We start from the raw sequence: 56,266 nt of genomic DNA on the forward strand, positions 1-56,266 counted from the left end.
CTCCTCGGCGCCGAGTTCGCGCAGCGTCAGTCCCAGCGCCTGCGCCGCGCCCGAGGACTTGGCCGCCGCCTTGGCGACCTTCTCCTCCTCGAGCGAGGCCACGGTCAGGCGCAGGTCCTTGTAGGCGCCACGGCGCCAGACCGTCAGGCCGACCTTGGCGCCAGGCTTGGTGTTGCCGACCAGGCGCGGCAGGTCCGCCGACTTCTCGACCGCCTTGCCATCGAAGCGGACGATGATGTCGCCCGCCTCGACACCGGCCTTGGCTGCGGGCGAGCCGTCCTCGACGCCGCGCACCAGCGCGCCCTCGGCCTTCTTCAAGCCCAGCGACTCGGCGATGTCCGGGTCGACGCCGGCGATCGAGACGCCAATGCGCCCGCGCGTGACCTTGCCGCTGGCGCGCAGCTGGTCCGACACGCGCACCGCCTCGTCGATCGGGATCGCGAACGAGATGCCCTGGAAGCCGCCCGAGCGCGAGTAGATCTGGCTGTTGATGCCGACCACCTCGCCGCGCAGGTTGATCAAGGGGCCACCCGAGTTGCCGGGGTTGATCGCGACATCGGTCTGGATGAAGGGCAGGTAGTCGCCGGTCTCGCGCTGCTTGGCGCTGACGATGCCGGCGGTGACCGTGCTCTCCAGGCCGAAGGGCGAGCCGATCGCCATCACCCATTCGCCCACGCGCAGGCGGCCGATGTCGCCGATCCTGACCGGCTGCAGGCCGCTGGCCGCGATCTTGACCACCGCGACGTCGCTGCGCTTGTCGGCACCGATGACCTTGGCCTTGAACTCGCGCTTGTCGGTCAGCGTCACGATGACCTCCTCGGCGCCCTCGACCACATGGGCATTGGTCATGATGGTGCCGTCGGCGCTCAGCACGAAGCCCGAACCGACGCCGCGCGGGCGCTCCTCGGGACCCCGGTTCTGGCGCGGGCCACGCGGGCTGGCGCCCGGCGGCACCGGCAGGCCGAAGCGGCGGAAGAACTCCAGCATCTGCTCCTCCTGGCTGTTGGGCTGGCCCGGGCTGACCTTCTCGGTGGTGCGGATGTTGACGACGGAGGGGCCGACCTGCTCGGCCAAGTCAGCGAAATCGGGCAGGCCGCGCAGCGGCGCCGCACTGGTGGCGGCGGGCGCGGACTGCGCCAGGGCCGGATCGGCCGGCAAGAGGGAGGCCACCGAGGCGATGGCGGCCCCCAGGACCAGGGCTCCGGGTTTCCAGCGCCGGGCTAGCGGTTGACAGATCGGCATGTGCTGCTCTCCAGAAATAAGCTGAATTGGCATCAGATGGGGTCTGCCACCACTCAAATCAAGGCCCGGCCAGCCGCGCCAGCACGACCGCGGCGAAGTCCTCCGAGGGCGGCAACGGGTGGCCATCGAGCCAGCCGCGCAAGGCCGCGCCCACGGCGTGATAGCAGGACCAGGCCTCATCCAGGGCCTGGCGCTGCGGACCGGACTGCAGCAGGACGTCGAGCTCATCGGGGCGGCACTCGCCGTCGACCAGGGCGGAGACCAGTTCGTTCCAGTCGTGAACCGGGGCGAGCGGGGCGGTGTCTTTCAGTGGCGAATTCATGTGTTGCAAAAACTTGTGGCTTGCGGCCTGCCGTCATCACCAGCGCTTGCCGGACTGGCTCTCCAGCATCGGCTTGATGCGAGCCGATATCGCCTCGCGGGCGCGGAAGATCCGCGACCGCACCGTGCCGATCGGGCAAGCCAGCGCCTGCGCGATGGCCTCGTAACTCAAGCCATCGATCTCGCGCAGCGTGATGGCCTGGCGCAGTTCGGCGGGCAGGCCATCCATGGCTTCGTTGACCGCCTGGGCGATTTCCTTGCTCGCGAGCACGGCCTCCGGGGTTTCGGCGTCGACGGCTTGCAGGATTAGGTCGCGTTCAGCGCCAGAAGTTTCATCGTCCTCGCCCGATTCGAGCGCAGTCATGCTGATGACAGGATCGCGCCGGAGGTCGGCGAGCTGCTTCTTGGCGGTATTGACCGCGATCCGGTAGAGCCAGGTGTAGAAGGCCGACTCGCCGCGAAACTGGGCCAGCGCCCGGTAGGCGCGGATGAAGGTCTCCTGCGCGACATCCTCCACCAGACCGGGATCGCGCACCAGGCGGCCGATCAGGCGTTCGACCCGGCGCTGGTACTTGAGCACGAGCAGCTCGAAGGCCCGCATCTCGCCGGCCAGCGTGCGCTGGACCAGCAGCAGGTCGCTGCCTGCGGATGGGGTATTGGACGCATGCCGGCTCATCGGGCTGACTCTAGCGGGCAAACCCGGACGGCGCAAGCCACGGCGGCCGAATCGATCCGGCCAGGGTTCAGCGCGACCGACGGCTGGCGCGACGGCCAGCCTCGCGCCAAGCCACCAGCGCGACGCGCAGCGCGGGCCAGTCGTCCGGTGCGCTGTCACGCGCCAGCCAGACCCACCAGCTCAGGCCAGCGGCATTGCGCAGCTGCAGCAGCACATGGTGCTGCAGGTCGATGGCCCAGTTCAACCCGGCCAGCTCGGTGCCCTGGCGGTAGGCCTCGCTGCACCAGATCCAGCGCCCCGGCAGCGGGTCGGGCAAATTTGGATCGCCCGCCACTCGCGGCGGCGCGGGGTCCCAGCGCAGCCGGCCCTGGAGCGGGCTGCGCGCGCGCCAATGCGTGGCCAGCCCGAGCAGCAAGCCGAGCAGGCCGGAGAACCACCAGGCGCCGGGCAGCGCTGCCCCCTGGAGCGAGAGCCACCAGGCCAGCTGCGTCGCGATCCAGGCCAGCGCCAGCCCCCACTCGAAACGGAGCTGCAAAGCAGAACGCCCCGCCGGGTATTCCACCGAGGGGGCGCTGTGCATGGCTCAGGGCGAAATCAGACGCGCTTGAACACCAGCGAACCGTTGGTGCCGCCGAAGCCGAAGTTGTTCTTCAGCGCATAGTCGATCTTCATCTCGCGCGCCTGGTTGGCGCAGTAATCCAGGTCACACTCGGGGTCCTGGTTGAAGATATTGATCGTCGGCGGGCTGATCTGGTGGTGCAGCGCCAGCACCGTGAAGATGCTTTCGATGCCGCCGGCGCCGCCCAGCAGGTGACCCGTCATCGACTTGGTCGAGTTCACGACGATCTTCCTGGCGTGGTCGCCCAGCGCCGCCTTGATCGCGTTGGTCTCGTTGATGTCGCCCAACGGGGTCGAGGTGCCGTGCGCGTTCAGGTACTGGATCTGCTCGGCATTGACGCCGGCATTGCGCAGCGCGTTGAGCATGGCGCGACGCGGGCCGTCCATGTTCGGCGCCGTCATGTGGCCGGCGTCGGCGCTCATGCCGTAGCCCAGCAGCTCGGCGTAGATCTTGGCGCCGCGCGCCTTGGCGTGCTCGTACTCTTCCAGCACCATCACGCCAGCGCCCTCGCCCAGCACGAAACCGTCGCGGTCCTTGTCCCAGGGACGGGACGCGGTCTTGGGATCGTCGTTGCGGGTCGACAAGGCGCGCATGGCCGCGAAGCCACCCACGCCCAGCGGCGACACCGTGGCTTCGGAGCCGCCGGCGACCACCACGTCGGCGTCGCCGTATTCGATCATGCGACCGGCCTCGCCAATGCAGTGCAGGCCGGTGGTGCAGGCGGTGACCACGGCGAGGTTCGGCCCCTTGAAGCCGAAACGCATGGACACATGGCCCGCGATCATGTTGATGATCGAGGCCGGGACGAAGAAAGGCGAGATGCGGCGCGGGCCGCGGCTCACCAGTTCGTCACGGGTGTTCTCGATCAGGGGCAAGCCGCCGATGCCCGAGCCGATCACGCAACCGATGCGCGTGGCCTCTTCCTCACCCAGCGCGTCGCCCGTGGGCAGACCGGCATCGGCGACGGCCTGAGCGGCCGCGACAATGCCGTAGTGGATGAAGCTGTCCATCGTCCGCGCTTCCTTGGCGCTGATGTAGGACTCCAGGTCAAAGCCCTTGACCTCACCCGCGATCTTGCAGGCAAAGTTGCTGGTATCGAACTTGGTGATCAAATCGATGCCGGACTGACCAGCGAGCAGGTTGGCCCAAGCTGCCTCCACCGTGTTACCCACGGGGGAGAGACAGCCCAGACCGGTCACGACGACACGGCGGCGACTCATGGATACTTACTTCTTGTTGGCGACTGCGTAGTCGATGGCGTTTTGCACCGTGGTGATCTTTTCGGCGTCTTCGTCCGGAATTTCGATACCGAAGGCATCTTCCAGGGCCATCACCAGCTCCACGGTGTCGAGGGAGTCAGCACCCAGATCAGCCACGAAGGACTTCTCGTTGGTCACCTGGGACTCTTCCACGCCGAGTTGTTCGGCAATGATTTTCTTCACGCGTGCTTCGATATCGCTCATATTTCCCTCTGAGGGTGGTTGAAAACTGTGCCGCCATTTTAGCCGGGCCGGCTCCGCCAGTTCTGCAACTGTGTCGCTGACCACGGTCCAGCCCCTGGCGGCTAGCCGGGGGTGATGTTATCCGATTCGGGATCAGGCGCCCGTCAGGCCATGAACATGCCGCCGTTGACATGCAATTCCTGGCCCGTGACATAGCCCGCGCGCGGGCTGGCGAGGAAGGCCACGGCATGCGCGACATCGGCCGGCTTGCCCAGGTGTCCGAGCGGAATCTGGTTGAGCAGCGCCTGCTGCTGCGCCTCGGGCAGCGAGCCGGTCATGTCGGTCTCGATGAAGCCGGGGGCCACGCAGTTGACGGTGATGTTGCGGCTGCCGAGCTCGCGCGCCAGCGCCCGCGTCATGCCGGCGACGCCAGCCTTGGCGGCGGCGTAGTTGGCCTGACCCGCGTTGCCCGAGGCGCCCACCACGCTGGTGATGCTGATGATGCGGCCATAGCGCTGCTTCATCATCGGACGGATCACGGCGCGGCTCATGCGAAAGACGGCCTTGAGGTTGGTGTCGAGCACCGCGTCCCAATCCTCGTCCTTCAGGCGCATGGCCAGGGTGTCGCGCGTGATGCCGGCGTTGTTGACCAGCACCTGCAAGCCGCCCTGCTCCTTGACGATGGCGTCGATCAGTGCCTCGCCAGCGGCGACATCGTTGACGTTGAGGTTGGCGCCACGGCAGCCCGGGAAGGCGGCCAGGGCGGTACCGATCTTGGCCGCGCCCTCGTCCGAGGTGGCGGTGCCGATGACCTGGTAGCCCTGGCGGGCCAGTTCGAGCGCGATCGCCGCGCCGATGCCGCGCGAAGCGCCCGTGACCAGTGCGACCTGGGCCTTGTTTTGGTGTTCAGACATGTTCACTCCTTCAGGCCAGCAGGGCCTTGACTTCGGCCAGCGTGACCGGGTCGTTGATGGCGGCGGCGACCAGTTCGGCGTCGATGCGCTTGACCATGCCGGTCAGCGCCTTGCCGGGACCGCATTCGATGATGTGGCTGATGCCATGGGCTTTCAGCGCGCGCACGGTCTCGACCCAGCGCACCGGGCCGAAGGCCTGGCGGTACAGCGCATCGCGGATGCGCTCGACCTCGGTCTCGACCGCGACGTCGATGTTGTTGAGCACCGGAATCTGCGGCAGCGCAAAGGCCGTCTCGGCCAGCTTCTGCTTCAAGCGCTCGGCTGCCGGCTTCATCAGGCTGGAGTGGAACGGCGCCGAGACCGGCAGCGACAGCGCGCGCTTGGCGCCCTTGGCTTTGAGCACCTCGCAGGCCTTCTCGACCGCGGCCTTGCTGCCGGCGATCACGGTCTGCGCCGCGTCGTTGAAGTTGACGGCCTCGACCACCTCGCCGCTGTCGGCGGTGAACAGGGCCTGCGCCTCGGCGCAACCGAGCTTGACCGCCTCGGGGTCCAGGCCCAGGATGGCCGCCATGGCGCCGGCGCCGACCGGCACCGCGTCCTGCATGGCCTGGGCGCGAAAGCGCACCAGCGGCGCGGCCTGGGCCAGCGTCAGCGAGCCGGCGGCGACCAGCGCCGAATATTCGCCCAGCGAGTGGCCGGCGACCGCGGCCGGCGGCGCGCCGCCCTCGGCCTGCCAGACGCGCCAGGCGGCGACCGCGCCGACCAGCATGACCGGCTGGGTGTTGGTGGTCAGCGCCAGCGCTTCCTTGGGGCCGGCGTGGATCAGCTGGCCGATGTCCTCGCCGAGCGCGTCGGAGGCTTCCTGGAGCGTCTCGCGCACGACGGGGTGATCGCCCCAGGCGTCGAGCATGCCGACCGACTGGGAACCCTGGCCGGGGAAAACGAATGCGAATTGACTCATGTTGGCTTTCTGTACGGTCTTGTCTTTTTTCACAGACGCAGCAGCACCGCACCCCAGGTGAAGCCGCCGCCCACCCCTTCGAGCATGGCGGTCTGGCCGGGCTGGAGGCGACCGCTGCGCACGCCCTCGTCGAGCGCGAGCGGGATCGAGGCGGCCGAGGTGTTGCCATGCTGGTCGACCGTCACGATCACCTTGTCCATCGACAGCTTGAGCTTGCGCGCCGTGCTCTGGATGATGCGCAGGTTGGCCTGGTGCGGCACCAGCCAGTCGACGTCGGCCTCGGTCTGGCCGGCCTTGGCCAGCGCGGCCTTGGCGGCGCTCTCCAGCAGGCCGACCGCGAGCTTGAACACGGCCTGGCCGTCCATCTTGAGCAGCGGGTCGCCCAGCACCTGACCGCCGCTGACGGTGCCCGGCACGCACAGGATGCCGGTGTGGCGGCCATCGGCGTGAATGTCGCTGGCCAGCACGCCCGGGCCGCTGCCGTCATGTTCGGCCACTTCGAGCACCACGGCGCCGGCGCCGTCGCCAAACAGCACGCAGGTGGTGCGGTCGTTGAAGTCCAGGATGCGCGAGAACACCTCGGCGCCCACCACCAGCGCGCGGGTCGCGGCGCCGGTCTGGATCATCGCGTCGGCAATGGTCAGCGCGTAGATGAAGCCGCTGCAGACCGCCTGCACATCGAAGGCGGCGCCGCCGGCCGCGCCAGGCTGGCCCTGCGCCTGCGCTGCCTCGGTCAGCTTGCGCTGCAGGATGGACGCGGTCGAGGGAAAGACCATGTCGGGGGTCGAGGTCGCGACGATGATCAGGTCGATGTCGCTGATCTGGCAGCCAGCGGCCTCGATCGCCTTCAGACTGGCCTGCAAGCCGAGGTCGCTGGCATTGACGCCCTCGTCGGCGTAATGGCGGGCACGGATGCCGGTGCGGGCGACGATCCAGTCGTCGCTGGTCTCGATGCCGCGCTCGGCCAGCAGGCCGACCATGTCGGCGTTCGTCAGTCGGCGCGGCGGCAGGCAGCTGCCGGTACCGGTAATGCGGGAATAGCGTCTCATGTTCGGTCTGGGTTGGTCTGGCCCGGGACGCCAGCAGCGTTTCAGGCTGTGGCGGCCACCATCAGCGGTGCCGCATGGGCGATGCGCGCCTTCACGTTGTCGAGCAACTGATTGTGGGCAGCATCATACGCGCGCGCCAGCGCCTGCTCGAAGGCGAAGGCGTCGGCCGAACCATGGCTCTTGAACACCAGGCCGCGCAGGCCGAGCAGCGCCGCGCCGTTGTAGCGCCGGTGATCCACCCGGCGCTTGAAGGCCGCCAGCACCGGATAGGCCACGATGGCGGCCATCTTCGTCAGGATATTGCGGCCGAACGCCTGCTTGATCAAGGTGCTGACCATGCTGGCCAGACCCTCGCTGCTCTTGAGCGCGACGTTGCCGACGAAGCCGTCGCAGACCACCAGGTCGACCACGCCCTTGAAGATGTCGTTGCCCTCGACGTTGCCCTGGAAGTTGAGGTCGCCATTGGCGGCGGCGGCGCGCAGCAAGGCGCCGGCCCGCTTGATGACCTCGTTACCCTTGATCGCCTCCTCGCCGATGTTGAGCAGGCCGACCGTGGGCGACTCCTTGCCACTGATCGCGACCACCAGGGCCGAACCCATGACGGCGAACTGCAGCAGGTGCTCGGCCGTGCAATCGACGTTGGCGCCGAGGTCGAGCATGGTGGTCGCGCCGCCGGTGACGTTGGGCATCTGGCCCGCGATCGCCGGCCGGTCGATGCCATCGAGCGTCTTGAGCACGAAGCGCGCGATCGCCATCAAGGCCCCCGTGTTGCCGGCCGAGACCGCGGCCTGGGCGGCGCCGTCCTTGACCTGCGTGATGGCGACGCGCATCGACGAATCGCGCTTGCGCCGCAACGCCACCTCCAGCGGGTCGTCCATCGTGACAACCTCGCTGGCGGCGATGACCTGGATGCGGGCCTGGTCCATGGCCGCCGGCAGCTTGGCCAGGGCCTCGGGCAGACCGACCAGCAGCAGACGGGCGTCCGGGTGCGAGGCAAGAAAGGCGGCACAGGCCGGCAAGGTGACTGCGGGGCCGAAGTCTCCGCCCATGCAATCGACCGCGATGGTGATCATTCCAGCGTCCTCAAGGTGGCAGCATCAGGATAAAAAAAGCCCGCAGTGATGCGGGCTTTGCCTCGGACGAACCGTGCGAGGACGATGGCGCGTCAGCGCCGATCAGGCCTCGGACTTGTTCTTCAGGACCTGGCGACCACGGTAGAAGCCGTTCGGGCTGATGTGGTGACGCAGGTGGGTTTCACCGGTGGTGGCTTCCACGGCAATGCCCGGCACGTTCAGGGCATTGTGCGAACGGTGCATACCGCGCTTGGAAGGGGACTTTTTGTTTTGCTGGACGGCCATGATCGGCTCCTATCGAAAATGAGTAGATGGCTGCACCAGCCCCATGAAAACAGTTTTTCAGGCCAGCGCGAAACGTCGAATTATAGCGACTTGTCAGGAAGGGGGTCAATCCTTGCTTGCACGGGCCTTCAACGAGGCCAGCGCGGCGAAGGGATGGGGCTTTTCCTCCTCGACGCTGGCGGGCAGTTCGCCCGCGCTCATGCGCACCGGCTCGGGGCATTGCTCGTGCATCGGCACCAGCGGCAGCTCCATCAGCAGCTCGTCTTCCAGCAGCGCGACCAGGTCCAGCCGCGGCTCGAACACCAGCAGGTCTTCCTCGCACTCGTCGTCCTCGGTCAGCGCGATTTCCTCGCTCGCGACGAAGCGGAACCAGCGGTCGACCTCGACCGGCTGCGCGTAGGGCGACAGGCAGCGCTGGCAGGTCTGCGGCACCTCGGCGCTGGCCTGCAGGTGCAGCCAGAGCTGGGCCTCGGGCACGACGCCGCGGTCGACCTCGGGCGTCAGCTCGCCCAGCGGCTGGCGAAATTCGGCCTGCGCGCTCCAGCGCACCGGCGCCAGCGAGTCCAGCTCGGGCAGGTCCTCGATCAGGCGCGCGAAGGCGGCCAGCGGCGCCTGGCCGGACAGGGTTTCGGCTTTCTGGGCGCAGGCGCGCAGGTCGAGGGCGGTCGGGGGCTTGGCAGCGGTCATGGCGAAATCCGGACTGTGAAGTGGGGGATTTTACGGCCGGCCCTGCCCGGCCTGCCTATACTGGCAGCCATGAAGATCGCCGACCTACGCAAGAGCTACGAGCGCGCCGAGCTCAACGAGCATGCCTCGCACGCCGACCCCATGCAGCAGTTCGACCAGTGGCTGCACGAAGCCATCAAGGGCGAGATCCCCGAGCCCAATGCGATGACGGTCGCCACCGTCGGCGGCGACCTGCGCCCGAGCACGCGCGTGGTGCTGATCAAGGGCTACGACGAGCGCGGCATCGTCTGGTACACCAACTACGACAGCCGCAAGGGCCGCGAGCTCGCCGGCAACCCCTGGGCCGCGCTGCAGTTCCACTGGGTCGAGCTCGAACGGGTGGTGCGCATCGAGGGTCGGGTCGAGCGCGTCAGCGCCGAGGAAAGCGACGAGTATTTCCACAGCCGCCCGCTCGACAGCCGGATCGGCGCCTGGGCCAGCCCGCAAAGCCAGGTGATCCCGAACCGCACCCTGCTGGTGACGAACGCCGCCAAATATGGCGCCCAGTTCCTGCTCAGGCCGCCGCGCCCGCCGCACTGGGGTGGTTTCCGGCTGGTGCCGGACCGCTGGGAATTCTGGCAGGGCCGCAAGAGCCGGCTGCATGACCGGCTGCGCTACACCCAGCAGGCCGACGGCTGGCTGCGCGAACGGCTGGCGCCCTGAGCGGCCGCTGACGGATCAGAGCCGCTCGATGGCCTGGTCGGCGACAGCCTGCAGATCGGCCTGAGTCACGAGTGCGGGCGCGATCTCGGCCAGCGGCACCAGCACGAAGGCACGCTCGCGCAGGCGCGGGTGCGGCACGATCAGCTCGGGCGTATCGATGATGGCATCGCCATGCAGCAGCAGATCGAGATCGAGCGTGCGCGGCGCGTTGCGGTAGGACCGCTCGCGCCCGGCCTGCAGTTCGAGCGCCTGCAGCGCGCGCAGCAGCTCATGCGCGTCGAGCCCGGTCTCGACCACCGCCACGGCGTTGATGAAGTCGGGGCCGCTGGCTTCCCAGGGCGCGGTGCGATAGAGCCCGGACGCCCGCAGCAGGCGGGTCCGCGGCAGGCCGTCGAGCGCCGCAAGGGCAGCGCGCACGGTCGCGCGCGCATCACCCAGGTTGGCGCCCAGCGCGATGTAGGCTGTGACGAGCCTGCTCATGCGTCGGAGCCGGGTTCCTGGCCGCCGGACTCGGCGGCGCCGGATCCGCCGGCGTTGGGCTTGCGGCGACGGCGGCGGCGCTTCTTGGCCGGCGCGCCATCGACGCCCTCGCCCGCTTCGGATTCGAACGGCAGCTCGCTGTCAGCCAGGGCGGATGCGGCTCCGTCGACCGGCGGCAGCTCGTCCTCGGCCTGCTGGCGAAACACGCACCCGCCGCTGCGGCTGGCCTTGGTCTCGCCGACCTTGGCCTCCCCAGCCTTGGCACGCGGCTTGCCCTTGGCGCGTTGCTGCTCCAGCCGGATCTCGTCGATCATGTCGCGCCGCACCGCGTCACTCGCGGTGCTGAAGGTCTCCCACCAGTGCGCGAGTTCCTCGTCGAGCTCGCCGACCTGGGCCCGCAGGCGCAGGAAATCGAAGCCGGCGCGAAAACGCGGCTGCTCGGCCAGCGAGAACGGCGTGACCCCGGTGCGCTTGTCAAAGCGCGGCTGCATGGTCCAGATCTCGCGCATGTCGGCGCCGAGCTTGCCGCGGCCCGAGACATCGCCGATGCGCGACTCGAACACCTCGTCGACCGCCTCCTGCAGCGCCGGGAACGGCGGCAGGCCGGCTTTCTGGCGCCGGGTCCAGCCCTCGCGCACATCGCTCCAGAGCACGCAGGCGAGCAGGAAGCTGGGCGCGACCGGCTTGCCCTCGCCGACGCGGCGGTCGGTATCTTGCAGCGCCGAGCGCACGAAGGGGTCCTCGGCGCGCTCCACCACCAGCTCCAGCAGCGGGTATATGCCCTTGGCCAGGCCGGTGGACTTGAGCTGCTCGACGCTGGCCAGCGCGTGGCCGGTCTGCAGCAGCTTGAGCATCTCGTCGAACAGACGGCTCTGCGGCACATCGGCCAGCAGACTCAGGGACGGCAGGATGGCCGAGCGGGTCTTGGCCTCGAACTGGAAGCCGAGTCCGCTCAATTTCGCGGCGAAGCGCACCGCGCGGATGATGCGGACCGGGTCCTCGCGGTAGCGCGCCGCCGGGTCGCCGATCATGCGCAGCACGCGCTTGTTGGCGTCGCGGATGCCGTGGTGGAAGTCGACCACGGTCTCGGTCTCGGGGTCGTAATACATCGCGTTGATCGTGAAGTCGCGCCGCGCGGCGTCCTGCTCGATCGGGCCCCAGACGTTGTCGCGCAGCACCCGGCCGCTGGCGTCGACCGCGTGCTTCATGCCGGCCAGCGCGGTCTTGCTGCTGCGCTCGTTGCCGCTGACCTGTTCGGCGTCGGCGCTGTCGAGGTGGGCACGCAGGGTCGAGACCTCGATCATCTCGTGCTCGCGGCCGCGACCGTAGATCACATGCACGATGCGAAAGCGCCGCCCGATGATGAAGGCGCGCCGGAACAGGCCCTTGACCTGCTCGGGCGTGGCATTGGTCGCGACGTCGAAGTCCTTGGGCCGCAGGCCCAGCAGCAGGTCGCGCACGGCGCCGCCGACGACATAGGCCTCGAAGCCGGCGCTCTTGAGCGTGTGCACCACGTCGAGCGCGCGACCGTCGACCAGCGAGGGATCGATGCCATGCACCGTCGCCGGCACGTCCTCGCGCTTGCCGAACTGGTGCTTGGCGCCCTTGCCCTGGCCGTTCTTGCCAAGCAGTTTGTCGATGAAGGTCTTGATCATGCGGATTCGGGGAACAGGTCGAGGATGGGCCAGCCGCGCTGTTGCGCGATCGCGCGCAGGGCGGTGCTGGGGTTGGTGGCGACCGGGTGGTGGGCGCGTTCGAGCAGCGGCAGGTCGTTGGTCGAGTCGGAGTAGAAGGTCATGTCGCAGTCGTCCCAGTCCAGGCCGCGCGCGGCCAGCCACTGCCGCAGGCGCGCGACCTTGCCCTCGCGAAACGAGGGCGTGCCGCGGATCTCGCCGCTGTACCAGCCATCCAGGCCGCGTTCGAGCTCGATCGCGATCAGCTCGGTCACGTCGAAGGCCTGCGCGATCGGGCGCGTGACGAACTCGTTGGTCGCGGTGATGATGACGACCTGCTCGCCGGCGTCGCGGTGGCGCCGCACCAGCTCAAGCGCCTGCGGCCGCAGGTTGGGCCGGATCACCTCGGCCATGAAGCGCTCGTGCGCGGCGGCGGCCTCGTCGGGGCGATGGCGGCGCACGGCCTCGGTCGCGAAGCGCACATAGTCGTGCACGTCGAGCGTGCCAGCCTGGTAATGGGCGAAGAACTCGTCGTTGCGGCGGGTGAACTCGACCGGATCGGTCCAGCCGATGCGGGTGGTGAACTGACCCCACGAATAGTCCGAATCTATCGGCAGTAGCGTGTGGTCCAGATCGAAAAGGGCCAGTTTCATGGCGTGCAACTCTTGGTCGGGTGGCCTCACTCGTTTTCGAGCATGGCCTTGATCAGGGGAATGGTGATGGCGCGCTGGGTGCGCAGGGCATAGTCGTCCAGCGTCTCGAGCAGCAGCATCAGGCTGCTGAGGTCGCGCGAGAAACGGTTGAGCATGAAATCCATCACCTCGTCGCTCAGGAACATGCCGCGCAGGTCGGCGGCGCGGCGCAGGACGGCGCGGCGCTCGACATCGTCCAGGGGCAACAATTGGAACACATCGCCCCAGGCCAGGCGACTGCGCAGATCCTCGCGCAGCGCCAGGTCGGCCGGCGGGCAGTCGGCGGCGGCCAGCACCCAGCGCGCCGCGCCGCGCCGTGGCGACTGGGCGTTGATGAACCAGTTGAAGGCCATGGCCTGCTGCATGGCCGAGTATTGCTGGCAGTCGTCGAAGATCACCGCGCCCCAGGCATCGTCGAACTCGGGCGGTGCCATCACGCTGGGGTCGATCCAGCCGACCCGCACGCCGCGCTCGCGCAGCGCCGCGCAGGTGGCCTGCAGCAGGTGGGTCTTGCCGCTGCCAGCGCCGCCCCAGATGAAGGTCGGCACCGGCGAACGCATCGGATTGCGCGACCAGACCCGCAGGTGCTCGAGCAGGCCGGCATTGCGGCCGGCGACGAAATTGTCCAGCGAGGGCACGGGCGACAGGCCCATGTCCAACACGAGTTGCCGCATGGTCATGGCTTGAGTGGGGGTAGGCGGTCGAGGACCGCGGACAGGAAAAACCACCCCGGCAATGCTGCAGCCAGCAGCCTCCCAGCCGGAAATCGGACCCGGCGGATGCTCAGTTGCATGGGAAGTTGTGGATGGACATGGCGGGTCGGCCGTAAAATCTCGCAAATTCTATCGGGCTTACCCACGTCAACCACCCCGGCCTGAAGGCCGAGGCTTGCGAGGTTGACGCCCCGCGAGCCTGAGATTGACCAGACCGAGCACCGCAAGGCACTTGCGTTGTGCAGAAGAAGTAGACCCACCCTGGCGTGCTTCCTCAGCGCCAGGCTCTGGAAATTGCCGCTGCAGACACGCTTCGGGTCAGCACGAAACGGGCGGCGACCGGCGCGTGAGCGCCACCTGCTGCACAACCTGGTCGAGGGGAGCCGGGTCGAAAGACCCGCGTCACCAGGCCCGTAAGGGCTGACTGCCGTAAAGACGGCATTGTTTTAAGGAAGCTGACTTGTCAGTGTATGTGTTGGATCGAAGCGGCAAGCCGCTGATGCCTTGTTCCGAGAAACGAGCCCGGCTGCTGCTCGAGCGCGGTCGCGCGCGCGTGCATCGGCTGGTGCCGTTTGTCATCCGGCTCGTGGACCGTGGGCTGGGCGACTGCGCCTTGCAGCCGCTGCGCCTGAAGCTCGACCCGGGCAGCAAAGGTACGGGACTGGCGCTGATGCGCGACACCGAGCAAGTCGATGCCAACACGGGCGAGATTCAGCGCGGCGCGGCGGTGCTGAACCTGTCCGAGCTGGTGCACCGGGGCCAGCAGATCTCCGAAGCGCTGACCGCGCGTCGGGCCATGCGCCGTCGTCGGCGTGGCAACCTGCGTTATCGGGCGCCGCGCTTCCTCAATCGGCGCAAACCGAAGGGCTGGCTGGCGCCGTCGCTGCAGCACCGCGTCGATACGACACTGGCCTGGGTCAAGCGGCTCCAGCGCTGGACGCCGGTGGCGGCACTCTCCAGCGAGCTGGTGCGCTTTGACACGCAGGCGCTGGACAACCCGGACATCGAGGGCGCGCAGTACAGCCAAGGCACCCTCGCCGGCTACGAAGTGCGCGAGTACCTGCTGGAGAAGTGGGGTCGAAAGTGCGCCTACTGCGACGCCACCGGCGTGCCGCTGCAGGTCGAGCACATCCACCCCAAGGCGCGTGGCGGCACGAACCGCGTGAGCAACCTGACGCTGGCGTGCGCCCCCTGCAACCAGAACAAGGATGCCCTGCCGGTCGAGGTCTTCGTGACCGACCAGGCCCGGCTGGCGCGCATTCAGGCCCAACTCAAGCGCCCCCTCAAGGATGCCGCCGCCGTCAACAGCACGCGCCGGGCTTTGGTGCAGGCCTTGACGGCGACGGGCTTGCCGGTCGAAACCGCGTCGGGCGGGCGCACGAAATACAACCGGCCCCGGCTCGGCCTGCCGAAGACGCATGCGCTCGATGCGGTCTGTGTCGGCGACGTGAACGTCGTCACGGACTGGGGCCAGCCGGCGCTGACCCTCAAATGCACCGGGCGCGGCAGCTACCAGCGCACGCGCCTGAATCAGTACGGTTTCCCGCGCGGCTACCTGATGCGCACCAAGCGGGTCAAGGGTTTTGCCACCGGCGATCTGGTGCGCGCCGAGGTGCCTAAAGGCAAAAAAGCGGGCACGCACCGTGGCCGCGTGGCGGTCCGAGCCAGCGGCAACTTCAACATCCAGACCGGCACCGAGGTGGTGCAGGGTATTTCGCATCGCCATTGCCAGGTGCTGCAACGCGCCGACGGCTATGGCTACTTTCAACAGCAGAGCTCACCGAAAAAGGAAGCGGGAGAGGGTCGTGCTACTCGCACGACGCGCTCTGCCTCCCCGGCCTGAAGGCCGAGGTTTCCCGCGTAATCTGATGACAACGACTCCTATCTCCTACAAAGACGCCGGCGTGGACATCGTCGCGGGCGACGCACTGGTCGAACGCATCAAGCCGCTGGCCAAGAAGACCATGCGCGAAGGCGTGCTGGCCGGCATCGGCGGCTTCGGCGCGCTGTTCGAAGTGCCCAAGCGCTACCAGGAGCCAGTGCTGGTTTCCGGCACCGACGGCGTGGGCACCAAGCTCAAGCTGGCCTTCGAGTGGAACATGCACGACACCGTCGGCATCGACCTGGTCGCGATGAGCGTCAACGACGTGCTGGTGCAAGGCGCCGAGCCGCTGTTCTTCCTCGACTATTTCGCCTGCGGCAAGCTTGATGTCGACACCGCGGCGGCCGTGGTGGGCGGCATCGCCAAGGGCTGCGAGCTGTCGGGCTGCGCGCTGATCGGTGGCGAAACCGCCGAGATGCCGGGCATGTACCCGGCCGGTGAATACGACCTGGCCGGCTTTGCCGTCGGCGCGGTCGAGAAGTCCAAGATCCTGACCGGCCAGAGCGTCAAGCCGGGCGACGTGGTGCTGGGCCTGGGCTCGCACGGCGTGCATTCCAACGGTTTCTCGCTGGTGCGCAAGTGCATCGAGCGCGCCGAGGCCACCGCCAGCGTGCCCGCCACGCTCGACGGCCAGCCGTTCAAGCAGGCCATCATGGCGCCGACCCGCCTGTACGTGAAGAACGTGCTGGCCGCGCTGGCCCAGCACCCGATCAAGGCGCTGGCCCACATCACCGGCGGCGGCCTGCTCGAGAACATCCCGCGCGTGCTGCCCGAAGACACCGCCGCGCACCTGGTCAAGGGCAGCTGGCCGCAGACCGAGCTGTTCGCCTGGCTGCAGGCCACCGCCGGCATCGACGACATCGAGATGAACCGCACCTTCAACAACGGCATCGGCATGGTCGTGGTCGTGGCGGCCGAAGAAGCAGCCGCCACCGCTGCCACGCTGCGCGAGCTCGGCGAGAAGGTCTACGAGATCGGCCGCATCGCCGAGCAGGGCGCGGGCGAGCAGGTCGTGGTGGCCTGAACGCGGTCCACCACAGGACAACGCCGCGCTGACGCGGCGTTGTCACCCTCGACGCGCCGAGCGACGGGTCCGGACGGGGCCCGTGCTTCGTCGAGGTCAGCTTCATCCCAGGCACGAAACCAGATCTCGTGCCACCCAGAAAGCCTCCGATGCGCGCGCGCAACCGTCCTCTCGCCCACTGCGTTCGCATCCTCGGTTGCGGGAACTGGCTGCTGACGGCTGCTGCCTTCGCGGCGCAGGAAACCCAGGCGACGCCGCCGCGCGACTTCGGCGGCCTGCTGGCCAGCCTCTTGCTGCTGACGCTGCTGGCCTCGCTGGGCTGGGGCCTGCGCTTGCAGCGACGCCTGCGGGGCTGCCAGACCGCGCTCGCGCAAGAGACCGACCAGCACAGCCAGGCCATGCAAGCCAGCGAGCAGTCAAGCCGGTTCCAGCGCCAATTGCTGGCCAAGTACGAAGCCAACCTGAGCGAGCTGAACCATCAGAAATTCGCCCTCGACCAGCACGCCATCGTCACGATCACCGACCCGGCGGGCGACATCACCTACGCGAACGACAAGTTCTGCGCCATCAGCGGCTACCGGCGCGAAGAACTTCTCGGGCGAAACCACCGGCTGATCAATTCAGGACAGGAGCCGCCAGCCCTGTTCGAGGACATGTGGGCCACCCTCGGCCGGGGCGAGGTCTGGCATGGCGAACTCTGCAACCGCGACAAGGCGGGCCAGCTGTACTGGGTCGACTCCACCATCGTTCCCCTGCTGAACGCGAAGGGCGAGCCCGAGCGGCACATCGCGATTCGCACCGACATCACCCGGATCAAGCGCATCGAGCAATCGCTGAAAGAGGCCAAGCAGGCGGCCGAGGCAGCCAACCTCGCCAAGAGCGCCTTCCTGGCCAACATGAGTCACGAAATCCGCACGCCGCTCAATGCCATGCTGGGCCTGGCCCAGGTGCTCCAGCGCGGCGAGCTCGACCAGCAGCAGCGCGACCTGGTGCATCGCCTGCGCGTCGCGGGCGATCTGCTGCTGCACAACCTCAACGACATCCTCGATTTCTCCAAGATCGAGGCGGGCCAGATGACGCTGGAGCAGCGCCCCTTCCAGCTTGCGCAATTGATGGAGAACATGAAAGGCCTCGTCGACAGCACGGCGCGCGCCAAGGGCTTGACGCTGAGCATGGACGCGCCCGATCTGGGTGACTGGCAGCTGATCGGGGACGCGTTGCGCGTCTCGCAGATCCTGCTGAACCTGACGAGCAATGCGATCAAGTTCACGTCCCACGGCAGCGTGGCGGTGCGCGTCATCCTGCTGGAACGCCACGACAGCCGCTGCCGGCTGCGCTTCGAGGTGAGCGACACCGGCATCGGCATCGCGGCCGACAAGCTGCCCACGCTGTTCCAACCCTTCACCCAGGCCGACAACAGCGTGATGCGGCGCTTCGGCGGCACCGGCCTGGGTCTGTCGATCTGCAAGCGCCTGACCGAGCTGATGGGCGGCACGATCGGGGTGGACTCCCAGGAGCACAGGAACAGCTGCTTCTGGTTCGAGTTGCCGTTCGAGCTGGATCAGTCCCAGGCTGGCGCCGGCTCGGAACCCCCGGCACAGGCGACAACGGCCACCATGGCGGGCAAGCGACTCGCGGGCTGCCATGTCCTGGTGGTCGACGACAGCGAGATGAATCTGTACACGGCCAAGCAGATGCTCACGCTTGAAGGCGCCACGACCACGCTCGCGATGAATGGCCGTCAGGCGCTGGATCTGCTGATGCTGCAACCCGACGGTTTCGACGCGGTGCTGATGGACATGCAGATGCCCGTGCTCAATGGGCTCGACGCGATCGGGGTGCTGCGCCACCAACTGGGCCTGGACAAGCTGCCGGTGGTGGTTTGCTCGGCCGGCGCCTTGTCCGAGGACCGCCAACGGGCGCTGGCCGTCGGCGCCAACGACTTCATGAGCAAGCCGATCGAGCTGGAACTGATGGTGGCAACCTTGTCACGCTGGATGGGACAGGCCGACGCGGCCACCGCCGTGACTGCGCAAGCCAGCGGGCACCGGAACGAGCCATCGCCCGACTCATCACCCGAGATCCCGGACTGGCCCGAAATCGACGGCATCGATGTCGCGCGGATGCGGGAAGAGTTCCACGGCGACAAGGAATTCTTCCTGACGCTGCTCGACATGCTGGCACACCAGTTGGACCTCACCCGGCGGCAGCTGCCGCTCGAACTCGCGCAAGGTCAGCCAGACCGGGCGGCACAGCGGCTGCACAAGCTGCGCGGCGCCGCTGGCAGCATAGGCGCGGGCCAGCTCGTGCAGGCCTGCCGGCAGCTCGAGGACGCGGTCCGAGCCAACGACCCGGAACTGGAGGCGCAGCTGCGGCAGTTTGAAAGCGGCATGGCGACACTGCAGCAGGCCTGTGCGCCCTGGCGGCTCGAACCCAAGGACTTGCACCGTTCCTAGCGCCGCACGAACTGACGCAGCTTGAATCCGGTCGCGAACAGTGCCCCGAAATACAGCAAGGCCGATCCGGCCACCGCCAGCGCGAGCCAGAGCACGCGCTCGACCTTGCCCAGAGCCAGCCAGTCGAGGGCGCCAGCGGCCCAGACCAGATACAGCGCCAGCAGCGCGCTGGCCGCCGCGACCCGCAGGCCAAAGCGCAGCCAGCCCGGCTGCGGCTGGTAGGCACCACGGCGCAGCAGCCCGAACAGCAGCCAGCCGGCATTGAGCAGCGCGCCCAGGCCGATCGAGAGCGCCAGCCCGGCATGCCCCAGCCAGGGCACGAACAGCAGGTTCATGAGCTGGGTGCAGACCAGCACCACGATCGCGATGCGCACCGGCGTGCGGATGTCCTGGCTGGCGTAGAAGCCCGGCGCCAGCACCTTGAGCGCGATCAGCCCGAGCAGGCCGACGCCGTAGCCGGTCAGCGCGAGCTGGGTCTGCTGCACATCGATGGCCTGGAAGGCGCCGTAGTGGTAGAGCACCGCGACCAGCGGGCGGCCAAAACCCAGCAGGGCCACCGCGCAGGGCATGGCCAGCAGCACGACCCAGCGCAGGCCCCAGTCGAGCAGCCCGCTGTAGCGCGCATCATCGCCTGACGCCCTGGCCGCCGAGAGCTGGGGCAGGAGCACCACGCCCAGCGCCACCCCCAGCATCGCGGTCGGGAACTCCATCAGGCGGTCGGCATAGGTCAGCCAGCTCACGCTGCCGGTGCGCAGATGGGACGCGATCTGGGTGTTGATCAGCAGCGAGATCTGCGCCACGCCCACGCCCAGCAGCGCCGGCGCCATCAGCGCCAGGATGCGGCGGGTACCCGCATGCGCCCAGGCCGAACGCAGCCCGGCCAGACTGGGGCGCAGGCGCGGCAGCAGGCCCAGCCGCTTCAAGGCCGGCAGCTGCACGCCCAGCTGCAGCATGCCGCCGCCCAGCACGCCGCCCGCCAGCGCGTAGATCGGCTCGATGCCCAGGCGGCCGAACCAGGGCGCGCCCCAGGCCGCCGCCGCGATCATCGACAGGTTGAGCAGCACCGGCGTGGCGGCCGGCACCGCGAAGCGCTTCCAGGTGTTGAGGATGCCGGCGGCCAGCGCGACCCCCGACATGAAGCCGATGTAGGGGAACATCCAGCGCGTCAGCACCACCGCGACCTCGAAGCCATGCGGGTCCTGCTGCAGGCCCGAGGCCATCAGCCAGACCAGCACCGGCGCGGCCGCCACGCCCACGACACAGGTGAAGGTGAGCGCGACGGCCAGCAGGGTGGCGACCTGGTCGATCAGCTGGCGCGTCGCGTCGTCGCCATCCCTGGCGCGGCTGGCGGCCAGCACCGGCACGAAGGCCTGGCTGAAGGCGCCCTCGGCGAACAGGCGCCGCAGCAGGTTGGGGATGCGAAAGGCGACGTTGAAGGCGTCGGTCAGCGCGCTGGCGCCGAAGCTGGAGGCGATCAGCAACTCCCGCGCCAGACCCGTGATGCGCGAGGCCAGGGTCAGCAGGGAGACGAGGGAGGCGGATTTGAACAGTGACACGCGAGCGAGTGTAGCCGCCGCCGGCCAAGGTGGCGCGGCAGAACTAGAATGGCCGGGTGACCATTCTGAACGCCGACCTGCACTGCCACTCCACCGTCTCCGACGGCACGCTGGAACCCGAAGCCCTGGCCGCGCGCGCCCAGGCCAACGGAGTCGAACTCTGGTCGCTGACCGACCACGACGAGGTGGCCGGTCAGCGCCGCGCCATGGCAGCCGCCCGGGCGCTGGGCCTGCCCTACCTGAGCGGGGTGGAAATCTCGGTCACCTTCGCCCACCTCACCGTGCACATCGTCGGGCTGGGCTTCGACCCCGACAACGAGCAGCTGGTGCGCGGCCTGGAACTGACCCGGGGCGGGCGCGGCGCCAGGGCCCGGGAGATGAGCGCGCAACTGGCCAGGATCGGCATCGAGGGCGCCTACGAGGGCGCGCTCAAGTATGTTGGCAACCCCGAGCTGATCTCGCGCACGCATTTCGCCCGCTTCCTGGTCGAGAGCGGCGTCTGCCGCGACACCAACGAGGTATTCCGCAAATACCTGGCCGACGGCAAGCCCGGCTTCGTGCCGCACCGCTGGGCGGCGCTGGGCGATGCGGTGCGCTGGATACGCGAGGCCGGCGGCATCGCCGTGATCGCGCACCCGGCCCGCTACGACCACAACCCGACGCGGGAATACGCCTTGTTCTCCGAGTTCAAGCAGCATGGCGGCCAGGGCGTCGAGGTCGTCTGCGGCAGCCATTCGACGAGCGAATACGCCAAGTACGCCGAGCTCGCGCTCGAGTTCGGCCTGGCCGCCTCGCGCGGCAGCGACTTCCACTGCCCGGACGAGAGCCGGATCGACCTCGGCGACCTGCCCTTGCTCGAAGGCCGGCTGACCCCGGTCTGGGAGCTGCTGGTCGACCGCATCCAGCCGGCATGAACGGCCACCGCCCCCTGCAAGGCATCGCCTTGCTGCTGCTCGCGGTGGCCTGCTTCGCGACGCTGGACAGCTCGATCAAGTACGTCAGCGCCAGCGTCTCGGTGCTGACCGCGATGTGGTTCCGCTACCTGTTCCAGGCGCTGGCCATGAGCGCCGTCGTCCTGCCCACGCGCGGCTGGCGCTCGCTGCACACCAGCCACCCCAGGCTGCACCTGCTGCGCGGCATCCTGCTGCTGCAGACCAGCATCCTGGCCTTCTTCAGCCTGCAATGCCTGCCGGTGGGCGAGTTCACCGCGATCATCATGCTCACTCCCCTGGTCACGACCTTGCTGGCCGCCACCTTCTTCCAGGAGCGCGTCAGCCTGCTGCGCTGGCTGCTGGTGGCGGGCGGCTTCGGCGGCGCGCTGCTGGTGGCGCAGCCACGCGGCGACGCGCAGGGCTGGGTGCTGCTGCTGCCACTCGGGTGCACGCTGACCAACTCGCTGTTCCACATCGTCACCAGCCGGATGGCGCGCAGCGAAAGCGCGATCCAGCTCAACTTCTTCTCCGGCTGGATCGGCATGCTGGCGCTGAGCGCCTTGCTGCCCTGGGGCTGGCAGGGCCTGCCCGACAGCGGCAGCCTCGCGGTGCTCGGCCTGGCCGGACTCACGGGCACGCTGGGCCATTTCATGCTCGGTGCTGCCTTCGGGCGTGCCAGTGCGGCCACGCTGGCGCCCTATCTCTACGCCCAGATCGGCTTCGCGGCGCTGGCCGGCTGGCTGGTGTTCGACCACATGCCCGGCGCGCTGGAGTTCGCCGGCATCGCGCTGATCGCGGCCTGCGGCGCCTCGGCCGCCTGGCTGGCGGCGCGCGTGCCTCGGCCCGTCTGACCCGAACACCGGCTGAACACCGGCTCAAGGTGGGACAATCGCCGCATGTCGCAGTATTTCGAAGTCCACCCCGAGAATCCGCAAGCCCGCCTTCTCAAGCAGGCCGTGCAGCTGCTGGAAAAAGGCGGCGTGCTCGCCGTGCCCACTGACTCCAGCTACGCGCTGGTCTGCCAGCTCGACGACAAGTCGGCGGTCGAGCGGCTGCGCCGCATCCGCGGCGTCGACGACAAGCATCACCTGACGCTGCTGTGCCGCGACCTCAGCGAGCTGGCCAGCTACGCGCGGGTCGACAACCGGCAATACCGCCTGCTCAAGCTCGGCACGCCCGGCCCCTACACCTTCATCCTGGAGGCCAGCAAGGAAGTGCCGCGCCGCGCCAGCCACCCCTCGCGCAAGACCATAGGCCTGCGCGTGCCCGAGCACCGGGCGCTGCAGGAACTGCTGGCGCTGCACGGCGCGCCGCTGCTGGCCAGCACGCTGATCCCCCCTGGCGAGGCCGATCCGCTCAACGACCCGCAGGAAATCCGCGAGCGCTTCGAGCAGGAGCTGGCCGCCGTGATCGACGCTGGCGCCTGCTCGCTTGAACCCACCACAGTGATCGATCTCACGCCGATGGGCTCGGGCGACGAACCCGAGGTGATCCGCGCCGGCCGCGGTCCGCTGGCCGCGCTCGGCCTATGAAGCCAGTCTCTGAAGCCGGCCTGCGACAATAAGCCGATGGACTTCGCCCAAATCATCCAGACCGTTGCGATCTACGCCCTGCCGGTGCTGTTCGCCATCACCGTGCACGAGGCCGCGCACGGCTATGCGGCGCGCCATTTCGGCGACAACACGGCTTGGTCGCGGGGACGCATCACGCTCAACCCCATCAAGCATATCGATCCGGTCGGCACCATACTGATGCCGCTGATCCTCTATTTCGCGACCGCGGGCAGCTTCCTGTTCGGCTACGCCAAGCCGGTGCCGGTCGACTTCGGACGGCTGCGCAACCCCAAGCGCGACATGGTCTGGGTCGCGCTGGCCGGACCGGCCTCCAACTTCGCGCAGGCGCTGCTCTGGGCGGCGCTGCTGATCCTGCTGCACGCGCTCGGCGTGCGCGAGCGCTTCTTCCTCGGCATGTGCCTGGCCGGCGTCAATGTCAACCTGGTGATGTTCGCCTTCAACCTGTTCCCGCTGCCGCCACTCGACGGCGGCCGCATCCTGGTCGGCCTGCTGCCCTGGAAGCAGGCGGTCGCCGTCTCGCGCATCGAGCCCTGGGGCTTCTTCATCGTGATGGCGCTGGTCGTCAGCGGCATCGTCGGCAGCTTCTGGCTGCGCCCGCTGATGGCACTCGGCGCCGGCGTGATCGAGTTGCTGCTGACGCCGCTGCGCTGGCTGCTGCTCTGATCGATCCGACCGTCCCCTATCTCTTTCGTCCCACGCACCCGTTTTCCTTCCCATGAGCTCCCCCCTGCGCGTTCTCACCGGCATCACCACCTCGGGCACGCCCCACCTCGGCAACTACGTCGGCGCCGTGCGCCCGACCGTGCGCGCCAGCCGACTGCCCAATACCGAGAGCTTCCTGTTCCTGGCCGACTACCATGCGCTGATCAAGACCGGCGACCCGGCGCGCGTGCAGCGCTCGACGCTGGAGATCGCCGCCACCTGGATCGCCTGCGGCCTGGCGCCAGAACAGGTCACCTTCTACCGCCAGTCCGACATCCCCGAGATCACCGAGCTGACCTGGTTCCTGACCTGCCTGACCGGAAAGGGCCTGCTCAACCGTGCGCACGCCTACAAGGCGATGCTGGACAAGAACGCCGCCGCCGGTGCCGACCCGGATGACGGCGTCAACGCCGGCCTGTTCATGTACCCGGTGCTGATGGCGGCCGACATCCTGCTGTTCAACGCCAATCTGGTGCCGGTCGGCCGCGACCAGGTCCAGCATATCGAGATGGCGCGCGACATCGCTTCCAGCTTCAACCACCAGTACGGCGAGCATTTCGTGCTGCCCGAGGCGGTGATCGAGGACGCCGTCGCCACCCTGCCCGGCCTCGACGGCCGCAAGATGAGCAAGAGCTACGACAACACGATCCCGCTGTTCGCGCCGCGCGAGCAGCTGAAGAAGCTCATCCTGGGCATCGTGACCGACTCCAAGACCCCCGGCGAGCCCAAGGACACCGAAGGCTCGGCGCTGTTCCAGATCTACCAGGCCTTCGCCACCCCCGAGGAAACCGCCGCCTTCGCGCAGGCCTACGCCGACGGCATCGGCTGGGGCGACGCCAAGCAGCGACTGTTCGAGCGCATCGACAGCGAGATCGCCCCGATGCGCGCCACCTACGAGGAGCTGATGACCTACCCCGAGCGGGTCGAGGCCCTGCTGCGGGCCGGCGCCGCCAAGGCACGCGCCGTCGCCACCCCCTTCACCGCCCGGCTGCGCCACGCCGTTGGCCTGCGCCCGCTGCAGGCTCTCGCCGAAACCAGGGTCAAGACCGACAAGGCCGCGCTGCCGAGCTTCAAGCAATACCGCGAGAAGGACGGCCTGTTCTACTTCAAGCTCGCCGATGCCAAGGGCCGCGTGCTGCTGCAAAGCCGTGGCTACGCCTCGCCCAAGCATTGCGGCGAGGCCATCGCCCACCTCAAGGCCCAGGGCTGGAGCGCCAGCCCCGCGCTGCACGAGATGGCCGCCGTCGCCGAAGGCGCGAGCGCGGCCGAGGCCGATGCGGCTTTGCAAGCCTTGCGCGAGGCAGCTTGAAAACTGGCCGAAAATGCTGCTACAATAGTGGCTTCGACACGGAGAGATGGCAGAGTGGTCGAATGCGCCGGACTCGAAATCCGGTATACGGTTCATACCGTATCTAGGGTTCGAATCCCTATCTCTCCGCCAAATTCAAGGACTTACACGAGTCCGCAAGAGCCAGCCGCCATGCTGGCTTTTTTGTTTCCGGCCTCCATTCAGAAACCAGGACCCTGTCATGGTCATTGCTTGCGACTTGGCGCAGCAGGCGTATAGTGGAAACCACTGTCAGGTCCGAAGTTGAAGCGCAAGCGGATGCTCCGGCAAAGGAACAAAGCCCAAGGGTGGGATCCTGACTGACAGCGCTACCCACGCCAGCGGGACTGGCTAGGCCTATAGGTTTTTGGTAAAGGAGGTCCGCTTCGCGAGTAGTCTCAATCACTGAACCGAATGCCGCAAGGCCCCGCCCCGTCTTGACGGGGATACCCTCCTGCTAGTCAAGCAGTAACAAACCCGCCACCCGGCGGGTTTGTTGTTTTCCAGGCTCAGTCCGGCGCGAAATGCCGCAGGTAACGACTCGCCTGGCCGGGACGATGCACCAGCGTCAACTGGTATCTGGCGCGCGATGCCGCCACGTAGAACAGGTTGCGCTGATCGGGCGTCTCGCCATCGAAGTCCGCCCGGTTCAGGTCGGGAATGATGACATGCTCGAACTCCAGCCCCTTGACCGCCTCGATGCTCGACAGGATGATGCGCTCGCCAGCCCATTTTTCCGCATGGGCATCGTGGTCATGCGCCAGCAGGCTGCGCAGGAACTCGGTGATGGAGGCATAGGATTGACTGGCGCGCACCAGCCCCTGCAGGGAAAGCTCGGCATCCTCGGCGGCCTCGGCCTGCACGAAGACCCGACGTGCCAACGGGCGGATGTCCAGCTTGGCAACGACCCGCGCCAGGTCCTCGATCCGGTCGGAAGCGGCCAGCCGCATGGCCTCCCGCACCCGCTGGCTGGCCGTCGCGTGCGGGGTCTGCCTGAGCAGCTCGGGCAGCACGAACTCGACGAAGTTGGCCTGGGTCGCGCGCTCGACGATCTGGGCGGTCTGGGCCTCGTCCGCCTGCGGCATGACGCCGCCGATGAACTCCCAGCTCGCCCGCTTGGCCGGCCCCAGCAGCGTGGCCCGGAATGGATCCGGCAGCCCGACCGCTGCCGCGAGCAGCAGGCGCAGGAACAGGACTTCCGGCCGCTCCAGATAACTGGTGAAGCCCACGGTCTGGTAGCGGATCGCCTGGCGACGCAGGCCATGTTCCAGCTCGGTGGCGGCGCTGGGATGGCGCAGCAGCACTGCCAACTGCGATCTCGGGGAGTCCGGGCGCAAGCCCGGGCGCCGGGTCAGCGCGTCATTGATCCAGCCGATCAGCTCGGTGGCCGAGCTGGCCTGGCGCAGCTCCACCCTGGACTGGAGCGCCGCCTGGCTCGGATAGGGCTTGTGCGCCAACCGGGCCAGGGGCTGCGCGATCGCGCCGCCGAAGCGGCGCGTCTCGGTCAGCGGCAGGCGCTGGGGCTCGCCGATGAAGGCCGAAAAACCCGGCCCCATGAAGTAGGCATCGGCACCGTCACGGGCGTGAATGACCTGGTCCCGGTCGCCAACGCCCAGGAATTTCACCCCGTCATTGACCGCCAGCAAGGCCTGCAGCACCGTGAACATGGCCCAGTTGGTGTCGTGCATCTCGTCGAGGATCACCGCATCGAGCCTGAGCCGCAGCGGGTGCCGTTCCCAGCTGAATGACGAGTCGTCCGACGACAGGATGCGTGCCAGGTCGTAGGTCGCGTCGCCTGCATAGCGGAACCTCACGCGCGGCTCGCCGGCGGCATCGACGAAGTGACAGCGTTGCGACTCGTAGCACTGGTAGACCGCCAGGGTGGTGAAATCCCGCCCCAATTCGCCGGCGCTGTCCGGGGTGATCCGGAAACCCTCCTCCTGGCGCAGCAGCTGCATCGAGCCCTTGATCTGGGCGAACTCGTCGAGCAGGCCCTCGACCGCGAATTCGCCCGTGCCCTCCAGCGCGAACTCGCCCTGGTAGCGGGTCGAGAGCGACTCGCGCGCGCTGGCGATCGCGGCCAGCACCTCGGGGCGGACCTGCTCGGCGCGGCTCAGCCGTTCGACCGTCAGGTTTTCCAGCCATTTCAGGCGGGCCGCGCAGAAGTCCTCCAGCGTGCCGACCCGGATCGCCCGGGCGAGCTCGGGCTTGAAGCCCAGCCGCTGGAAGGCCTCGACATAGGCCTGGACGCCGGACTCGGTGAACGACAGCGCCACGATCCGGGACGGGTTGGCGCCCTGTTCGATCAGACGGGCAATCCTCAGCGCCGCCGTCGTGGTCTTGCCCGCGCCCGCGTTGGCCTCGACCAGGATGCGCGGGTGGGTGCAGGCGCAGATCTCGCTCTGCTCGCGGGTCATCACGATCGGGGTTGCCGCGCTCATCGGTGCCTTTGGGTTCAATGCTTGTTAAAGCCTTGCATTATTGATCCGGAACAAGAGATCAGCCCCGGCAACCGCCAAGGACTGCCAGCGGTTTCACGCCAGTCTCGCGCCCTTGACTATGGAGCACCTCATGGCCATTGATAAATGTTGAGCATGCCCGGGAAGCAACAGACATATACTCCCTCCACTATCTAAAGAAAAGGAGGTCCTTCATGAAACCTCGACACCTGAAAACGCTGCTGGCAGTCATGCTCTGCGGTCTTTCCTTGGCCGCATCGGCGCAGCAGCCAGCGGACAACGGTCGCCTGCTGGCATCCAACTGCTTCCAGTGCCACGGCACCAACGGCGTCAACGGCGCCTTTGGCAATCTGGCCGGCGTCACGCAGAAGGACTTGCTCGACAAGCTCAACGACATGCGGCTCAAGCCCGCAGGCGCCAACCTGATGGCGCCGCACGCGCGCGGCTACAGCAACACCGATCTGTACTGGATCACCTATTACTTTTCCCGGCTGCCCAAGCCCTGAGCCAGGAGGCTTGTCATGAACAACAGAAGGCATTTCATCGCGGCGGCAGCCGCCACCGCCGCCGCCGCGCTCATCCCCTTGCGCGCCTCTGCGGCGGTCAACCGCGTCGTCGTCGTCGGCGGTGGCATGGCCGGCGCCACGGTGGCCAAGTACCTGCGCCTGTGGAGCAACCGGACCCTCGACGTGACGCTGGTCGAGCAGAATCCGACCTATGTCTCCAACATCATGAGCAACCTGGCCGTGACGGGCCAGGTCGCGCTCAGCAGCCTGAACTTCGGCTACGCCAAGCTCGTGTCCAAGTACGGTGTCAAGCTCGTCACGGCCAGCGTCACGGCGGTCGAACCCGCTGGCGCCGGTCTCTGGAAGGTCACGACCCGGACCGCGAACGGGAGCGTCGGCACCCTCCATGCCGAACGCGTGGTGCTCGCTCCGGGCATACAGATGGATCCGGTGCCCGAGACCTCCGACCCGACCCGATCGGCGGACATCCTGCATGCCTGGATCGCCGGGCCGCAGACCAACCAGCTGCGTCAGCGCCTCGCGGCCATGGCGCCCGGCGGCACCTTCGTGATGTCGATACCGCCCAAACCCTACCGCTGCCCACCCGGGCCGTACGAGCGCGCCTGCGTGGTGGCCGACTACCTCAAGCGCAACAAGCCGAACTCGCGCCTCGTCGTGCTCGACGCCAACCCAGGCATCTCGGCCGAGCCCGAGAACTTCGGCTACGCCTTCGGCACGCTCTACCCCAGCGTGCTGCAGTATGTCCCGAACGCCAAGGTGGTGTCGGTCGACTCGCCCAGCGGCACCGTGACCGCGGACGTGACCGTCTCCGGCGTGACGACGCGCCAGCAGTTCGCCAGCAACGTGCTCAACGTCATCCCGCCGCACCGGGCCGGCGCCATCGTCCAGCTGGCCGGACTGGCCAATGCAACCGACCAGCCCTTCGCCCAGGTCTGGCCCTACTCGTTCGAATCGGTCGCCAAGCCCGGACTGCATGTCATCGGCGACTCGCACCGCACCGCGGGCACGGGCGGCACCGGCCTGCCGATGGCCGGCCATGTCGGCAACCAGGAGGCCAAGATCTGCGCCAGCGCGATCGTCAGCCTGCTGGCCGGCAAGTCGGTCGACACGGCCTTGCTGGCGGCCAACTCGGCCTGCTATTCGCCGGTCAGCAGCACGCTGGCGTCCTGGCTCACCGCGGTCTACCACTACGAGGACTACACCGATCCCAAGACGCTGCTGACCTCCAGGAAGTTCGTCATCCATGACTACGTCAGCGGCAGCACGGGCGTCGCGACCGAGGCACTCAAGCCCAGCAGCGAGAACTTCTCGAAGATGAACACCTGGTTCAAGTCGCTGATGGCCGAGTCCTACTCGTGAGACAGGCCGGTGCGCGGATTCGGCGCGCACCATAGAGAAAGCCCAAGTAACTTGCGTTGCTTGGGCTCTGTCTTGGCGGAGCGGGAGGGATTCGAACCCTCGATGAGGCTCTACACCCCATACTCCCTTAGCAGGGGAGCACCTTCGGCCACTCGGTCACCGCTCCGGAAGCCCTTATTATGCCTCAAAAAAACGGGGTTCTCAGGCCTGGGCCAGAGAATCTTGCGGCTGGTCGAGGTCGAATTCGCGGTGCAGCGCGCGCACGGCGAGCTCCATGTACTTCTCGTCGATCACGACCGAGGTCTTGATCTCGGAGGTCGAGATCATCTGGATGTTGATGTTCTCGGCGCTCAGGCAACGGAACATGCGGCTGGCCACGCCGACATGGCTGCGCATGCCGATGCCGACGATGCTGACCTTGCAGATGCGGGCGTCGCCGATGACTTCAGCGGCGCCGAGCTGCGGCGCGACCTGGTCCTTGAGCAGTTCCAGCGTCTTGGCCAGGTCGTTGCGGTTGACGGTGAAGCTGAAGTCGGTCAAGCCGCCCTTGCTCACGTTCTGGATGATGACGTCGACCTCGATGTTGGCATCGGCCACCGCGCCCACGATCTGGTAGGCGATGCCGGGGGTGTCAGGCACGCCCAGGACCGAGACCTTGGCCTCGTCGCGGTTGAAGGCAATACCGGAAACGACGGCTTGTTCCATATCTTCGTTGTCCTCGAAAGTGATCAGGGTGCCCGAGCGGGCTTCTTCGTTCAGGTCGATGTCCCAGGGCGTGAAGCTCGAAAGCACGCGCATCGGGACACGGTATTTGCCGGCAAACTCCACCGAGCGGATCTGCAGCACCTTGGAGCCCATGCTGGCCATCTCCAGCATCTCCTCGAAGCTGACGCGCTCCATGCGGCGGGCCTCGGGCACCACGCGCGGGTCGGTGGTGTAGACGCCATCGACGTCGGTGTAGATCAGGCACTCGTCGGCCTTGAGCGCGGCCGCCACGGCCACGGCCGAGGTGTCGGAGCCGCCACGGCCCAGCGTGGTCACGTTGCCCAGCGGATCGATGCCCTGGAAGCCGGTGATGATGACGACCTTGCCGGCATCGAGCTCGGCCTTGACGCGGACATCCTCGATCGACTCGATGCGCGCCTTGGTGTGGCTGCTGTCGGTCTTGATCGGCACCTGCCAGCCCGAGAAGCTGACCGCATCGAGGCCTTCGGCCTGCAGCGCGATCGCCAGCAGCGCGGACGAGGCCTGTTCGCCGGTGGCGCCGAGCTGGTCGAGCTCGCGGCCGTAGGCGACGCCCGGCTTGGCCGGCGCGAGTTCCTTGGCCAGGCCCAGCAGGCGGTTGGTTTCGCCGCTCATGGCGCTGGGGACGACCACCATCTGGTAGCCGGCGCGGTGCCACTTGGCGACACGCTTGGCGACGTTGCGGATGCGCTCGGTCGAGCCCATGCTGGTGCCGCCGTATTTGTGAACGATCAGTGCCATCGTGAAAACGGTGTAGGTAAGGCCGGAATGTGAAACTTTTGCGACGCCGGCTGCCGGACGCAAAACATTTCAATTATATCGATGGCTGGTAGCGCAGCCCCACGCCGTCGCGCAGCAGATGGCCGCTGGCGAGCTTGAGCCGGATGCGATGGCCGCGCGTGGTGCAGGCCGCGATCTGGTCCAGTGCCTGTTCCAGCTGGGCCTCGCTCGGCATGGCCTGCCAGCCGGCGCGCAGCCAGTGGCGCAGCACGTTGGCCTGGCGCGCGCGACTGAGCGTCTGCAACAGCTTGATGACGGGCGGATTGCCCACGGCCAGCAGGTCCTCGGCGGCCATCTCGTCGAGCAGGATCTGCGCCTGCGCGGCGTGACGCGCGCTGCGCGCCAGTGTCTGCGCATAGGCCGGAAAGGTCGCCGCCAAGGCTGGCAGCAGGCGCGCGCGGATGCGGTTGCGCGTGTAGCGCTCATCGGCATTGGTCGGATCGACCACGTAGGAGATGCCCTGCCGGTCGAGCCAGTCGCGCAAGGCCTGGCCATCGACGCCCAGCAGCGGGCGGCCGAAGCGGGCGCCGTGGCGCTCGAAGGACTCGGCCATGCCGGCCAGCCCCGGCAGGCCGGCGCCGCGACCGAGCGCCAGCAGCAGGGTCTCGGCCTGGTCCTGCGCATGCTGGCCCAGCAGCACCCAGGCGGCACCCGTTTCCCGGGCCGCAGCGGCCAGCGCCAGGTAGCGGGCCTGGCGCGCGGCGTCCTCGGGGCTCTGGCCAGGGGCATGGCGCGCATCGACCCGGATCACTTGCAGCTGCACGCCGAGCGCGTCACAGGCCAGGCGCGCATGGCGCTCGAAATCGTCGCCGGCGGCCTGCAGGCCATGGTGCACATGCAGCGCCCGCACCTGGCCTGGCCACAGCGTCCGCGCGGCCAGCAGCAGCGCGGTCGAGTCGGCGCCGCCGCTGTAGGCGACGGCCCAGGGCTGGGTGACAGCGGGCTTGGCGGCGGACAGCGGGTGGCGCGCCGCCCAGGCGCCCAGGGCGCCGAGGCAGGGATTGTCAGCCGCGCCGGCCCTTGCCATCGGCCTTGGTGTCGGTGAAGCGGCCGTAGCTGTTGAGGCGATCATGGCGACGCTCGATCAAGGCATCGGTCTTGAGGTCGGCCAGCTGACGCCAGGCATCGGCCAGCGCGCGCTTGAGGCTGGCGGCCATGGCCTGCGGGTCGCGGTGGGCGCCACCAACGGGCTCGCTGACGATCTTGTCGACCAGGCCCAGCGCCTTCAGGCGGTGCGCGGTGATGCCGAGCGCCTCGGCCGCTTCGCTGGCGCGCTCGCTGGTCTTCCAGAGGATGGAGGCACAGCCTTCCGGGCTGATGACCGAATAGACCGAATACTGCAGCATCAGCACCTGGTCGGCGACCGCGATCGCCAGCGCGCCGCCCGAGCCGCCTTCGCCGATGATGGTCGAGATGATCGGCACTTCGAGCTGCGCCATCTCGAAGATGTTGCGCCCGATCGCCTCCGACTGGCCGCGCTCCTCGGCGTCGATGCCGGGATAGGCGCCCGGCGTGTCGACGAAGGTGAACACCGGCAGCTTGAACTTCTCGGCCAGCTTCATCAGGCGCAGGGCCTTGCGATAGCCCTCGGGCTTGGTCATGCCGAAGTTGCGCAGGGCGCGCTCCTTGGTGTCGCGGCCCTTCTGATGGCCGATGACCATGCAGGGCTGGCCGTTGAAGCGCACCAGGCCGCCGACGATCGCCAGATCGTCGGCGAAGTGACGGTCGCCGTGCAGCTCGACGAAGTGGGTGAAGATCCCGTTCACATAGTCCAGCGTGTAGGGCCGGTCGCTGTGGCGCGCGATCTTGGTGATCTGCCAGGGCGTCAGCTCGCTGTAGATGTCACGGGTCAGCTGCAGGCTCTTCTTGCTGAGCTGCTCGATCTCTTCCGAGATGTCGACCGCGGACTCGGTCTGGACGTAACGCAGTTCTTCGATTTTGGATTCGAGTTCGGCAATCGGTTGCTCGAAGTCGAGGAAGTTCTTTTTCGCCAAGGTGTACTCCTTTGGTCGGTTCTGTGATGCGCGAACGCTTCAGCTCGCCGCCGGCACGGGATCCAACGAGCGCCAAATATACCAAGTCGCGACGCTGCAATAGGGGGACCAGGCGGCGGCGACCTCGCGCGCCTCGCTGCGGCTGACCGGCTCGCCCGAGAAATAGCTCTGGCTGATGCCTCGGATCAGGCCCACGTCATCGAGCGGCAGCACGTTCGGGCGCAGCAGGTAGAAGATCAGGAACATCTCGGCCGTCCAGCGGCCGATGCCACGGATCGCGACCAGTTCCTTGATGATGGATTCGTCGTCCATGCCGCGCCAGGCATTGACATGCAGCTCGCCCGAGTCGAAGTGGCGCGCCAGGTCGACCAGGTAGTCGATCTTGCGCGCGCTCAGGCCGGCGGCGCGCATGGCCTCGGGCGCAAGCGCCAGCACGCCAGCCGGACTGACCGCGGGCAGCAGCTTGACGAAGCGGTGCCAGGCCGCCTGCGCCGACTTGACCGAGATCTGCTGGCCGATCACGCTGCGCGCCAGCGTCGTGAAGGGATCGGCGCGCGACTGCAGCGTCACATCCGGAAAGCGCGGGATGAGCTTCTTCATCACGCGGTCGCGCTTCATCAAGTGGCGGCAGGCCTCGGCCCAATAGGGCGGGCGCAAGGGCGGCGACGCGCCAGCAGCCGCTTCGGCCACCGGCGAGGCGGCCGACTCGATCGGGGTTCTGGCCATTTCAGGCCCGTTCCCAGCTGGTGCCGGCCGGACCGTCCTTGAGCACCACGCCCTGCTCCAGCAGGGCCTTGCGGATGCGGTCGGCCTCGGGCCAGTCCTTGGCGGCCTTGGCGGCGGCGCGGGCTTCGATCTGCTGCTGGATCGCGGCTTCGTCGAGGCCGCCAGCCACGCTGCCGCCCTGCAGGAAGGCGGTCGGGTCTTCCTGCAACAGGCCCAGGATGGAACCCAGCGCCCTCAGCAGGCCGGCGCGCTCGGGCGAGCGGCTGCGGTTGACTTCGCTCGCGAGCTCGAACAGCACGGCGACCGCCTCGGGCGTGCCGAAGTCCTCGTCCATGGCGGCCTTGAAGCGCGCCGCGTAGTCGTCGCTCCAGTCGATCGCGACATCGGCCGCCGGCACCGAGGCCAATGCGGTGTAGAGGCGCTTCAGGGCATTGCGCGCGTCGTCGAGGTGGGCGTCGCTGTAGTTCAGCGCGCTGCGGTAATGCGCGCGCAGGATGAAGAAGCGCACCGTCTCGGCGTCGTAGCGGGCCAGCACCTCGCGGATGGTGAAGAAGTTGCCCAGGCTCTTGGACATCTTCTCGTTGTCGACGCGCACGAAGCCGTTGTGCATCCAGAACCGGGCCAGCGGCTGGCCGCTCGCGCCCTCGCTCTGGGCGATCTCGTTTTCGTGGTGCGGGAACTGCAGGTCGGCGCCGCCGCCGTGGATGTCGAAGCTCTCGCCCAGCATCTCGCAGCTCATGGCCGAGCACTCGATATGCCAACCCGGTCGGCCCAGGCCGTAGGCGCCGTCCCACTTGGCTTCGGCCGGCTCCTCGGCCTTGGCCGCCTTCCAGAGCACGAAATCGAGCGGATCCTGCTTGCCGTCATCCACCGCGACGCGTTCGCCGGCGCGCAGGTCGTCCAGGCTCTTGCCCGACAGCTTGCCGTAGCCCTCGAACTGGCGTACCGCGTAGTTGACATCGCCGTTGGCGCTGCGATAGGCCAGGCCTTTTTGTTCCAGCTTGCCGATCAGGTCCAGCATCTGCGGCACATACTCGGTCGCGCGCGGCTCGAAGGTCGGGCGCTCGATCTTGAGTGCGTCGGCATCCTGGTGCAGCGCATCGACCATGCGGTCGGTCAGGCCGCGGATGGTCTCGCCATTCTTGAGCGCGCGCGCGATGATCTTGTCGTCGATATCGGTGACGTTGCGCACATAGGTGACGCGATAGCCGCTGGCCTTGAGCCAGCGCTGCACGACATCGAACGCCACCATGGAGCGGGCATGCCCGAGGTGACACAGGTCGTAGACCGTCATGCCACAGACGTAGAGGCGCACATGGCCGGGTTCGATCGGAGAGAAGTCGTCGACGCGGCGCGTCAGCGAGTTGTAAATGCGCAAGGTCATGGGGAGCTTGGGGGCGGAACCCCTCAGATACAATCTTTTGCAGTATATCGGCGCAGGCTGATGGGGCCAGGCTTGACAACCAGCCCCAGCGCCGCGCAAGGTCGCGTATTGTGCCCGTTTTGGCGCGCCGCCCGGCCGCCCCCTTGCCGCAACGCCACCATGTCACGCCTTCACACCGGTTTCTCTCCTCCACTGTCCGCCGCACTGAGCGCCCTGCTGGGACTGGCAGGCCTGCTGGCCCCCGGCCTGTCGCGGGCCCAGACCAGCGTCCACGAGGAAGTCGCGCGCCTGCTGCGCGCCGGCCTGAGCGCCGAGGCGCAACAGAAGGCCGAGACCGCGCTGGCCCGGCAGCCGAACGACGCCCAGCTGCGCTTTCTCAAGGGCGTGGCGCAAAGCCAGAGCGGCCAGCCCGACGCCGCGAGCGCGACCTTCAGCGCGCTGACACAGGACTATCCCGAACTGCCCGAGCCCTACAACAACCTCGCCGTGCTGCACGCAGCGGCCGGCCGGCTCGATGCCGCCCGCGCGGCGCTCGAAACCGCCCTGCGCCTGAGCCCCGGCTACGCGACCGCGCACCAGAACCTGGGCGACATCCATGCCCGCCTGGCGGGCCAGGCCTGGGCGCGCGCGCTCGAGCTCGACCCCGGCAACCCCGCGCTGCGGCCCAAGCTGCAGATCCTCCAGCAACTGCCGTCCGAAGCGGCGCCGCGCTGATCCGACCGCCACCCACCCAGACCGCCATGAAAAGACGTCACCTGAACCGACTGATCGCCGGCACCGCGCTGGCGCTCGCCGCCGCCCTGCCCGCCTTGGCCCAGAACGCCGCTCAGCCGCCCGCCGCGCAGCGGGTCAAGCTCGAAACCAGCCTGGGCAACATCGTGCTCGAACTCGATGCGCAGAAGGCCCCGAAGACGGTCGCCAACTTCGTCCAGTACGTCAAGGACAAGCATTACGACGGCACCGTGTTCCACCGCGTGATCGACGGCTTCATGATCCAGGGCGGCGGCTTCACGGCCGAGATGCAGCAAAAGCCGACCCGCGCCAGCATCCCCAACGAGGCCGACAACGGCCTCAAGAACATCCCGCTGACGGTCGCGATGGCACGCACCAACGATCCGCATTCGGCCTCGGCCCAGTTCTTCATCAACATCGCCGACAACCGCTTCCTCAACCACACCCAGCCGACGCAGAACGGTTGGGGCTACGCGGTATTCGGCAAGGTCATCGCCGGCGCCGACGTGGTCGACAAGATCCGCCAGGTCCGCACCGGCAGCCGCGGCATGTTCGAAAACGTGCCGACCACCCCCGTCACCATCCTCAAAGCCACATTGGAGAAATAACATGGCCAACCCCCAAGTCGAACTGCACATCAAGGACCACGGCGTCATCACGCTCGAACTCGACGACGAGAAGGCGCCGATCTCGGCCGCCAACTTCCTTGACTATGTCAAGAGCGGTCATTACGACAACACCGTCTTCCACCGCGTGATCGACGGCTTCATGGTCCAGGGCGGCGGTTTCGAGCCCGGCATGACGCAAAAGCCCACCGGCGCCGAGATCAGGAACGAAGCCAACAACCAGCTCAAGAACGAGAAGTACACCGTCGCGATGGCGCGCACCAACGCCCCGCACTCGGCGACCGCCCAGTTCTTCATCAACGTGGCCAACAACGAGTTCCTGAACTTCAAGAGCGAGACCCCGAGCGGCTGGGGCTATGCCGTGTTCGGCAAGGTCGTCAAGGGCACCGAGATCGTCGACAAGATCCGTGGCGTCAAGACCGGCAACAAGGGCTATCACAGCGATGTGCCGGTCACCGATGTCGTGATCGAAAAGGCCGTTGCGCTCTGATCCCGCCGCGCTGGCAGGCTGGGGCGAATTGAACGCCCCAGCCGGCTGGCGCGCGCTGGACTTCATCTCCGACCTGCACCTGCAGGACGGCGAGCCCGCCACCGCGCAGGCCTTCAGGCACTACCTGCGGGACTGCGCGGCGGATGCGCTCTTCATCCTGGGCGACCTGTTCGAGGTCTGGATCGGCGACGACCTGCTCGACGCTGCCCCCGCCGAACGGTCGACCGAGACCGAATATGACTTTCTGGCCGGCATCTGCGCCGATCTGCGCGCCTTCTCGGCCCGGCGCGCGCTCTACGTCATGCATGGCAACCGCGACTTCCTGCTCGGCGCGCGCTTTGCCGCCGCCAGCGGCGCCACCCTGATCCCCGACCCGACCCGGCTGCGCTGGGGCGAGCAGCGCCTGCTGCTGAGCCATGGCGACGCGCTGTGTCTGGACGATGCCGACTACCTGGCTTTCCGCGACCAGGTGCGCCGCCCCGACTGGCAGGCGGCCTTCCTGGCGCGCCCGCTGTCCGAGCGCGCGGCCTTGGCCCGCGGCCTGCGCGCGCAAAGCGAGGCGCGCAAGCTGGACCCGCAAATGCACTGGGCCGACGTCGATCCGACCATGGCCAGGGAATGGCTGCGAGCCTGCCAGGCCGACCAGCTGGTGCACGGCCACACCCACCAGCCGGCCCGTCACGGGCTGGGCGACGGGCTGCAGCGGCTGGTGCTGAGCGACTGGGATGTCGATGCGCGGCCCGCGCGCGCCGAAGCGCTGCGACTCGACGCCGACGGCTGGCACCGGATCACCTTGGCGGGCTGAAGCCGCCAGGAAAACGCCCGATGGCGCAACCCAAAGGCCTTTGGCAACGCCTGGTGAAACGACTGCCGGGCCGGCTGCGGCGCTGGCTGGCACACCCGACCCTGTCCGCCCCGCCCGAGATCCCCGGCAAGCTCTGGCACAAGACCCTGGCCGGCCTGCCCTGTCTGCACGATCTGGACCAAGGCGAACGACAACGGTTGCGGCAATTGAGCGCGCGCTTCCTGGCCGAGAAGGAATTCCACGGTGCGCAAGGCCTGCTGATCAGCGACGCGATCGCGCTGAGCATCGCGGCCCAGGCCTGCCTGCCGCTGCTGCATCTGGGCGAGAAGGCGCTGGACTGGTATGGCGATTTCGTCGGCGTCGTGGTGCATCCGGACGAGGTGCTGGCCTCGCGCGAGGCCGTCGACGCGGCCGGCGTGCTGCACCGCTGGCAAGAGCCGCTGATCGGCGAGACCATGGCCGGCGGCCCGGTGATGCTGGCCTGGTCGCGTGTGTTGGGTGGCCGCCAGGCGGCGACGCAGGGCCACAACCTCGTGATCCACGAGTTCGCGCACAAGTTCGACCTGCGCGGCAAGCCGGCTGGCGCGCCGGCGAACGGCTGCCCACTGCTGCCGGCGGGCTTCATGGGATTGAGCCGCGCGGCGGCGCAACGGCGCTGGCAGCAGGCCTGGAATGCGGCCTATGAACGTTTTGGCGAACAGCTGGAACTGTCCGAGCGCTTCGGTGAACCGGCGCCCTGGCTGGACGCCTACGCAGCCGAAGCGCCGGCTGAGTTCTTCGCCTGCAGTTGCGAGGCCTACTGGGTGGCCCGCCAACGCCACGCGCGCGAGTTCCCCGAGCTGGCGCCGCTGCTCGACGCCTTCTTCAGGCGGCCGCCGCGCTGAGGCGCGCGGCGACCAGCCGGCTCACTTGCGCAGCAGGACCTTGAGCGCGTTCTGCAGGCGGCGCGCCTGGGCGGCGTCAAAGTCAGATGCCAGCACCTGCGCGACATCCTGGGCCCAGGTCTGGGCCGGCGCCGGGTCGTTGCGACGGGTCAGCAGCTTGAGCTGCAGCGCGCGGCGCGCGTCGAGCTGGTCGGCCGGGGTCGGGACCTCGGCGGCCATCTCCAGGCGCAGCAGGCTCTCGGCGCCCGCAGCGCCAACGGCCGGGGCCTTGGCGACGGCCTGGACCCAGGCGCCGCGCGCGTTGCCGACGCGGCCACCCAGGGCTTGCGCGGCGGGCAAGGCTGCCGCATCGCGCTGTTCCCAGGCGCCCAGCAGCTGGGTCAGCACCTCGCCATGGGCCTGGGCCGCCAGCTTGCGCAGCGCGGCCTCGGCATGCTCGACCGCCTCGCGCTGGGCGCGGAAGGCGGCGTCGCCCAGACGCGGGCCACGCGGCTCGAAGCCGTCGCGGTCGCCGCGCTCGGGACGGCCAAAGCCTTCACGGCGGCCATCGCGACCACCACGCTCGTCGCGGCCACCGGCGCGCGGACCCCGGTCGCCCGGGCGACCACCAGCGGCCGGCTGGGCCTTGACCATGCCGGGGCGATCGTCGCCGCGCACGGCCACGATCTTCTTGGGCGCGGCAGCCGGCTTGACCAGAGCAGCGGCAACCGCTTCCTCGGCCGACTCCTCGGCTGCGGCTTCGGGCGCGGCTTCAGCCGCAGGCTCGGCCGGCGCTTGCGCCACCGGCTTGGCCTGCTCGGCGGCGACGGCAGCCGCCTGGCCACGGATCGCGTCCTGCAGGTCCTGCATCGCGGCGCGGATCTGCTGCGCATCGCCGCCGGCATTGGCCGCTTCCAGCGCCTTGGCCGCGTCGAGCACGAGCTTGTCATGCTCGCTGAGGGCCGAGGCCGACTTGCTGCGCTCGGAGCCCTTGCGCTCGAAGGCCTCGTCGATCGGCTTGCGGAAGGCTTCCCACAGTTTCTGTTCCTGCTTGCGCTCCAGCAGCACGGCATGCGCCTCCTGCTGCCAGCGCTGCTGCAGCGCCTTGACCGCATCGATGCGCAGCGAAGGCGCGGCGCCCAGCGCCTTGGCCTCCTCGATCAGCGCGTGACGGCGGGCGATGCTTTCCGACTGGGCGGCCTCCAGGCGCGCGTGGGCCGACTGCATCGCCACCTTCCAGAGCGGCTGCAGCTCGGTGTAGAGCTTCTCGCTCACATGGCCCGACTGGCGCCAGCGCTCGGCGAAGGCATGCAGTTCGCGCAGCTGCGCCTTCCAGTCGCTGTTGTCGGCATGGGCCAGGGTCCAGGCCTTGAGGTCCTCGATCATGGCCAGGCGCTGGGCGCGGCTGGCTTCGGTCTGCTCCTTGAGCTTGCCCAGCCAGGCCTCGACCAGCTTGTGGGCCGCGGTGCAGGCCTCGTCGAACTTCTTCCACAGCGCGTGGTTCGGCGCGCCGCCCTGATCGGTGGCCTTCCATTGCTCGCGCAGGCCGCGCAGCGTCTCCTGGATCTTGCGACCGCCCGGGCGCTGGCCTTCGGGCGCCTGCGTCAGCGCGACCGCCTTGGCGAGCAGCTCCTCGCGCAGCTGGTCGGCGCGCCAGCGCTGCCAGCCCTCCAGTTCGCCGGCCTGCAGCAACGCGGCCTGGACCAGGGCTTCGAGCTCGGTCGAGACATGGCGGCCATGGTCCTTGAGCGCGGCGCGCAGCACGGCGACCGCCTTGGCGGTGGTCTTGGTGTGACCCTCGGCCACATTCTGCTGCAGCGCGGCCAGCGCGGCACCGACGACTTCGGCCGCCTTGGCCTGTTGCAGCGCCAGCTCGGCCGGATTGACCGCAAAGGCGGCGGCGGCGGCGGGGGCTTCGCCGCGCGCGACGCGCAGCTCGTCAGCCCAGACCGGCACGGCGGGCAGCGGCGCCTCGGCGCTCTCGGCGGCGGCGGCGGCCTGCTCCAGCGCCGCGCCAAAGGCTTCCCAGACCAGGGTCAGCTGCTCGCGCGAGGCTTCGAGCTGGCTCGGATACTTGGGGTCCAGGCTGTCCCAGGCCGGCTCGGCGCCGAACTGCTGGGCGGCCGCCTGCCACTGTGCCACGTCAGCGCCCAGGCCGGCGAGCACCGCCTGCGCCTCGCGCCAGGGCTTGGTCGACAGCACCTCGATGCGCTGGGCCAGCAGCAGCGCGGTCTCGCGCTCGACCTGGACCCGGTGTTGCAGGTCCTCGACCGCCTTCATGCGCTCGGCCAGCGCGACCTTGAGGCCGGCCAGCGGTTCGCGCGACAGCGGCGCGCCGGCCTTGGCGGCGTCGCGCTGCCAGGCCATCGCATCGGCCAGGTTCAGGCGCGGCTGCTCGATCAGGGCCCGGGCCTTGGCGGCCCATTCCTCGGCGATCGCTTCCTGCGCCTTGGCGCGCTTGAGTTCGTCGAGCTTTTCCTTCAAGGCCTTGGCCGCGCCCTTGTCGCGGTGCGAGAGCTCGCGGTAGACCTCGGCCATGCGGTCGATGGAGGGTTCGGAGGCCAGCCACTCGCGCAGACGGGCGGCGCGCTCGCCCGAGGTCGGCGCGGTGAAGGCTCCGCCCGTGAGGGCGTCGAGTTGCGGGAGATCGGCGGGTTTGGAGGAAGGCTTGGAGGTATTCACGACGCGAACAGTATTCAGGAATTAGACGCGCGAGGCGGCGTTCGCCCCGGCATGGGTAATGCGCTATTGTCGCCTGTCTTTGCCAGGCAGGGAAAGCCGGATCAGCGGACTTCGTCCGGCAGGAACAGTTCCTGCAGATCGCTCAGGAAATCGAAGCCTCGCTCGGTCGGGCGCAGACTGGCCAGATCGCGCTCGATCCAGCCCTTGGCCTCGGCCTGCTGCAGCGCCGGCATGATGCGACTCAGCGGCAAGCCGGTGCGCTCGCTGAACAGCGCCAGCGGGAAGCCCTCGCGCAGCCGCAGCGCGTTGAGCATGAACTCGAACGGCAGCTCGGCGGGCGCGACTTCCTCCTCGCTCGCCATCGGCTGGCCCTGCAAGGCGTTCTCCATGTAGAGCTGCGGGTCGCGCCAGCGCACCTGGCGCAGCACGCGGTGCGCGAAGCTGAGCTTGCCATGCGCCCCGGCACCGATGCCCAGGTAGTCACCGAACTGCCAGTAGTTCCAGTTGTGGAAACAGCGGTGGCCGGCGCGCGCGTAGGCCGAGACCTCGTAGCGCGACAACCCGGCCAGCCCGGTGCGCTCGGTGATGCGGTCGAGCATTTCGTAAGCCAGGTCCTCGTCCGGCAAGGCGGGCGGAAACTTGGCGAAATAGGTATTGGGTTCGAGCGTCAGGTGATAGACCGACAGGTGCGGCGGATTGAAGCCCAGCGCGATGTCGAGGTCGCGGTCCAGCTCGGCCAGGGTCTGGCCCGGCAGCGCATACATCAGGTCGATGTTGAAGGTCTCGAAATGGCGCGCGGCCTCGTCGAGCGCGGCCCGGGCCTGGTCGGCGCTGTGGACCCGGCCCAGCGCCTTGAGGAAGCGATCATCGAAGCTCTGCACGCCCACGCTCAGGCGCGTGACGCCGGCCTCGCGAAAGGCCTTGAAGCGGTCCTTCTCGAAGGTGCCGGGGTTGGCCTCGAGCGTGATCTCGGTGTCGGCTTCCAGCCGCAGCAGCGCCCGGACGTCGGACAGCAGGCGGTCGATCGCGTCGGGCGAGAACAGGCTGGGCGTGCCGCCGCCGATGAAGACGCTGTGCACGCCGCGGCCCCAGATCAGCGGCAGGCTGGACTCCAGGTCGGCGCGCAGCGCCTGCAGGTAGCGCTCCTGCGGAAAATCGCCCTGGGCTGCCTCGTGCGAGTTGAAGTCGCAGTAAGGGCATTTCCTCAGGCACCAGGGCAGGTGAATGTAGAGCGACAGCGGCGGCAGGGCCGACAGCCGCAGCTGGCCCGGGCGGTGCAGCTGGATGACGGACTGGTTCATGCGGCGCCGTCCGGATACCAGCGCTCGCGCATCAGCGCCAGCATGGCGCGGGCGGCGCGGCCGCGGTGGCTGTTGGCGTTCTTGACCTCGTTGCTCAGCTGGGCGAAGGTCTGGCCGAACTCGGGGATGAACATCACCGGATCGAAGCCGAAGCCGTTGGCGCCAATCGGCTGCTCGGTGATCAGGCCGGCGACGCGCCCGCTCGCGACCAGCGGCTCGGGATCATCGGCGCTGCGCACCGCGACCAGGGTGCTGACCATGGCGGCACGACGGTTGGCCTGCCCCCGCAGCTGCTCCAGCAGCGCGCGCACATTGTTGGCGTCGCTTTTCTCGTAGCCGAACTGGGTGCAGTAGTAGGCGGTGTCCACCCCCGGCAGGCCGCCGAAGGCGTCGACACAGAGCCCCGCGTCGTCGGCCATCGCCGGCAGCCCACTCAAGGCAGCCGCATGGCGCGCCTTGGCCAGCGCGTTCTCGATGAAGGTGCGGTGCGGCTCGGGCGCCTCGGGGATGCCCAGCTCGCCCTGGCGGATCAGCGCCACCCCCAGCGACTCGAACATGGCCTGCAATTCGGCCAGCTTGCCGGCGTTGTTGGACGCCAGTACCAGTTTTCGACCTGTCATGTCCAGCTCCTCAGATCACGTCGGCGCCGGCCAGCACGGCCTGCTGCAGCACGATCAGCTCAGCTATGCCCCGCTCGGCCAGCAGCAGCAGCTGGTTCATTTCCTCGCGGCTGAAGGGCACCCCCTCGGCCGTGCCCTGGACCTCGACATAGTGACCGGCGCCGGTCATGACCACGTTCATGTCGGTGTCGCAGCCAGCATCTTCCAGGTAGTCGAGGTCGAGCACCGGCTGGCCATGGACGATGCCGACCGAGACCGCCGCCACCGGATGCAGCACCGGGCTGTCCACCAGCTTGCCCTCGGCCAGCAGCCTGTGCACCGCGTCCTGCGCGGCGACGAAGGCGCCCGTGATCGCGGCGGTGCGGGTGCCGCCATCGGCCTGCAGCACGTCGCAGTCGAGCGTGATGGTGCGCTCGCCGAGCGCCTTGAGGTCGAACACCGCGCGCAGCGAGCGCCCGATCAGGCGCTGGATCTCCTGGGTGCGCCCGCTCTGCTTGCCCTTGGCCGCCTCGCGGCTGCTGCGGGTGTGGGTGGCGCGCGGCAGCATGCCGTACTCGGCCGTGACCCAGCCCTCGCCGCTGCCGCGCTGGTGCGGCGGCACCCTTTCCTCGACCGAGGCGGTACAGAGTACCCTGGTGTGGCCGAACTCGACCAGCACCGAGCCCTCGGCATGCATGGTGTAGTTACGGGTGATGCGCACCGGGCGCAGGGCATCGGGTCGGCGGCCATCGGCACGCGGGGCCGTCGCGGTCAGGATCGGATCGGTCATGGAAGTCTTGAGCAATGAATGGGGGCTGGAGAATAGCTGCCCGCGACGCGGGTCGCGGTGAGGCCCCCCTGGTCTTTGACATAATCACCGTCTCTGCAACCTTAAGCCGTTGCGTCCCGACTGCGAGAATTGAAATGCCAGTTTACAGCATGACCGGCTATGCCACGGCCCAGAGCCAGCCCGCCGATACCGACCTCCCCACGCCCGCGGCTTCGGCCACCCTGGGCCTGGAAATCCGCTCGGTCAACAGCCGCTTCCTCGACCTGGGCTTTCGCCTGTCGGACGAACTGCGCCCGGCCGAGCCCGCGCTGCGCGAGCTGATCAGTGCCCGCGTCAAGCGCGGCAAGGTCGAGGTGCGCGCCTGGATCGAGGGCCGCGGCGACCACGCGCTGCGCCAGCCCAGCATGGCCGAGCTGCAAAAGCTGATCAGCGTGCAGGACCAGGTACTGGCCTGGATGCCGCAGTCGCGCCCGCTCTCGGTCGCCGAGGCGCTGGCCACGCTGGGCCGCAGCGCGCCCGTGCCGACCGGCTTGAGCGATGAACTGCTCGCGCTGGCGCGTCACGCGGTCGACGAATTCACCGCCTCGCGCGAACGCGAAGGCGCCAAGCTCTGCGCCATGCTGCTGGACCGCGTGGCCCAGCTGCGCGCGCTGGCGGCCCAGGCCCAGCCGATGGTGCCGCAGCTGGTCGAGCTGCAGCGCCAGCGCTTCCTGGAGCGCTGGAACGAGGCGCTAGGCGCGGCGCGAGCCGACGCCGCCGCCCAGGCCGCGCAGGAGCGCGCCCTGTCCGAAGCCACCGCGTTCGCGATCCGCATCGACGTGGCCGAGGAACTGACCCGCCTGCAGGCCCACCTCGACGAGATCGAACGCCTGATCGGCAAGGGTGGCGAGGTCGGCAAGCGGCTGGACTTCTTCATCCAGGAGCTGCACCGCGAGGCCAACACCCTGGGCAGCAAGTCGTCCAGCCTGGAGCTGACCCGGATCTCGGTCGACATGAAGGTCATGATCGAGCAGATGCGCGAACAGGTGCAGAACCTCGAATGAACGAAAACAAGATGGATTACCCCGGCAACCTCTACGTCGTCGCTGCCCCGAGCGGCACCGGCAAGTCCAGCCTGGTCAAGGCCCTGCTGGAAGTCGATTCGCACATGGAGCTGTCCGTGTCGCACACCACCCGCGCGCCGCGCGGCCAGGAACTGCACGGGCGCGAGTACTACTTCACCAGCCACGAGGAATTCGACCGCATGGTGGCGGCCGACGCCTTCGTCGAGTGGGCGCAGGTGCACGGCAACCGCTACGGCACCTCGCGCCAGACCATCGAGGACAAGATCGCCGCCGGCGCCGACATCGTGCTCGAGATCGACTTCCAGGGCGCGGTCCAGATCAAGGACCAGTTCCCCAACGCGGTGCTGATCTTCATCCTGCCGCCGAGCTGGCCCGAGCTGCGCGCGCGGCTGCAGCGCCGCAACGAGGACTCCGAGGACACCATCGAGCTGCGCATGAAAAACGCCGCCCAGGAAGTCGCACAGGTCGACAAGTTCGATTTCGTTATAATCAACGAACTGTTCGAGCGCGCGCTTTTCGACCTGAAAGCCATTGCGCACGCGCAGCGGCTCAAGTTGGCCGCTCAGCGTCGCGCCCGTGCCGACACCTTCCGCGCCCTCAATATCCCCTAATCCCCCCAAGGCCCTGCGCCGCACCGGAGCCCGTCATGGCACGCATCACCGTTGAAGACTGTCTGGAAAAGATCCCCAACCGCTTTCAGCTCGTGCTGGCCGCGACCTACCGCGCCCGCATGCTGCACCAGGGCCACACCCCCCGGGTCGAGACCAAGAACAAGCCCTGCGTGACCGCCCTGCGCGAGATCGCCGAAGGCAAGGTCGGCCTGGAGATGCTGAAGAAGGTCCCGATCTGAAGCAGGCACCGACGCCACGGACCGAAGGCACCGCGGCGCGGTGCTTTTTCTTTTTCAGGCCATGCGCCTGGACGCAAATCCCAGCAACGGCATCAATCCGCATCCATTCAGGCTAAAGTAAAGGGATGAATCAGGATGCGACCTCGACCCCCACTCTGAGCCCCGCACAGGCGGCGGCCAGGGCTTCCGCCGCCAGCTTCGCCGCGCTGGAAACCTGCCTGGATTACCTGAGCCCGGCCGACATCGAACTGGTGCGCCGCGCCTACCGCCTGGCCGACGAAGCCCATCTGGGCCAGATGCGCAAGAACGGCGACCCCTACATCACGCACCCGATCGCGGTGGCGCAGATCTGCACCGAATGGAAGCTCGACGCGCAGGCACTGTCGGCCGCGCTGATGCACGACGTGATGGAAGACTGCGGCATCAGCAAGGCCGACCTGATCGAGCGCTTCGGCATGCCGGTGGCGGAACTGGTCGACGGGCTGACCAAGCTGGAGAAGCTCGAATTCCACTCGCGCGAGCACAACCAGGCCGAGTCGTTCCGCAAGATGCTGCTGGCGATGGCGCGCGACGTGCGCGTGATCCTGATCAAGCTGGCCGACCGCACCCACAACATGCGCACCATGGGCGACATGCCGCGCAGCAAGTGGGAGCGCATCTCGTCCGAGACGATCGAGATCTACGCGCCGATCGCGCACCGCCTGGGCCTCAACCACAGCTACCGCGAACTGCAGGAGCTGGCCTTCAAGCACCTGTTTCCCTGGCGCTACGCGGTGCTGAACAAGGCGCTGGACAAGTCGCGCAACCGGCGCAAGGACCTGATCGCGCGCGTGCACGCCGAGGTCGACAACGCCTTCGGCCAGCACGGCATGGAGACCTTCATACGCGGGCGCGAGAAGACCCTGTTCTCGATCTACCACAAGATGCGGGTCAAGCACCTGTCCTTCGCGCAGGTGACCGACATCTACGGCTTTCGCATCATCCTGCCCGACCTGATGCAGTGCTATGCCGCCTTGGGCGTGCTGCACCAGCTCTACAAGCCGCTGCCAGGCAAGTTCCGCGACTACATCGCCATCCCCAAGGCCAACGGCTACCAGTCGCTGCACACCACGCTGGTGGGCCCGTTCGGCACCAACATCGAGTTCCAGCTGCGCACCGAGACCATGGACGTGGTGGCCGATTCCGGCGTGGCCGCGCACTGGCTCTACAAGGCCAGCGAACCCGACAGCACGGCGGCGCGGGACCTCAACACCCAGTGGCTGCAGTCGCTGCTCGACATCCAGCAGGAGACCAACGACGCGGTCGAGTTCTGGGACCATGTCAAGGTCGACCTGTTCCCCGAGGCGGTGTATGTCTTCACGCCCAAGGGCCGCATCATGGCCATGTCGCGCGGCGCGACCGTGATCGACTTCGCCTATGCCATCCACACCGACGTGGGCTCGCACGCGATCGGCGCGCTGGTCAACCGCGAGCAGACCCCGCTGCACACCGAGCTCAAGAACGGCGACGTGGTCGAGATCGCCACCTCGCCGCACGCCAAGCCCAACCCGGCCTGGCTGAGCTTCGTGCGCACCGGGCGGGCGCGCTCCAAGATCCGCCACCACCTCAAGACCATGGAGCTCAAGGAGTCGCACGAGCTGGGCGAACGGCTGCTGCTGCAGGCGCTGCGCGCCGAGGGCATCGCCGCCCTGCCCGACGGCGTCGGCCAGCCGCCCGGACTGTGGGAGCGGCTGCTGCGCTTCACCGGCAACCGCAACCGTGACGAGCTGCTGACCGATATCGGCCTGGGCAAGCGCATCGCCTCCATGGTCGCGATCAAGCTCGCCAGGCTGCTGGGCGAGGCCGGCCTCAAGCCCGACGTGCTGCTGATGACGCAGGAACGCTACGCGGGCGGCCACGACCAGCTCAGCCAGGGCGTGCTCGCGCTCGACGGCAGCGAGGGCGCCTCGGTCCGTTATGCGAGCTGCTGCCACCCGATTCCGGGCGACGCCATCGTGGGCTACCTGGGCCGTGGCGAGGGCCTGGTGGTGCATACCGACGACTGTCCCGTCATCCAGAAGCAGCTGCTGCGCGACAGTGAACGCTTCACCGCGGTCGAATGGTCGGACGAGCCGGTGCGCTCCTTCGAAACCTGCCTGCTCGTCACGCTCAACAACGTCAAGGGCGCGCTGGCCAAGGCCGCCGCCGCGCTGGCCGCCGCCGAGGCCGACATCACGCACCTGCAGATGAGCAAGGAGCCGGTGCTGTCCGACCTGGACATCCGCTTCACGGTGGCGGTGCGCGACCGCATCCACCTGGCCCATGTGCTGCGCAGCCTCAAGCGCACGCCGTCGGTGATGCGGATCCACCGCGAACGCCCGGGCAGCGACCACCACGGCGCGACCTGAGCGTGGCCGGCGGCGCTGGCTCCTTCAGGCCGCTGGCGGCGGATAGCTGACCTTCAGCAGCTCAAGCGTCTCCCAGCCGGCGGGCGTGCGCAAGCGGACCTCGTCGCCCACGCGCGCCTTGAGCAGCGCCTGCGCCACCGGCGCGATCCAGCTGATCTGGCCCTGGGCGCTGTCGGCCTCGTCGATGCCCATCAGGGTCACGCTGGTCTCGCTGCCGTCCTCGCGCGCGTAGGTCACGGTGGCGCCGAAGAAGACCTGATCCCTGCCGTGGTGCAGCGAAGGGTCGACCACCACCGCGATGTCGAGTCGCCGGGTCAGGAAGCGGATGCGGCGATCGATCTCGCGCAGCCGCTTCTTGCCATAGAGGTAGTCGCCGTTTTCCGAGCGGTCGCCGTTGCTGGCGGCCCAATGCACGATCTCCACCATCCTGGGGCGCTCGACGTCGAGCAGCTGCAACAGCTCGGCTCTCAAGCGATCGTGGCCGGCGCGGGTGATGTAGTTCTTGCCGCCAGCGGGCAGCCTGGGCAGGCCGAGATCCTCGTCGTCATCGGCATCGGTTTCGCGGGTGAAGGCTGGGCTCATGCGGAAAGTGTATGCGGGCCGCGCATCGATAAACGCCTAGAATCTTCTGAACCCAACAACAATTGCTAATTACGCCATCGTTCAGAAATGCGCAGCCACTCCAGCTTTCTTGCCAAGGATTCGCCACTGCTGGCCGAACTGACCATGGACGAGGCCGCCACCCGGCGACTCATCGACCAGATGCTGGTGGACGCCGGCTGGGAAGCCGACACCCTGGAGCTGACCCACGCGAAAGGCGCCCGCCCTGAGCGCGGCAAGCACCAGGCCATTGCCGAATGGCCCACCCAGGGCCAGCAGCGCGCCGACTACATGCTGTTCGCCGGCCTCACCCCCATCGCGGCGGTGGAGGCCAAGCGGCTGAACACCAACGTGGCCGGCAAGATCGCCCAGGCCGAGCGTTACGCCCGGGGGGTCGTCATCGAGCCGGATCACGAAGCCGCCTGGCTCGCCGAAGGGCGCAACGCCCCCTGGCCCGACGGACAAGGCGGGCTGTTCCAGCTGCCCTTCGTCTACTCGTGCAACGGCCGCCCGTTGCTCAAGCAGAGCCCGGAAGCCAGCGGCACCTGGCACCGCGACCTGCGCCACCCCTCCCGCCTGGCCAGGCCGCTGCAGGGCTTTCACTCCCCGGCCGGCTTGCTGGACCAGCTCAGGCGCAGCCGAGCCGAGGCCGAAGCCAGGCTGCGCCAGGAGAGCCTTGCCTACCTGGGCCTGCGCGACTACCAGCAAAAAGCCATTTCAGCGGTCGAAAGCGCCTTGGCAAATGGCCAGACCCAATGCCTGTTGGCCATGGCCACCGGCACGGGCAAGACCCGCACCATCATCGGGCTGATCTACCGCTTCCTCAAGGCCGAGCGGTTCCGGCGCATCCTGTTCCTGGTGGACCGCACCGCGCTGGGCCAGCAGGCGCTGGACGCCTTCAACGAGGCACCGCTGGAGCTCAGCCAGCCGCTGTCCAGGATCTACCACGTCGCCGAGCTGGGCGACATGGCGCACGAGGCCGAAACCCGCGTGCAGGTCGCCACCGTGCAGGCCATGGTCAAGCGCATCTTTGCCAGCGACAACCCGCCCGCGCTCGATGCGTTTGATTGCATCATCGTGGACGAAGCCCATCGGGGCTACACGCTGGACCAGGACATGACCGAGGGCGAACTGGCCCTGCGCGACCCCAACCAGTACCTCAGCACCTACCGGCGCGTGCTGGACTACTTCGACGCGGCCAGGATCGGCCTGACCGCCACCCCGGCCCGCCACACCATCGAGATCTTCGGCAAGCCCGTCTACACCTACTCCTACCGCGAAGCGGTGGCCGACGACTGGCTGATCGACCACGAGCCACCCATCCGCTACGAGACGCTGCTGACCCGTCACGGCATCCACTTCGACAAGGGCCAGCAGGTCGAGGCCATCAACCTGGCCACCGGCGAAATCGAAGTCGCCGAGCTCGACGACGAACTGAACTTCGCGCTCGAGAGCTTCAACCGCCGCGTCATCAACGAGGACTTCAACCGCGTCATCTGCGAACAGCTGGCCCGGGAGCTGGACCCGATGGGCGAGGAGAAGGTCATGATCTTCTGCGCCACCGACGCGCACGCCGACATGATCAAGCGCCTGCTGAGCGACGCCTTCAAGTCCGTCCATGGCGAGCAATACAACCAGGCCGCCGTGGAAAAGATCACCGGCGCCTCGGACAAGGTGGACCAGCTGATCCGGCGCTACAAGAACGAGCGCTTTCCCACCATCGCCCTCACGGTCGACCTGCTGACCACCGGCATCGACGTGCCGCCCATCTGTCACCTGGTGTTCCTGCGCCGGGTCAAGAGCCGCATCCTGTACGAGCAGATGATCGGCCGCGCCACCCGACGCTGCGACGACATCGGCAAGACCGTCTTCAAGATCTACGATCCGGTGGACCTCTATGCCTCGCTACAGGCGGTCAACACCATGCAGCCGCTGGTGAAAGACCCCAGCGTGACGCTGGAGCAATTGGTCGCCGAGCTCGAGCAGCCCAACGCCTACGTCACCACCGGCAGCGCGCCGGACCGGACCCATGCGCACGACCTGCTCGACCAGCTCAACCAGAAGCTGATGCGCGTGCTGCGCGACGCCCAGCACAAGGCCGAGAAAAAGCCGGCCCTGAAGGAAAGGCTGGAACAACTGGAACAGCAATGGGGCGTGGCCCCGAAGGACCTGCACCGGCACCTGCGCCAGCTCGGACGGGAAGGCGGCCCCCAGGCAGCGGCGGACTTCCTGCGCCAGCACACCCGGCTGCTGGTGCAGATCGGGGAAGTCAAGCAATTGCTGGGAACGACGTACCTGCCCGTCATTTCCCAGCACGCGGACGAGCTGCAGGAGCGCACCCAGAGCTGGGGCACCTACGCCAAACCCGAGGACTACCTGGGCAGCTTCGGCGACTTCGTGCGCCAGCAGCTCAACCAATCCGTGGCGATGGCGACGGTGGTCAACCGGCCCAAGGACCTGAGCCGCGCCCAGCTCAAGGAATTGCGCCTGCTGCTCGACGGCGCCGGCTACTCCGAAGCCAAGCTCAAGGCCGCCTGGCGCAACCAGAGCAACCAGGACATTGCCGCCGGCCTCATCGCCTACATCCGCCAGGCGGCGCTGGGCGAAGCCCTGCTGCCCTTCGAGCAGCGAGTGGCGCGCGCGATGCAAAAAACCTACACCCTGCGCCCCTGGACGCCCGTGCAGCGCAAATGGCTGGAACGGCTGGCCAAGCAGCTCACGCACGAGCTGGTGATCGACCACGACTTCGTCAACCACGCCTTTGCCAGCGACGGCGGCGCCAAACAGCTCGACAAGCTGCTGGGCGGCCAGCTGGAGCCAGTCATGGGCGAGCTGGCCTCTGGCCTGTGGCCGCAGGTGGCCTGAGCGGGTGATAGGATTGCCAGCAATATGCCCCTTACCTCGGCCCCCGGCGCAAGCGCGGTGTGTCATGTGAGGGGTTTCGCATTTCCGGATCACGCCCACCCATGACCACCCAAGACATCGTCCAGAAGCTCTGGAACCTCTGCGACGTGCTGCGCGACGACGGCATCAACTACAGCGACTACGTGACCGAGCTGGTGTTGCTGCTGTTCATCAAGATGGAGCACGAGAACACCGAAAGCGGCCTGCTGCAGAAGCACATGCTGCCGGAATACGCCCGCTGGCCCGAGCTGCGCGACAAGAGCGGCCTGAACCTGCTGCGCCACTACCGCGAGACGCTGTTCAAGCTCTCGACCAGCGACGACCGGCTGATCGCCGCCATCTACGCCGACGCGCAAACCAGCATCAAGGAACCACGCCACCTGGAGCAACTGGTCAAGAGCCTGGACGGCATCGACTGGTTCAGCGCGCGCCAGGACGGGCTGGGCGACCTGTACGAAGGCCTGCTGGAAAAGAACGCCAGCGAAACCAAGAGCGGCGCCGGCCAGTACTTCACGCCGCGCCCGCTGATCGACACCATCGTGCAGCTGCTCAAGCCGCAGCCCGGCGAAACCGTGCAGGACCCGGCGGCGGGCACGGCCGGCTTCCTGATCGCGGCCGACCGCTACATCAAGGACCACACCGACGACCACTACGACCTGGACGAGAAGCAGCGCCAGTTCCAGCGCAACCAGGCCTTCCTGGGCATGGAACTGGTGCCGGGCACGCGCCGGCTGGCGCTGATGAACTGCCTGCTGCACGGCATGGAAGGCGACGCCGAGGGCGTGGTGCATGTGGGCAACACGCTGGGCAGCGCGGGCAGTGCCTTGCCCAGGAGCCAGATCATCCTGAGCAACCCGCCGTTCGGCACCGCCAAGGGCGGCGGCGGCCCCACCCGCGACGATTTGACCTTCACCACCGGCAACAAGCAGCTGGCCTTTCTGCAGCACATCGTGCGCCACCTGCGCGACGGGGGCCGCGCCGCCGTGGTGCTGCCCGACAACGTGCTGTTCGAGAGCGGCGTGGGCGCCGACATCCGGCGCGACCTGATGGACAAGTGCCGGCTGCACACCGTGCTGCGCCTGCCCACCGGCATCTTCTACGCCCAGGGCGTCAAGACCAACGTGCTGTTCTTCCAGAAGATCAGCCAGGCCGCCACCGGCGGCACCCGGGAGGTCTGGGTGTACGACATGCGCGCCAACGCGCCCAAGTTCGGCAAGCGCACGCCGCTGACGCATGCGCACTTTGCCGACTTCATCGCTGCCTATGGCGAAGACCCCAACGGCCTGAGCGAGCGACAGGACCAGGGCGAGCAAGGGCGCTTGCGACGCTTCAGCCGCGAGTGGATCACAAAGGAAAAAGGCGACAGCCTGGACATTGCCTGGCTGAAGGACGACAGCGCCGAGGATGCCGCCGACCTGCCCGAGCCCGCCGTGCTGGCCAGCGAGGCCATGGCGGAGCTGAACGGGGCGATCGAGGAGCTGGAAGCGATATTGGCGGAGCTGGGCGAAGCCCCGGAGGCCGCATGACCGCACTTTCGCAGCACGCATTTATCCCACAGGCTGTGGGACAAATGCCGTGGGGTCATGCCCCACTTCACACCGAAGGCGAGGATACCGAATGACCGGCAACTGGACGACTGCTTCCATTGCAGACATTGCTCAGAAAGTGGGCAGTGGGGCGACGCCGTTGGGTGGTGAGGCCGCATACAAGTCAACCGGAACCCCGCTCATCAGATCCATGAATGTGGTGTTCTTTGGCTTCAAGCGAGACGGGTTGGCCTTTATCGATGGACAGCAGGCCTCCGCACTTGACGGAGCAACCGTGCGCGCGCAAGACGTGCTGTTGAACATCACAGGTGCGTCCATAGGACGGGTGACACTTGCGCCTTCAGACATGGATGGTGCTCGCGTTAATCAACACGTCTGCATCATCCGACCGAACTCCTGCATCGACAGTCGGTACTTGAACGCCTACTTATCCAGCCCGGCAGTTCAATCAAAAATCTGGGCAGACAACACGGGAACTACGCGCCAAGCGTTGACCAAGCAACAGATCTTGGGATTTGAAATTCCTGTTGCACCGTTGACCGAGCAAAAACGCATCGCCGACAAGCTCGACACCGTCCTGACTCGCGTGGATGCCGTCAATTCCCGTCTGGCCCGCGTCGTGCTCCTCCTCAAGCGCTTCCGGCAGTCGGTGCTGACGGCTGCCACGTCGGGGCGGTTGACGGAGGATTGGCGCGGTTCCGGTTTGGCAGAATGGCAGTCAAAAGAAATACAGGAAATTTGTCATTCCATTTCTGATGGCGATCATCAGGCGCCACCCCAAGTGATTTCTGGAATTCCGTTTATCACCATTTCCGCACTACATGGTGGACATCTTGATCTGCACAAGGCGACTCGCTACGTTCCTAACTCCTACTTCTCTGCACTTGACGAGAAACGACGCCCAGCACGAGGAGACGTTTTATTTTCCGTCACAGGGTCTATTGGCATACCCGCACTAGTGGCAACTGACGAGCCTTTCACATTTCAGCGTCACATTGCAATTTTAAAGCCAGATTTAATTAAAGTTTCAAGCTCCTATCTGCGTTATTTACTCGAATCAAACGATGTAAAAAGGCAAGCGATTGCTGTTGCAACTGGTACAGCCCAGATGACGATTCCCCTTGGTGGGCTTCGTCGAATTAAAGTCAACCTGCCACCGCTCGACGAGCAAGCCGAAATCGTCCGCCGCGTCGAAACCCTGTTCGCCTTCGTCGACCGCCTCGAAGCCCGGCTGCAAACCGCCCGAACCGCAGCCAACCGCCTGACCCCTGCCCTGCTGGCCAAGGCCTTCCGGGGCGAGCTGGTAGCGCAGGACCCGGACGACGAACCGGCGGCCGAGTTGCTCAAGCGCCTGGCCGCGAGTCAGGCTGGCAGCGGATCCGGCTCGACCCGCTCCAGGAAAAAATCCGGCACAGTGAGGCATACGGCCACAGGAGATCTGCATGCTTGAGAAACTGACGCTGAGGCAGTTCACCACCTTCGACCAGATCGATTTCTCGTTCGCCCCTGGCATCAACGTCGTCATCGGCGAGAACGGCACCGGCAAGAGCCACCTGCTGAAGATCGCGTATGCCATCAGCTCGGCCAGCCATGCCGCCAGCAAATCCAGTCCCGCCCCGACCAAGGCGCAGTTGCAAAAGGACCTGGCCAGCAAGATGGTCGGTGTCTTCCGACCCGACAAGCTCGGGCGCCTGGTGCGCAGTCATCGCGCCCGTGGCGTGGTCGGCGGGCGGGCCTCCTCGAAGGTAAAGCTGCAGTTCTCGGAAGTGGCGGACGACTGGGCCTTCACGTTTTCGAGCGTCTCCAAGGTCGAGGTGCAGTTCGACGAAACCACCTCGCCCAAGAAGTTCCTGGAGGCCGAGCCGATCTTCATTCCGACCAAGGAAGTGCTCTCGATGTTTCCCGGCTTCGCGTCGCTCTATCGCAACCGCGAACTGGCGATCGACGAAACCTACTTCGACCTGTGCCTCGCGCTGGACGGCGCTCCGCTGCGCGGCCCGCGCCTGGAAGCGATCAAACAACTGCTCGACCCGATCGAGCAGCACCTGGGCGGAACCGTCGTCCGCGTGGGCGACAGCTTCTACCTCGACAGCGAGAACGGCAAGACCGAGATGCCGCTGGTGGCGGAAGGGATCCGCAAGATTGCCACCATCGCCTACCTGCTGCGCAACGGCGCACTCACCAAGCGGGGGATCGTGTTCTGGGACGAGCCGGAGTCCAACCTCAACCCCCGTTTGATCAGGGTGGTGGCCGCGATGCTGATGAGTCTGGCCTCGCAGGGGGTCCAGGTATTCATTGGCACGCACAGCTTCTTCCTCATGAAGGAGCTGGAGTTGCTGCGGCGCAGCGCCCAGGATGCCGTGCCATGCCGCTACATCACTCTGGCCTTCGATGAGGAGGGCAATCCCCTGTACGAACAAGGCGACAGCCTCAAGGAGGTCGGCAGGATAGTCGCGCTGGACGAGGAATTGTCACAGTACGATCGCGAGATCCAATCGGGACGAGCCGGATGACGACATCGGTGCGGCAAAAAACCAAAGATCTGGTCGAACACACCAAAGTCATCATCTGGAGCGGCTTGCGACCGCTGGCCCCGTCGCCTTATTCCTGGGAAATCCTGGTCTCTACCTGAGACCGAATCTCAGCCAACCTTCCCATCACCACCCCAAAAGGAGACATCCCTTGTCAGACAACTGGAAATTCGAGACCCGGTCCGTCCACGCCGGTTACAGCCCCGACCCCACGACCAAGGCCGTGGTGCCGCCGATCTACCAGACGGCGGCCTATGCCTTTGACAGCGCCCAGCACGGCGCCGACCTGTTCGACCTGAAGGTGCCGGGCAACATCTACACCCGCATCATGAACCCGACCCAGTCGGTGCTCGAAGCCAGGGTGGCCGCGCTGGAAGGCGGCATCGCCGCGCTGGCGCTGGCGTCGGGCCAGGCCGCCATCACCTACGCCATCCAGACGATCGCCGAGGCGGGCGACAACATTGTCTCGTCGGCCGCGCTGTATGGGGGCACGTACAACCTGTTCGCGCACACGCTGCCGCAGTACGGCATCCAGACACG

At 67.6% G+C, this 56,266-nt stretch carries 53 protein-coding genes and 2 tRNA genes (2 of these 55 running past the window's edge); 26 read left to right on the forward strand and 29 right to left on the reverse strand.

The genetic code is table 11. The features are described 5' to 3' along the window. From PHR85_RS00285 to PHR85_RS00340, 12 genes are all read right to left on the reverse strand, one after another. Window positions 1-1,242, reverse strand: the 5' portion of a protein-coding gene (locus tag PHR85_RS00285; protein ID WP_300049110.1) for a Do family serine endopeptidase. It extends 234 nt beyond the left edge of the window; only the first 1,242 of its 1,476 coding nucleotides appear in the window; its start codon is at window positions 1,240-1,242; its stop codon lies beyond the left edge, outside the window. A 58-nt stretch (window positions 1,243-1,300) separates the two neighbouring features. After that, a complete protein-coding gene (locus PHR85_RS00290; protein ID WP_300049114.1) occupies window positions 1,301-1,564 on the reverse strand; it encodes a sigma-E factor negative regulatory protein in 264 nt (87 codons plus the stop codon). Window positions 1,565-1,600: 36 nt separating this feature from the next. Further along, the gene (gene rpoE / locus PHR85_RS00295) at window positions 1,601-2,239 is read right to left on the reverse strand and encodes an RNA polymerase sigma factor RpoE (protein ID WP_300049116.1); all 639 of its coding nucleotides are present in this window, start codon (window positions 2,237-2,239) and stop codon (window positions 1,601-1,603) included. 67 nt (window positions 2,240-2,306) lie between these two features. Then, window positions 2,307-2,819 (reverse strand): hypothetical protein, encoded by a 513-nt coding sequence (locus PHR85_RS00300; protein ID WP_300049119.1) that lies wholly within the window; start codon window positions 2,817-2,819, stop codon window positions 2,307-2,309. Window positions 2,820-2,833: 14 nt separating this feature from the next. Continuing rightward, window positions 2,834-4,078, reverse strand: coding sequence for a beta-ketoacyl-ACP synthase II (gene fabF, locus PHR85_RS00305; RefSeq protein WP_300049121.1), 1,245 nt, complete (start codon window positions 4,076-4,078; stop codon window positions 2,834-2,836). Between the two features lie 6 nt (window positions 4,079-4,084). Continuing rightward, window positions 4,085-4,321 (reverse strand): acyl carrier protein, encoded by a 237-nt coding sequence (gene acpP / locus PHR85_RS00310; RefSeq protein ID WP_300049123.1) that lies wholly within the window; start codon window positions 4,319-4,321, stop codon window positions 4,085-4,087. Window positions 4,322-4,464: 143 nt separating this feature from the next. Then, a complete protein-coding gene (gene fabG / locus PHR85_RS00315; RefSeq protein WP_300049125.1) occupies window positions 4,465-5,214 on the reverse strand; it encodes a 3-oxoacyl-ACP reductase FabG in 750 nt (249 codons plus the stop codon). A gap of 10 nt (window positions 5,215-5,224) precedes the next feature. After that, window positions 5,225-6,175 (reverse strand): ACP S-malonyltransferase, encoded by a 951-nt coding sequence (gene fabD, locus PHR85_RS00320; RefSeq protein WP_300049127.1) that lies wholly within the window; start codon window positions 6,173-6,175, stop codon window positions 5,225-5,227. 29 nt (window positions 6,176-6,204) lie between these two features. After that, window positions 6,205-7,224, reverse strand: coding sequence for a beta-ketoacyl-ACP synthase III (locus PHR85_RS00325; RefSeq protein WP_300049129.1), 1,020 nt, complete (start codon window positions 7,222-7,224; stop codon window positions 6,205-6,207). 41 nt (window positions 7,225-7,265) lie between these two features. Continuing rightward, window positions 7,266-8,297 (reverse strand): phosphate acyltransferase PlsX, encoded by a 1,032-nt coding sequence (gene plsX, locus PHR85_RS00330; protein WP_300049131.1) that lies wholly within the window; start codon window positions 8,295-8,297, stop codon window positions 7,266-7,268. 102 nt (window positions 8,298-8,399) lie between these two features. Further along, window positions 8,400-8,582 (reverse strand): 50S ribosomal protein L32, encoded by a 183-nt coding sequence (gene rpmF, locus PHR85_RS00335; RefSeq protein ID WP_273927260.1) that lies wholly within the window; start codon window positions 8,580-8,582, stop codon window positions 8,400-8,402. Between the two features lie 105 nt (window positions 8,583-8,687). After that, window positions 8,688-9,269, reverse strand: coding sequence for a DUF177 domain-containing protein (locus PHR85_RS00340; RefSeq protein ID WP_300049135.1), 582 nt, complete (start codon window positions 9,267-9,269; stop codon window positions 8,688-8,690). A gap of 69 nt (window positions 9,270-9,338) precedes the next feature. Between PHR85_RS00340 and pdxH the strand changes: the two genes are divergently transcribed. Beyond that, the gene (gene pdxH, locus PHR85_RS00345) at window positions 9,339-9,971 is read left to right on the forward strand and encodes a pyridoxamine 5'-phosphate oxidase (RefSeq protein WP_300049137.1); all 633 of its coding nucleotides are present in this window, start codon (window positions 9,339-9,341) and stop codon (window positions 9,969-9,971) included. A gap of 15 nt (window positions 9,972-9,986) precedes the next feature. Here pdxH and folK read toward each other — a convergent pair whose 3' ends face one another. The 4 genes from folK to hda are packed head-to-tail and all read right to left on the reverse strand — an operon-like array spanning window position 9,987 to window position 13,490. Continuing rightward, entirely contained in the window at window positions 9,987-10,451 is a 465-nt protein-coding gene (folK, locus tag PHR85_RS00350; RefSeq protein ID WP_300049139.1) for a 2-amino-4-hydroxy-6-hydroxymethyldihydropteridine diphosphokinase, read from the reverse strand. After that, window positions 10,448-12,106 (reverse strand): polynucleotide adenylyltransferase PcnB, encoded by a 1,659-nt coding sequence (gene pcnB / locus PHR85_RS00355; RefSeq protein WP_300049141.1) that lies wholly within the window; start codon window positions 12,104-12,106, stop codon window positions 10,448-10,450. The genes folK and pcnB overlap by 4 nt, the downstream gene beginning before the upstream one ends. Continuing rightward, on the reverse strand, window positions 12,103-12,777 hold the full coding sequence (locus tag PHR85_RS00360) for an HAD family phosphatase (protein ID WP_300049143.1): 675 nt from the start codon (window positions 12,775-12,777) through the stop codon (window positions 12,103-12,105). Before PHR85_RS00360 ends, pcnB begins: the two co-directional genes overlap by 4 nt. Window positions 12,778-12,803: 26 nt before the next feature. After that, on the reverse strand, window positions 12,804-13,490 hold the full coding sequence (gene hda / locus PHR85_RS00365; protein ID WP_300049145.1) for a DnaA regulatory inactivator Hda: 687 nt from the start codon (window positions 13,488-13,490) through the stop codon (window positions 12,804-12,806). Between the two features lie 505 nt (window positions 13,491-13,995). Between hda and iscB the strand changes: the two genes are divergently transcribed. The 3 genes from iscB (at window position 13,996) to PHR85_RS00380 (ending at window position 18,891) form a co-directional block, all read left to right on the forward strand. Continuing rightward, window positions 13,996-15,372, forward strand: coding sequence for an RNA-guided endonuclease IscB (iscB, locus tag PHR85_RS00370; protein WP_300049572.1), 1,377 nt, complete (start codon window positions 13,996-13,998; stop codon window positions 15,370-15,372). A 25-nt stretch (window positions 15,373-15,397) separates the two neighbouring features. Continuing rightward, the gene (purM, locus tag PHR85_RS00375; protein ID WP_300049147.1) at window positions 15,398-16,435 is read left to right on the forward strand and encodes a phosphoribosylformylglycinamidine cyclo-ligase; all 1,038 of its coding nucleotides are present in this window, start codon (window positions 15,398-15,400) and stop codon (window positions 16,433-16,435) included. A 149-nt stretch (window positions 16,436-16,584) separates the two neighbouring features. Beyond that, window positions 16,585-18,891, forward strand: a complete 2,307-nt coding sequence (locus PHR85_RS00380) for an ATP-binding protein (protein WP_300049149.1) — start codon at window positions 16,585-16,587, stop codon at window positions 18,889-18,891. Here PHR85_RS00380 and murJ read toward each other — a convergent pair. Beyond that, window positions 18,888-20,447, reverse strand: coding sequence for a murein biosynthesis integral membrane protein MurJ (murJ, locus tag PHR85_RS00385; protein ID WP_300049151.1), 1,560 nt, complete (start codon window positions 20,445-20,447; stop codon window positions 18,888-18,890). The two genes, PHR85_RS00380 and murJ, sit on opposite strands and share 4 nt — an antisense overlap. Window positions 20,448-20,503: 56 nt before the next feature. Here murJ and PHR85_RS00390 point away from each other — a divergent pair, with 56 nt between their 5' ends. From PHR85_RS00390 to PHR85_RS00415, 6 genes are all read left to right on the forward strand, one after another. Next, the gene (locus tag PHR85_RS00390; protein ID WP_300049153.1) at window positions 20,504-21,361 is read left to right on the forward strand and encodes a 3',5'-nucleoside bisphosphate phosphatase; all 858 of its coding nucleotides are present in this window, start codon (window positions 20,504-20,506) and stop codon (window positions 21,359-21,361) included. Further along, window positions 21,358-22,230, forward strand: coding sequence for a DMT family transporter (locus PHR85_RS00395; protein ID WP_300049155.1), 873 nt, complete (start codon window positions 21,358-21,360; stop codon window positions 22,228-22,230). Before PHR85_RS00390 ends, PHR85_RS00395 begins: the two co-directional genes overlap by 4 nt. A 45-nt stretch (window positions 22,231-22,275) precedes the next feature. Then, window positions 22,276-22,911 (forward strand): L-threonylcarbamoyladenylate synthase, encoded by a 636-nt coding sequence (locus PHR85_RS00400; protein ID WP_300049157.1) that lies wholly within the window; start codon window positions 22,276-22,278, stop codon window positions 22,909-22,911. Between the two features lie 36 nt (window positions 22,912-22,947). Beyond that, window positions 22,948-23,616 (forward strand): site-2 protease family protein, encoded by a 669-nt coding sequence (locus tag PHR85_RS00405; RefSeq protein ID WP_300049158.1) that lies wholly within the window; start codon window positions 22,948-22,950, stop codon window positions 23,614-23,616. A 52-nt stretch (window positions 23,617-23,668) separates the two neighbouring features. Next, complete coding sequence (locus PHR85_RS00410; protein ID WP_300049160.1) at window positions 23,669-24,964, forward strand: tryptophan--tRNA ligase; 1,296 nt, start codon at window positions 23,669-23,671, stop codon at window positions 24,962-24,964. A gap of 40 nt (window positions 24,965-25,004) precedes the next feature. Next, a tRNA-Ser gene (locus tag PHR85_RS00415) sits at window positions 25,005-25,096 on the forward strand. 395 nt (window positions 25,097-25,491) lie between these two features. On the opposite strand, the gene PHR85_RS00420 is transcribed toward PHR85_RS00415, so the two are convergent. Further along, the gene (locus PHR85_RS00420; protein WP_300049162.1) at window positions 25,492-27,423 is read right to left on the reverse strand and encodes an ATP-dependent helicase; all 1,932 of its coding nucleotides are present in this window, start codon (window positions 27,421-27,423) and stop codon (window positions 25,492-25,494) included. Window positions 27,424-27,635: 212 nt separating this feature from the next. On the opposite strand from PHR85_RS00420, the gene PHR85_RS00425 reads away from it, so the two are divergent. Then, a complete protein-coding gene (locus PHR85_RS00425; protein WP_300049164.1) occupies window positions 27,636-27,947 on the forward strand; it encodes a c-type cytochrome in 312 nt (103 codons plus the stop codon). A gap of 15 nt (window positions 27,948-27,962) precedes the next feature. Continuing rightward, window positions 27,963-29,327, forward strand: a complete 1,365-nt coding sequence (locus PHR85_RS00430; protein ID WP_300049166.1) for an FAD/NAD(P)-binding oxidoreductase — start codon at window positions 27,963-27,965, stop codon at window positions 29,325-29,327. Between the two features lie 73 nt (window positions 29,328-29,400). Here PHR85_RS00430 and PHR85_RS00435 read toward each other — a convergent pair. The 6 genes from PHR85_RS00435 to cysS form a co-directional block, all read right to left on the reverse strand. Next, window positions 29,401-29,493 (reverse strand) — tRNA-Ser (locus PHR85_RS00435). Between the two features lie 35 nt (window positions 29,494-29,528). Further along, window positions 29,529-30,812: an aspartate kinase gene (locus PHR85_RS00440; RefSeq protein WP_300049168.1), complete on the reverse strand. Its 1,284-nt coding sequence runs from the start codon at window positions 30,810-30,812 to the stop codon at window positions 29,529-29,531. Between the two features lie 73 nt (window positions 30,813-30,885). After that, window positions 30,886-31,878, reverse strand: coding sequence for a tRNA lysidine(34) synthetase TilS (gene tilS / locus PHR85_RS00445; RefSeq protein ID WP_300049170.1), 993 nt, complete (start codon window positions 31,876-31,878; stop codon window positions 30,886-30,888). Further along, a complete protein-coding gene (locus tag PHR85_RS00450; protein WP_300049172.1) occupies window positions 31,856-32,845 on the reverse strand; it encodes an acetyl-CoA carboxylase carboxyltransferase subunit alpha in 990 nt (329 codons plus the stop codon). Before PHR85_RS00450 ends, tilS begins: the two co-directional genes overlap by 23 nt. 39 nt (window positions 32,846-32,884) lie before the next feature. Beyond that, on the reverse strand, window positions 32,885-33,571 hold the full coding sequence (locus PHR85_RS00455; RefSeq protein ID WP_300049174.1) for a DNA-3-methyladenine glycosylase: 687 nt from the start codon (window positions 33,569-33,571) through the stop codon (window positions 32,885-32,887). 1 nt (window position 33,572) lies between these two features. After that, entirely contained in the window at window positions 33,573-34,955 is a 1,383-nt protein-coding gene (gene cysS / locus PHR85_RS00460) for a cysteine--tRNA ligase (RefSeq protein ID WP_300049176.1), read from the reverse strand. A gap of 159 nt (window positions 34,956-35,114) precedes the next feature. Between cysS and PHR85_RS00465 the strand changes: the two genes are divergently transcribed. Genes PHR85_RS00465 through PHR85_RS00485 form a run of 5 tightly spaced genes read left to right on the forward strand, consistent with a single transcriptional unit; the run spans window position 35,115 to window position 38,492 of the window. Then, a complete protein-coding gene (locus tag PHR85_RS00465; RefSeq protein ID WP_300049178.1) occupies window positions 35,115-35,669 on the forward strand; it encodes a tetratricopeptide repeat protein in 555 nt (184 codons plus the stop codon). Window positions 35,670-35,695: 26 nt separating this feature from the next. Continuing rightward, the gene (locus PHR85_RS00470; RefSeq protein ID WP_300049180.1) at window positions 35,696-36,295 is read left to right on the forward strand and encodes a peptidylprolyl isomerase; all 600 of its coding nucleotides are present in this window, start codon (window positions 35,696-35,698) and stop codon (window positions 36,293-36,295) included. A 1-nt stretch (window position 36,296) separates the two neighbouring features. Further along, window positions 36,297-36,803, forward strand: coding sequence for a peptidylprolyl isomerase (locus PHR85_RS00475; RefSeq protein WP_300049182.1), 507 nt, complete (start codon window positions 36,297-36,299; stop codon window positions 36,801-36,803). Further along, the gene (locus PHR85_RS00480) at window positions 36,793-37,608 is read left to right on the forward strand and encodes a UDP-2,3-diacylglucosamine diphosphatase (RefSeq protein WP_300049184.1); all 816 of its coding nucleotides are present in this window, start codon (window positions 36,793-36,795) and stop codon (window positions 37,606-37,608) included. The genes PHR85_RS00475 and PHR85_RS00480 overlap by 11 nt, the downstream gene beginning before the upstream one ends. Before the next feature lie 20 nt (window positions 37,609-37,628). Beyond that, the gene (locus PHR85_RS00485) at window positions 37,629-38,492 is read left to right on the forward strand and encodes a zinc-dependent peptidase (RefSeq protein WP_300049186.1); all 864 of its coding nucleotides are present in this window, start codon (window positions 37,629-37,631) and stop codon (window positions 38,490-38,492) included. 21 nt (window positions 38,493-38,513) lie between these two features. Here PHR85_RS00485 and PHR85_RS00490 read toward each other — a convergent pair whose 3' ends face one another. From PHR85_RS00490 to rph, 4 genes are all read right to left on the reverse strand, one after another. Then, window positions 38,514-41,153, reverse strand: coding sequence for a DUF349 domain-containing protein (locus tag PHR85_RS00490; protein WP_300049188.1), 2,640 nt, complete (start codon window positions 41,151-41,153; stop codon window positions 38,514-38,516). Window positions 41,154-41,254: 101 nt separating this feature from the next. Beyond that, window positions 41,255-42,454 (reverse strand): radical SAM family heme chaperone HemW, encoded by a 1,200-nt coding sequence (gene hemW / locus PHR85_RS00495; protein WP_300049190.1) that lies wholly within the window; start codon window positions 42,452-42,454, stop codon window positions 41,255-41,257. Next, window positions 42,451-43,074 carry an RdgB/HAM1 family non-canonical purine NTP pyrophosphatase gene (gene rdgB / locus PHR85_RS00500; protein WP_300049192.1) on the reverse strand — a complete coding sequence of 208 codons (624 nt, stop codon included), beginning with the start codon at window positions 43,072-43,074 and terminating at the stop codon, window positions 42,451-42,453. The genes hemW and rdgB overlap by 4 nt, the downstream gene beginning before the upstream one ends. Before the next feature lie 10 nt (window positions 43,075-43,084). Next, window positions 43,085-43,843 carry a ribonuclease PH gene (rph, locus tag PHR85_RS00505; protein ID WP_300049194.1) on the reverse strand — a complete coding sequence of 253 codons (759 nt, stop codon included), beginning with the start codon at window positions 43,841-43,843 and terminating at the stop codon, window positions 43,085-43,087. 134 nt (window positions 43,844-43,977) lie between these two features. On the opposite strand from rph, the gene PHR85_RS00510 reads away from it, so the two are divergent. The 4 genes from PHR85_RS00510 to PHR85_RS00525 all read left to right on the forward strand — a co-directional run bounded on the left by PHR85_RS00510 (window position 43,978) and on the right by PHR85_RS00525 (window position 48,144). Further along, on the forward strand, window positions 43,978-44,886 hold the full coding sequence (locus PHR85_RS00510; protein ID WP_300049196.1) for a YicC/YloC family endoribonuclease: 909 nt from the start codon (window positions 43,978-43,980) through the stop codon (window positions 44,884-44,886). Between the two features lie 11 nt (window positions 44,887-44,897). Beyond that, window positions 44,898-45,518: a guanylate kinase gene (gmk, locus tag PHR85_RS00515; RefSeq protein WP_300049574.1), complete on the forward strand. Its 621-nt coding sequence runs from the start codon at window positions 44,898-44,900 to the stop codon at window positions 45,516-45,518. Window positions 45,519-45,553: 35 nt separating this feature from the next. Beyond that, entirely contained in the window at window positions 45,554-45,757 is a 204-nt protein-coding gene (gene rpoZ / locus PHR85_RS00520) for a DNA-directed RNA polymerase subunit omega (protein ID WP_300049198.1), read from the forward strand. A gap of 125 nt (window positions 45,758-45,882) precedes the next feature. Beyond that, window positions 45,883-48,144, forward strand: a complete 2,262-nt coding sequence (locus tag PHR85_RS00525) for a bifunctional (p)ppGpp synthetase/guanosine-3',5'-bis(diphosphate) 3'-pyrophosphohydrolase (RefSeq protein ID WP_300049201.1) — start codon at window positions 45,883-45,885, stop codon at window positions 48,142-48,144. A 24-nt stretch (window positions 48,145-48,168) separates the two neighbouring features. On the opposite strand, the gene greB is transcribed toward PHR85_RS00525, so the two are convergent. Next, window positions 48,169-48,726, reverse strand: coding sequence for a transcription elongation factor GreB (greB, locus tag PHR85_RS00530; protein ID WP_300049203.1), 558 nt, complete (start codon window positions 48,724-48,726; stop codon window positions 48,169-48,171). A gap of 87 nt (window positions 48,727-48,813) precedes the next feature. On the opposite strand from greB, the gene hsdR reads away from it, so the two are divergent. From hsdR to PHR85_RS00555, 5 genes are all read left to right on the forward strand, one after another. Continuing rightward, entirely contained in the window at window positions 48,814-51,609 is a 2,796-nt protein-coding gene (gene hsdR, locus PHR85_RS00535) for a type I restriction-modification system endonuclease (RefSeq protein WP_300049205.1), read from the forward strand. 101 nt (window positions 51,610-51,710) lie between these two features. Continuing rightward, a complete protein-coding gene (locus tag PHR85_RS00540) occupies window positions 51,711-53,174 on the forward strand; it encodes an N-6 DNA methylase (protein WP_300049207.1) in 1,464 nt (487 codons plus the stop codon). A gap of 91 nt (window positions 53,175-53,265) precedes the next feature. Next, window positions 53,266-54,645, forward strand: a complete 1,380-nt coding sequence (locus tag PHR85_RS00545) for a restriction endonuclease subunit S (protein ID WP_300049209.1) — start codon at window positions 53,266-53,268, stop codon at window positions 54,643-54,645. Further along, complete coding sequence (locus PHR85_RS00550) at window positions 54,638-55,708, forward strand: ATP/GTP-binding protein (protein WP_300049211.1); 1,071 nt, start codon at window positions 54,638-54,640, stop codon at window positions 55,706-55,708. Before PHR85_RS00545 ends, PHR85_RS00550 begins: the two co-directional genes overlap by 8 nt. A gap of 169 nt (window positions 55,709-55,877) precedes the next feature. Next, window positions 55,878-56,266, forward strand: the beginning of a protein-coding gene (locus PHR85_RS00555; RefSeq protein ID WP_300049213.1) for an aminotransferase class I/II-fold pyridoxal phosphate-dependent enzyme. The gene runs 895 nt beyond the window's last position; only the first 389 of its 1,284 coding nucleotides appear in the window; it begins with the start codon at window positions 55,878-55,880; the stop codon falls past the right edge of the window.

Origin of the sequence: Malikia sp., assembly GCF_028687635.1 — a bacterium.
GTDB lineage: Bacteria > Pseudomonadota > Gammaproteobacteria > Burkholderiales > Burkholderiaceae_C > Malikia.

Bases quoted from the DNA above. Each gene is read 5' to 3' on its own strand.
- rpoE (WP_300049116.1), bottom strand. From the start codon at position 2,239: ATGAGCCGGCATGCGTCCAATACCCCATCCGCAGGCAGCGACCTGCTG.
- PHR85_RS00540 (WP_300049207.1), top strand. From the start codon at position 51,711: ATGACCACCCAAGACATCGTCCAGAAGCTCTGGAACCTCTGCGACGTG.
- acpP (WP_300049123.1), bottom strand. From the start codon at position 4,321: ATGAGCGATATCGAAGCACGCGTGAAGAAAATCATTGCCGAACAACTC.
- PHR85_RS00340 (WP_300049135.1), bottom strand. From the start codon at position 9,269: ATGACCGCTGCCAAGCCCCCGACCGCCCTCGACCTGCGCGCCTGCGCC.
- rdgB (WP_300049192.1), bottom strand. From the start codon at position 43,074: ATGACAGGTCGAAAACTGGTACTGGCGTCCAACAACGCCGGCAAGCTG.
- PHR85_RS00430 (WP_300049166.1), top strand. From the start codon at position 27,963: ATGAACAACAGAAGGCATTTCATCGCGGCGGCAGCCGCCACCGCCGCC.
- hemW (WP_300049190.1), bottom strand. From the start codon at position 42,454: ATGAACCAGTCCGTCATCCAGCTGCACCGCCCGGGCCAGCTGCGGCTG.
- PHR85_RS00425 (WP_300049164.1), top strand. From the start codon at position 27,636: ATGAAACCTCGACACCTGAAAACGCTGCTGGCAGTCATGCTCTGCGGT.
- PHR85_RS00525 (WP_300049201.1), top strand. From the start codon at position 45,883: ATGAATCAGGATGCGACCTCGACCCCCACTCTGAGCCCCGCACAGGCG.
- rpmF (WP_273927260.1), bottom strand. From the start codon at position 8,582: ATGGCCGTCCAGCAAAACAAAAAGTCCCCTTCCAAGCGCGGTATGCAC.
- PHR85_RS00455 (WP_300049174.1), bottom strand. From the start codon at position 33,571: ATGGCCAGAACCCCGATCGAGTCGGCCGCCTCGCCGGTGGCCGAAGCG.
- PHR85_RS00290 (WP_300049114.1), bottom strand. From the start codon at position 1,564: ATGAATTCGCCACTGAAAGACACCGCCCCGCTCGCCCCGGTTCACGAC.
- PHR85_RS00300 (WP_300049119.1), bottom strand. From the start codon at position 2,819: ATGCACAGCGCCCCCTCGGTGGAATACCCGGCGGGGCGTTCTGCTTTG.
- PHR85_RS00380 (WP_300049149.1), top strand. From the start codon at position 16,585: ATGCGCGCGCGCAACCGTCCTCTCGCCCACTGCGTTCGCATCCTCGGT.
- cysS (WP_300049176.1), bottom strand. From the start codon at position 34,955: ATGACCTTGCGCATTTACAACTCGCTGACGCGCCGCGTCGACGACTTC.
- PHR85_RS00395 (WP_300049155.1), top strand. From the start codon at position 21,358: ATGAACGGCCACCGCCCCCTGCAAGGCATCGCCTTGCTGCTGCTCGCG.
- gmk (WP_300049574.1), top strand. From the start codon at position 44,898: ATGGATTACCCCGGCAACCTCTACGTCGTCGCTGCCCCGAGCGGCACC.
- tilS (WP_300049170.1), bottom strand. From the start codon at position 31,878: ATGGCAAGGGCCGGCGCGGCTGACAATCCCTGCCTCGGCGCCCTGGGC.
- PHR85_RS00440 (WP_300049168.1), bottom strand. From the start codon at position 30,812: ATGGCACTGATCGTTCACAAATACGGCGGCACCAGCATGGGCTCGACC.
- PHR85_RS00550 (WP_300049211.1), top strand. From the start codon at position 54,638: ATGCTTGAGAAACTGACGCTGAGGCAGTTCACCACCTTCGACCAGATC.
- PHR85_RS00410 (WP_300049160.1), top strand. From the start codon at position 23,669: ATGAGCTCCCCCCTGCGCGTTCTCACCGGCATCACCACCTCGGGCACG.
- PHR85_RS00510 (WP_300049196.1), top strand. From the start codon at position 43,978: ATGCCAGTTTACAGCATGACCGGCTATGCCACGGCCCAGAGCCAGCCC.
- pdxH (WP_300049137.1), top strand. From the start codon at position 9,339: ATGAAGATCGCCGACCTACGCAAGAGCTACGAGCGCGCCGAGCTCAAC.
- greB (WP_300049203.1), bottom strand. From the start codon at position 48,726: ATGAGCCCAGCCTTCACCCGCGAAACCGATGCCGATGACGACGAGGAT.
- PHR85_RS00485 (WP_300049186.1), top strand. From the start codon at position 37,629: ATGGCGCAACCCAAAGGCCTTTGGCAACGCCTGGTGAAACGACTGCCG.
- pcnB (WP_300049141.1), bottom strand. From the start codon at position 12,106: ATGATCAAGACCTTCATCGACAAACTGCTTGGCAAGAACGGCCAGGGC.
- fabF (WP_300049121.1), bottom strand. From the start codon at position 4,078: ATGAGTCGCCGCCGTGTCGTCGTGACCGGTCTGGGCTGTCTCTCCCCC.
- folK (WP_300049139.1), bottom strand. From the start codon at position 10,451: ATGAGCAGGCTCGTCACAGCCTACATCGCGCTGGGCGCCAACCTGGGT.
- plsX (WP_300049131.1), bottom strand. From the start codon at position 8,297: ATGATCACCATCGCGGTCGATTGCATGGGCGGAGACTTCGGCCCCGCA.
- hsdR (WP_300049205.1), top strand. From the start codon at position 48,814: ATGCGCAGCCACTCCAGCTTTCTTGCCAAGGATTCGCCACTGCTGGCC.
- PHR85_RS00545 (WP_300049209.1), top strand. From the start codon at position 53,266: ATGACCGGCAACTGGACGACTGCTTCCATTGCAGACATTGCTCAGAAA.
- fabG (WP_300049125.1), bottom strand. From the start codon at position 5,214: ATGTCTGAACACCAAAACAAGGCCCAGGTCGCACTGGTCACGGGCGCT.
- PHR85_RS00400 (WP_300049157.1), top strand. From the start codon at position 22,276: ATGTCGCAGTATTTCGAAGTCCACCCCGAGAATCCGCAAGCCCGCCTT.
- fabD (WP_300049127.1), bottom strand. From the start codon at position 6,175: ATGAGTCAATTCGCATTCGTTTTCCCCGGCCAGGGTTCCCAGTCGGTC.
- purM (WP_300049147.1), top strand. From the start codon at position 15,398: ATGACAACGACTCCTATCTCCTACAAAGACGCCGGCGTGGACATCGTC.
- rph (WP_300049194.1), bottom strand. From the start codon at position 43,843: ATGACCGATCCGATCCTGACCGCGACGGCCCCGCGTGCCGATGGCCGC.
- hda (WP_300049145.1), bottom strand. From the start codon at position 13,490: ATGCGGCAACTCGTGTTGGACATGGGCCTGTCGCCCGTGCCCTCGCTG.
- PHR85_RS00465 (WP_300049178.1), top strand. From the start codon at position 35,115: ATGTCACGCCTTCACACCGGTTTCTCTCCTCCACTGTCCGCCGCACTG.
- PHR85_RS00475 (WP_300049182.1), top strand. From the start codon at position 36,297: ATGGCCAACCCCCAAGTCGAACTGCACATCAAGGACCACGGCGTCATC.
- PHR85_RS00325 (WP_300049129.1), bottom strand. From the start codon at position 7,224: ATGAGACGCTATTCCCGCATTACCGGTACCGGCAGCTGCCTGCCGCCG.
- rpoZ (WP_300049198.1), top strand. From the start codon at position 45,554: ATGGCACGCATCACCGTTGAAGACTGTCTGGAAAAGATCCCCAACCGC.
- PHR85_RS00360 (WP_300049143.1), bottom strand. From the start codon at position 12,777: ATGAAACTGGCCCTTTTCGATCTGGACCACACGCTACTGCCGATAGAT.
- PHR85_RS00405 (WP_300049158.1), top strand. From the start codon at position 22,948: ATGGACTTCGCCCAAATCATCCAGACCGTTGCGATCTACGCCCTGCCG.
- PHR85_RS00470 (WP_300049180.1), top strand. From the start codon at position 35,696: ATGAAAAGACGTCACCTGAACCGACTGATCGCCGGCACCGCGCTGGCG.
- PHR85_RS00420 (WP_300049162.1), bottom strand. From the start codon at position 27,423: ATGAGCGCGGCAACCCCGATCGTGATGACCCGCGAGCAGAGCGAGATC.